General features: G+C 46.5%; 63 protein-coding genes and 1 riboswitch (2 of these 64 running past the window's edge). Of the genes, 18 read left to right on the top strand and 45 right to left on the bottom strand.

Annotated features, from left to right (window positions below; genetic code table 11):
• Positions 1–97 carry the start of a DUF86 domain-containing protein gene (locus tag UJ203_RS14215; protein WP_322011736.1) on the bottom strand. 338 nt of this gene lie to the left of the window's left edge, so the window shows 97 of its 435 coding nt (coding positions 1–97); it begins with the start codon at positions 95–97; its stop codon lies beyond the left edge, outside the window.
• A 24-nt stretch (positions 98–121) separates the two neighbouring features.
• The gene (locus UJ203_RS14210) at positions 122–397 is read right to left on the bottom strand and encodes a YutD family protein (RefSeq protein ID WP_003228682.1); all 276 of its coding nucleotides are present in this window, start codon (positions 395–397) and stop codon (positions 122–124) included.
• 112 nt (positions 398–509) lie between these two features.
• Between UJ203_RS14210 and UJ203_RS14205 the strand changes: the two genes are divergently transcribed.
• Positions 510–1,139 carry a YhcN/YlaJ family sporulation lipoprotein gene (locus UJ203_RS14205; protein WP_322011735.1) on the top strand — a complete coding sequence of 210 codons (630 nt, stop codon included), beginning with the start codon at positions 510–512 and terminating at the stop codon, positions 1,137–1,139.
• Positions 1,140–1,154: 15 nt separating this feature from the next.
• Here the strand turns inward: UJ203_RS14205 and lipA are convergent, their stop codons facing one another.
• Entirely contained in the window at positions 1,155–2,051 is an 897-nt protein-coding gene (gene lipA / locus UJ203_RS14200; RefSeq protein ID WP_010331747.1) for a lipoyl synthase, read from the bottom strand.
• A gap of 237 nt (positions 2,052–2,288) precedes the next feature.
• On the opposite strand from lipA, the gene lytH reads away from it, so the two are divergent.
• Entirely contained in the window at positions 2,289–3,269 is a 981-nt protein-coding gene (gene lytH, locus UJ203_RS14195; RefSeq protein WP_044159001.1) for an L-Ala--D-Glu endopeptidase, read from the top strand.
• Positions 3,270–3,296: 27 nt separating this feature from the next.
• Here lytH and yunB read toward each other — a convergent pair whose 3' ends face one another.
• The 7 genes from yunB to UJ203_RS14160 form a co-directional block, all read right to left on the bottom strand.
• Positions 3,297–4,064 (bottom strand): sporulation protein YunB, encoded by a 768-nt coding sequence (gene yunB, locus UJ203_RS14190; protein ID WP_059292623.1) that lies wholly within the window; start codon positions 4,062–4,064, stop codon positions 3,297–3,299.
• A 71-nt stretch (positions 4,065–4,135) separates the two neighbouring features.
• Positions 4,136–4,441 carry a YunC family protein gene (locus UJ203_RS14185; RefSeq protein ID WP_010331750.1) on the bottom strand — a complete coding sequence of 102 codons (306 nt, stop codon included), beginning with the start codon at positions 4,439–4,441 and terminating at the stop codon, positions 4,136–4,138.
• 64 nt (positions 4,442–4,505) lie between these two features.
• A complete protein-coding gene (locus UJ203_RS14180) occupies positions 4,506–5,894 on the bottom strand; it encodes a bifunctional UDP-sugar hydrolase/5'-nucleotidase (RefSeq protein WP_322011729.1) in 1,389 nt (462 codons plus the stop codon).
• Between the two features lie 19 nt (positions 5,895–5,913).
• Positions 5,914–6,735: a sulfite exporter TauE/SafE family protein gene (locus tag UJ203_RS14175; protein ID WP_024122737.1), complete on the bottom strand. Its 822-nt coding sequence runs from the start codon at positions 6,733–6,735 to the stop codon at positions 5,914–5,916.
• Between the two features lie 17 nt (positions 6,736–6,752).
• A complete protein-coding gene (locus UJ203_RS14170) occupies positions 6,753–7,601 on the bottom strand; it encodes a DUF72 domain-containing protein (RefSeq protein WP_322011892.1) in 849 nt (282 codons plus the stop codon).
• Between the two features lie 37 nt (positions 7,602–7,638).
• Complete coding sequence (locus tag UJ203_RS14165) at positions 7,639–7,986, bottom strand: hypothetical protein (protein ID WP_322011726.1); 348 nt, start codon at positions 7,984–7,986, stop codon at positions 7,639–7,641.
• A gap of 98 nt (positions 7,987–8,084) precedes the next feature.
• Positions 8,085–9,428 (bottom strand): allantoinase, encoded by a 1,344-nt coding sequence (locus tag UJ203_RS14160; protein ID WP_322011724.1) that lies wholly within the window; start codon positions 9,426–9,428, stop codon positions 8,085–8,087.
• A 180-nt stretch (positions 9,429–9,608) separates the two neighbouring features.
• Here UJ203_RS14160 and pucR point away from each other — a divergent pair, with 180 nt between their 5' ends.
• The 6 genes from pucR (at position 9,609) to UJ203_RS14130 (ending at position 16,204) form a co-directional block, all read left to right on the top strand.
• On the top strand, positions 9,609–11,204 hold the full coding sequence (pucR, locus tag UJ203_RS14155; RefSeq protein ID WP_059292619.1) for a purine catabolism transcriptional regulator PucR: 1,596 nt from the start codon (positions 9,609–9,611) through the stop codon (positions 11,202–11,204).
• Between the two features lie 200 nt (positions 11,205–11,404).
• Positions 11,405–12,700: a nucleobase:cation symporter-2 family protein gene (locus UJ203_RS14150; RefSeq protein ID WP_415859193.1), complete on the top strand. Its 1,296-nt coding sequence runs from the start codon at positions 11,405–11,407 to the stop codon at positions 12,698–12,700.
• Between the two features lie 6 nt (positions 12,701–12,706).
• Positions 12,707–14,026, top strand: a complete 1,320-nt coding sequence (locus tag UJ203_RS14145; protein WP_322011719.1) for a nucleobase:cation symporter-2 family protein — start codon at positions 12,707–12,709, stop codon at positions 14,024–14,026.
• On the top strand, positions 14,013–15,497 hold the full coding sequence (gene pucL / locus UJ203_RS14140) for a factor-independent urate hydroxylase (RefSeq protein ID WP_322011717.1): 1,485 nt from the start codon (positions 14,013–14,015) through the stop codon (positions 15,495–15,497). The genes UJ203_RS14145 and pucL overlap by 14 nt, the downstream gene beginning before the upstream one ends.
• The gene (gene uraH / locus UJ203_RS14135) at positions 15,497–15,844 is read left to right on the top strand and encodes a hydroxyisourate hydrolase (RefSeq protein ID WP_322011715.1); all 348 of its coding nucleotides are present in this window, start codon (positions 15,497–15,499) and stop codon (positions 15,842–15,844) included. The genes pucL and uraH overlap by 1 nt, the downstream gene beginning before the upstream one ends.
• Positions 15,845–16,126: 282 nt before the next feature.
• Positions 16,127–16,204, top strand: a complete 78-nt coding sequence (locus UJ203_RS14130) for a YjcZ family sporulation protein (RefSeq protein ID WP_322011890.1) — start codon at positions 16,127–16,129, stop codon at positions 16,202–16,204.
• Between the two features lie 593 nt (positions 16,205–16,797).
• Here the strand turns inward: UJ203_RS14130 and pucE are convergent.
• The 7 genes from pucE to allC all read right to left on the bottom strand — a co-directional run bounded on the left by pucE (position 16,798) and on the right by allC (position 24,744).
• A complete protein-coding gene (gene pucE / locus UJ203_RS14125; protein WP_322011713.1) occupies positions 16,798–17,358 on the bottom strand; it encodes a xanthine dehydrogenase subunit E in 561 nt (186 codons plus the stop codon).
• Positions 17,349–19,586 (bottom strand): xanthine dehydrogenase subunit D, encoded by a 2,238-nt coding sequence (gene pucD / locus UJ203_RS14120; protein ID WP_322011711.1) that lies wholly within the window; start codon positions 19,584–19,586, stop codon positions 17,349–17,351. Before pucD ends, pucE begins: the two co-directional genes overlap by 10 nt.
• A complete protein-coding gene (gene pucC, locus UJ203_RS14115; RefSeq protein ID WP_248337984.1) occupies positions 19,587–20,420 on the bottom strand; it encodes a xanthine dehydrogenase subunit C in 834 nt (277 codons plus the stop codon).
• Positions 20,359–21,024, bottom strand: a complete 666-nt coding sequence (gene pucB / locus UJ203_RS14110) for a xanthine dehydrogenase accessory protein PucB (RefSeq protein ID WP_248337982.1) — start codon at positions 21,022–21,024, stop codon at positions 20,359–20,361. Before pucB ends, pucC begins: the two co-directional genes overlap by 62 nt.
• Complete coding sequence (locus tag UJ203_RS14105; RefSeq protein ID WP_322011709.1) at positions 21,021–22,022, bottom strand: XdhC family protein; 1,002 nt, start codon at positions 22,020–22,022, stop codon at positions 21,021–21,023. Before UJ203_RS14105 ends, pucB begins: the two co-directional genes overlap by 4 nt.
• 216 nt (positions 22,023–22,238) lie before the next feature.
• Complete coding sequence (locus UJ203_RS14100) at positions 22,239–23,489, bottom strand: alanine--glyoxylate aminotransferase family protein (RefSeq protein ID WP_322011707.1); 1,251 nt, start codon at positions 23,487–23,489, stop codon at positions 22,239–22,241.
• Between the two features lie 16 nt (positions 23,490–23,505).
• Complete coding sequence (allC, locus tag UJ203_RS14095; protein WP_322011705.1) at positions 23,506–24,744, bottom strand: allantoate deiminase; 1,239 nt, start codon at positions 24,742–24,744, stop codon at positions 23,506–23,508.
• Positions 24,745–25,200: 456 nt separating this feature from the next.
• On the opposite strand from allC, the gene UJ203_RS14090 reads away from it, so the two are divergent.
• The gene (locus UJ203_RS14090) at positions 25,201–26,067 is read left to right on the top strand and encodes an endonuclease I family protein (RefSeq protein WP_227598702.1); all 867 of its coding nucleotides are present in this window, start codon (positions 25,201–25,203) and stop codon (positions 26,065–26,067) included.
• A gap of 33 nt (positions 26,068–26,100) precedes the next feature.
• On the opposite strand, the gene UJ203_RS14085 is transcribed toward UJ203_RS14090, so the two are convergent.
• Positions 26,101–27,204 carry an ABC transporter ATP-binding protein gene (locus tag UJ203_RS14085; RefSeq protein WP_248337976.1) on the bottom strand — a complete coding sequence of 368 codons (1,104 nt, stop codon included), beginning with the start codon at positions 27,202–27,204 and terminating at the stop codon, positions 26,101–26,103.
• Positions 27,205–27,387: 183 nt separating this feature from the next.
• Between UJ203_RS14085 and frlR the strand changes: the two genes are divergently transcribed.
• Positions 27,388–28,116, top strand: a complete 729-nt coding sequence (gene frlR / locus UJ203_RS14080) for a transcriptional regulator FrlR (protein ID WP_024122756.1) — start codon at positions 27,388–27,390, stop codon at positions 28,114–28,116.
• 24 nt (positions 28,117–28,140) lie between these two features.
• On the opposite strand, the gene UJ203_RS14075 is transcribed toward frlR, so the two are convergent.
• The 7 genes from UJ203_RS14075 to UJ203_RS14045 all read right to left on the bottom strand — a co-directional run bounded on the left by UJ203_RS14075 (position 28,141) and on the right by UJ203_RS14045 (position 34,997).
• The gene (locus tag UJ203_RS14075; RefSeq protein WP_185848655.1) at positions 28,141–28,995 is read right to left on the bottom strand and encodes a fructoselysine 6-kinase; all 855 of its coding nucleotides are present in this window, start codon (positions 28,993–28,995) and stop codon (positions 28,141–28,143) included.
• Positions 28,996–29,008: 13 nt separating this feature from the next.
• Positions 29,009–29,911 carry a carbohydrate ABC transporter permease gene (locus UJ203_RS14070; protein WP_059334818.1) on the bottom strand — a complete coding sequence of 301 codons (903 nt, stop codon included), beginning with the start codon at positions 29,909–29,911 and terminating at the stop codon, positions 29,009–29,011.
• Between the two features lie 3 nt (positions 29,912–29,914).
• A complete protein-coding gene (locus tag UJ203_RS14065) occupies positions 29,915–30,793 on the bottom strand; it encodes a carbohydrate ABC transporter permease (protein WP_044159032.1) in 879 nt (292 codons plus the stop codon).
• A gap of 57 nt (positions 30,794–30,850) precedes the next feature.
• Positions 30,851–32,119, bottom strand: a complete 1,269-nt coding sequence (locus tag UJ203_RS14060; RefSeq protein WP_322011694.1) for an ABC transporter substrate-binding protein — start codon at positions 32,117–32,119, stop codon at positions 30,851–30,853.
• A gap of 80 nt (positions 32,120–32,199) precedes the next feature.
• Positions 32,200–33,186 (bottom strand): fructosamine deglycase FrlB, encoded by a 987-nt coding sequence (gene frlB, locus UJ203_RS14055; protein ID WP_322011692.1) that lies wholly within the window; start codon positions 33,184–33,186, stop codon positions 32,200–32,202.
• Between the two features lie 215 nt (positions 33,187–33,401).
• Positions 33,402–33,776: a nucleotide excision repair endonuclease gene (locus UJ203_RS14050; protein ID WP_024122762.1), complete on the bottom strand. Its 375-nt coding sequence runs from the start codon at positions 33,774–33,776 to the stop codon at positions 33,402–33,404.
• A gap of 102 nt (positions 33,777–33,878) precedes the next feature.
• Positions 33,879–34,997, bottom strand: coding sequence for an FAD-binding oxidoreductase (locus UJ203_RS14045; protein ID WP_322011689.1), 1,119 nt, complete (start codon positions 34,995–34,997; stop codon positions 33,879–33,881).
• Positions 34,998–35,155: 158 nt separating this feature from the next.
• Between UJ203_RS14045 and UJ203_RS14040 the strand changes: the two genes are divergently transcribed.
• From UJ203_RS14040 to UJ203_RS14030, 3 genes are all read left to right on the top strand, one after another.
• Complete coding sequence (locus tag UJ203_RS14040) at positions 35,156–35,305, top strand: hypothetical protein (RefSeq protein ID WP_003240873.1); 150 nt, start codon at positions 35,156–35,158, stop codon at positions 35,303–35,305.
• Entirely contained in the window at positions 35,305–35,583 is a 279-nt protein-coding gene (locus tag UJ203_RS14035; protein ID WP_105953843.1) for a hypothetical protein, read from the top strand. Before UJ203_RS14040 ends, UJ203_RS14035 begins: the two co-directional genes overlap by 1 nt.
• A 166-nt stretch (positions 35,584–35,749) precedes the next feature.
• Positions 35,750–36,100: a hypothetical protein gene (locus UJ203_RS14030; protein ID WP_095714024.1), complete on the top strand. Its 351-nt coding sequence runs from the start codon at positions 35,750–35,752 to the stop codon at positions 36,098–36,100.
• Between the two features lie 43 nt (positions 36,101–36,143).
• Here the strand turns inward: UJ203_RS14030 and sufB are convergent, their stop codons facing one another.
• The 19 genes from sufB to UJ203_RS13935 all read right to left on the bottom strand — a co-directional run bounded on the left by sufB (position 36,144) and on the right by UJ203_RS13935 (position 52,943).
• Entirely contained in the window at positions 36,144–37,541 is a 1,398-nt protein-coding gene (gene sufB, locus UJ203_RS14025; RefSeq protein ID WP_024713611.1) for a Fe-S cluster assembly protein SufB, read from the bottom strand.
• Positions 37,542–37,561: 20 nt separating this feature from the next.
• Entirely contained in the window at positions 37,562–38,005 is a 444-nt protein-coding gene (sufU, locus tag UJ203_RS14020; protein ID WP_322011681.1) for a Fe-S cluster assembly sulfur transfer protein SufU, read from the bottom strand.
• On the bottom strand, positions 37,995–39,215 hold the full coding sequence (gene sufS, locus UJ203_RS14015) for a cysteine desulfurase SufS (RefSeq protein WP_105953845.1): 1,221 nt from the start codon (positions 39,213–39,215) through the stop codon (positions 37,995–37,997). Before sufS ends, sufU begins: the two co-directional genes overlap by 11 nt.
• The gene (gene sufD / locus UJ203_RS14010; protein ID WP_105953846.1) at positions 39,215–40,528 is read right to left on the bottom strand and encodes a Fe-S cluster assembly protein SufD; all 1,314 of its coding nucleotides are present in this window, start codon (positions 40,526–40,528) and stop codon (positions 39,215–39,217) included. The genes sufS and sufD overlap by 1 nt, the downstream gene beginning before the upstream one ends.
• A 17-nt stretch (positions 40,529–40,545) precedes the next feature.
• Positions 40,546–41,331 carry a Fe-S cluster assembly ATPase SufC gene (gene sufC, locus UJ203_RS14005; protein WP_010331788.1) on the bottom strand — a complete coding sequence of 262 codons (786 nt, stop codon included), beginning with the start codon at positions 41,329–41,331 and terminating at the stop codon, positions 40,546–40,548.
• A 177-nt stretch (positions 41,332–41,508) separates the two neighbouring features.
• Positions 41,509–41,661, bottom strand: coding sequence for a hypothetical protein (locus UJ203_RS14000; RefSeq protein ID WP_010331789.1), 153 nt, complete (start codon positions 41,659–41,661; stop codon positions 41,509–41,511).
• Between the two features lie 192 nt (positions 41,662–41,853).
• The gene (locus UJ203_RS13995) at positions 41,854–42,231 is read right to left on the bottom strand and encodes a carboxymuconolactone decarboxylase family protein (RefSeq protein ID WP_038954281.1); all 378 of its coding nucleotides are present in this window, start codon (positions 42,229–42,231) and stop codon (positions 41,854–41,856) included.
• Between the two features lie 82 nt (positions 42,232–42,313).
• Positions 42,314–43,135 carry a methionine ABC transporter substrate-binding lipoprotein MetQ gene (gene metQ / locus UJ203_RS13990; RefSeq protein WP_105953847.1) on the bottom strand — a complete coding sequence of 274 codons (822 nt, stop codon included), beginning with the start codon at positions 43,133–43,135 and terminating at the stop codon, positions 42,314–42,316.
• A 13-nt stretch (positions 43,136–43,148) separates the two neighbouring features.
• Positions 43,149–43,817, bottom strand: coding sequence for a methionine ABC transporter permease MetP (gene metP, locus UJ203_RS13985; protein WP_010331792.1), 669 nt, complete (start codon positions 43,815–43,817; stop codon positions 43,149–43,151).
• Positions 43,810–44,835 (bottom strand): methionine ABC transporter ATP-binding protein MetN, encoded by a 1,026-nt coding sequence (gene metN, locus UJ203_RS13980; RefSeq protein WP_024122771.1) that lies wholly within the window; start codon positions 44,833–44,835, stop codon positions 43,810–43,812. Before metN ends, metP begins: the two co-directional genes overlap by 8 nt.
• Positions 44,836–44,942: 107 nt before the next feature.
• Positions 44,943–45,049, bottom strand: a riboswitch (SAM riboswitch).
• Positions 45,050–45,163: 114 nt separating this feature from the next.
• Positions 45,164–45,508, bottom strand: a complete 345-nt coding sequence (locus tag UJ203_RS13975; RefSeq protein WP_024122772.1) for an SCP2 sterol-binding domain-containing protein — start codon at positions 45,506–45,508, stop codon at positions 45,164–45,166.
• A gap of 107 nt (positions 45,509–45,615) precedes the next feature.
• Positions 45,616–45,936: a thioredoxin family protein gene (locus UJ203_RS13970; RefSeq protein WP_024122773.1), complete on the bottom strand. Its 321-nt coding sequence runs from the start codon at positions 45,934–45,936 to the stop codon at positions 45,616–45,618.
• Between the two features lie 11 nt (positions 45,937–45,947).
• A complete protein-coding gene (locus UJ203_RS13965; RefSeq protein ID WP_322011672.1) occupies positions 45,948–46,301 on the bottom strand; it encodes a toprim domain-containing protein in 354 nt (117 codons plus the stop codon).
• 77 nt (positions 46,302–46,378) lie between these two features.
• Positions 46,379–46,615 carry a YusG family protein gene (locus UJ203_RS13960; RefSeq protein ID WP_010331799.1) on the bottom strand — a complete coding sequence of 79 codons (237 nt, stop codon included), beginning with the start codon at positions 46,613–46,615 and terminating at the stop codon, positions 46,379–46,381.
• 55 nt (positions 46,616–46,670) lie between these two features.
• A complete protein-coding gene (gcvH, locus tag UJ203_RS13955; RefSeq protein WP_010331800.1) occupies positions 46,671–47,054 on the bottom strand; it encodes a glycine cleavage system protein GcvH in 384 nt (127 codons plus the stop codon).
• Between the two features lie 66 nt (positions 47,055–47,120).
• Positions 47,121–47,477, bottom strand: coding sequence for an arsenate reductase family protein (locus UJ203_RS13950; RefSeq protein WP_024122775.1), 357 nt, complete (start codon positions 47,475–47,477; stop codon positions 47,121–47,123).
• 111 nt (positions 47,478–47,588) lie between these two features.
• Positions 47,589–49,373, bottom strand: coding sequence for an acyl-CoA dehydrogenase FadE (fadE, locus tag UJ203_RS13945; RefSeq protein WP_322011667.1), 1,785 nt, complete (start codon positions 49,371–49,373; stop codon positions 47,589–47,591).
• 14 nt (positions 49,374–49,387) lie between these two features.
• Positions 49,388–50,563, bottom strand: coding sequence for an acetyl-CoA C-acetyltransferase (locus tag UJ203_RS13940; RefSeq protein WP_322011665.1), 1,176 nt, complete (start codon positions 50,561–50,563; stop codon positions 49,388–49,390).
• Positions 50,564–50,573: 10 nt separating this feature from the next.
• Positions 50,574–52,943 (bottom strand): 3-hydroxyacyl-CoA dehydrogenase/enoyl-CoA hydratase family protein, encoded by a 2,370-nt coding sequence (locus UJ203_RS13935; protein WP_322011663.1) that lies wholly within the window; start codon positions 52,941–52,943, stop codon positions 50,574–50,576.
• 175 nt (positions 52,944–53,118) lie between these two features.
• Here UJ203_RS13935 and UJ203_RS13930 point away from each other — a divergent pair, with 175 nt between their 5' ends.
• Complete coding sequence (locus tag UJ203_RS13930; RefSeq protein WP_010331806.1) at positions 53,119–53,262, top strand: YuzL family protein; 144 nt, start codon at positions 53,119–53,121, stop codon at positions 53,260–53,262.
• Between the two features lie 27 nt (positions 53,263–53,289).
• On the opposite strand, the gene UJ203_RS13925 is transcribed toward UJ203_RS13930, so the two are convergent.
• Positions 53,290–54,198 (bottom strand): proline dehydrogenase, encoded by a 909-nt coding sequence (locus tag UJ203_RS13925; RefSeq protein ID WP_322011659.1) that lies wholly within the window; start codon positions 54,196–54,198, stop codon positions 53,290–53,292.
• A gap of 99 nt (positions 54,199–54,297) precedes the next feature.
• Here UJ203_RS13925 and UJ203_RS13920 point away from each other — a divergent pair, with 99 nt between their 5' ends.
• From UJ203_RS13920 to mdtP, 4 genes are all read left to right on the top strand, one after another.
• Positions 54,298–54,543 (top strand): hypothetical protein, encoded by a 246-nt coding sequence (locus UJ203_RS13920; RefSeq protein WP_010331808.1) that lies wholly within the window; start codon positions 54,298–54,300, stop codon positions 54,541–54,543.
• 12 nt (positions 54,544–54,555) lie between these two features.
• Positions 54,556–54,888 carry a spore coat protein gene (locus UJ203_RS13915; RefSeq protein WP_024122779.1) on the top strand — a complete coding sequence of 111 codons (333 nt, stop codon included), beginning with the start codon at positions 54,556–54,558 and terminating at the stop codon, positions 54,886–54,888.
• Between the two features lie 173 nt (positions 54,889–55,061).
• Complete coding sequence (locus tag UJ203_RS13910; protein WP_322011656.1) at positions 55,062–55,508, top strand: MarR family transcriptional regulator; 447 nt, start codon at positions 55,062–55,064, stop codon at positions 55,506–55,508.
• Between the two features lie 25 nt (positions 55,509–55,533).
• On the top strand, positions 55,534–56,487 hold the 5' portion of the coding sequence (mdtP, locus tag UJ203_RS13905; RefSeq protein ID WP_322011654.1) for a multidrug efflux MFS transporter MdtP. 660 nt of this gene lie beyond the right edge of the window; only the first 954 of its 1,614 coding nucleotides appear in the window; its start codon is at positions 55,534–55,536; its stop codon lies off the right edge, out of view.

The raw sequence follows: 56,487 nt of genomic DNA, 5'->3' as shown, positions 1-56,487 counted from the left end.
TTTCGGATTTCCAGTCTGTTTGCGAATGAAACAGCGCCAGCTGACGCTCGAAGAACCCGAGTGTATGCTCTATCTTGTTTCTGTCAACAAAATACATGACAGCATCCCCTTTGTGTAATGGTTATTTTCTGATCCGTTTTAAGACAAAATACGCACAGCCGAAATTACAATATTCGTAAATGTATTCGTCCAATGTGCTGATTTTGGTTTCAAAGGTCGCCTTTTGATTCTGGTCGTCAAAGAAGCCCTTGAGCCTGAGCTGGCCGTATCCCCAGTCTCCCACAATGTAATCGTATTTATTTAAAATATCGGAATAACGGGCTTTAAAAGCCTCTTCGTTGAAGCCGTCTTTGAAATTGTGCACCAGCTCAAATTCGGCATTTTGAATAAGAATCATGATCTCACCTCTTTTTCACTCATTCCTATCATAATTCATTGCCCCGTCCCCATCAATTGCTAAAGAATAATTCGTGTGATTTGGCTACCCTACACATGAGGAGGGATTACAAATGAAACGAACTGCTGTCAGCCTCTGCCTGATGACCGGGCTTTTATCCGGATGCGGAGGCGCAGGATTCAATAACGCTGAGCAGAATGCCCAGCATCAAAATGACACCAGACCTATTCATGTATCTGACCGCAATGAGGCTTTTAACAGGCATGATGAGAATGAACAGTTTGGTTATGTCCGCTATCAAAAAGAACAATTGGACGGCGAACAGCAGGAGACACCGGCGCCAGACCGTGAAGAAACCGCTCACATCATATCAAGCTTAACGGTTCAGCTCCCTCATATTCAAGATGCCGCAGCGCTTGTCACTGACCAAGAAGCGCTTGTCGTGTACAAAACCGATTCGAAAAACCGTGAGCTGACAGCTGATCAAGTGAAAAAAACGGCGGTTTCGGTGATTCCGCGTTACTATCATGTGTACATTTCCGACAATCCGAATCACATGCAGGCCATCAAAAATTACAGCAATCTCGGTTCCAGTTCAAGAGATGTCAGAGATATCATGTCGGGGACGATACAAGAAATGAAAACCTCCCCGCAAGGAAGCCCTGTCTCGGAAAACGAAAATGCCAATGGAGAAACACGCCAGGACAAGGAAACCAATAGGAATGACAAAAACGCCAGATGATCTGGCGTTTTGGCATTATGCTTGCGCTTGGCGTTTTTTAGATGCTTCGTTAACCTGTTCATCCGCATGGTAGGAGGAACGGACAAGCGGACCGGCTTCACAGTGGCTGAAGCCTTTTTGCATCGCGATTTCCTTCAATTCTGCAAATTCATCAGGGTGATAATATTTTTGGACTTTTAAGTGCTTCTTCGACGGCTGCAAGTATTGGCCGATTGCCATAATATCAACATTGTTTGCCAAGAGGTCGTCCATCACTTCGATAATTTCTTCTTTCGTTTCACCGAGTCCGATCATGATGCTTGATTTTGTCGGGATGTCAGGCTGCATTTCTTTCGCGCGGCGCAAAAATTCCAATGAACGGTCGTATGTCGCACGCGCACGGACTCTTGGCGTCAGGCGGCGAACCGTTTCGATATTGTGATTCAGGATGTCAGGGCGCGTATCCATTAACGTTTTTAAGTTATCATAGTTTCCGCCCATATCTGACGGAAGCACCTCAATCGTTGTGAACGGGCTTTTTCTGCGGATTGCACGGACAGTTTCCGCGAAAATACCCGCACCGCCGTCTTTTTGGTCATCACGCGCAACAGCTGTGATAACCGCGTGTTTCAGATTCATCAGAGCGACGGAATCTGCTACGCGTTCCGGCTCTTGCAGGTCAAGTTCAGTCGGAAGGCCCGTTTTGACGGCGCAGAAACGGCACGCTCTCGTACAAACAGATCCTAAGATCATAAATGTCGCTGTACGTCTCACTGCCCAGCATTCATGAATATTCGGACATTTCGCTTCTTCACATACGGTGTGCAGATTATTTTCCCGCATGAGTTTTTTGAGTCCTGTATAATTTTCATTTGTATTTAATTTGATTTTGAGCCATTCGGGCTTTCTGAGGTGTTCGTCTTTCTTTGCCAATTCCCATCATCTCCAATATCCAATATACTCAATTTCTGACACGAAACATTCTGAAAACGAGATAGGTGCAGTTTTTTCATTTCTGCAACAAAAATAATGTTTTTCTAACTAAAGAAAGTCTTTTCTTTAGACACTTTAACATAGGAAAAATTTCTCGACAAGGGAAGATGATTACTGACATTTTCTCGCCGGGTTGCCGCAAACTATGTGTATTCAATATTGAAAGGAGATTATTTAGTGAAAGTTGTGTTATCTGCCCTTCTTCTCCTTTTGTTTGCATTTGAACCTTATGCGTCTGGAAAAGAGCTTTCAGATCCGGTGCTTTCCAAACGGATGGAATTATATCATAAAGTCGAGGCTGTGACGCAGATTCCTTGGTATGCGCTCGCCGCTGTTGATCAATACGAGGAGAATGTGCGGAGCAACAGAAAGGATCTGCCTGACAAAACGGGAATCATCAGCATCTATGTACCGGATGAGATCTGGAGCGGACCAGAAAACCCGAATCCGAAAGACGATGCGCCGTTAAGCATAAAAGTGTTTGACGGAATCGGAATGGACGGTGACGGCGACGGGAAAGCCGAGGTCAGCAATGATGAAGACATTCTGTATACATTCGCACAATATCTGCTGTCGTACGGCACAGATGAGGAAAATATCCGCATCGGGCTCTGGAATTATTACCGCCGTGATCAAACGGTGGGAATCATATCAGAGTTCATGAAGCTGTTTAAGGCTTACGGTCATATTGATTTGGGCGAGCATGCGTTTCCGCTTCCGATCAGAACGGATTACAGCTACCGCAGCACGTGGGGAGACGCCCGCGGCTTTGGGGGAAGGCGGATTCATGAAGGAACAGATCTCTTTGCCCACTATGGCCTTCCTGTTAAATCCACCTGTTACGGCGTCATTGAAATGAAAGGCTGGAACCGCTTTGGAGGATGGAGAATCGGCATCAGGGATATTAACAATACGTATCATTATTTCGCCCATCTCAATGGGTTTGCAAAAGGCATTAAAACAGGGCAGATCGTTGAGCCCGGCCAAGTGATCGGGTCAGTGGGCAGCTCAGGATACGGCCCGCCTGGCACGGCCGGAAAATTCCCGCCGCACCTGCACTATGGCATGTATAAGGATAATGGAAAAACTGAATGGTCGTTTGATCCTTATCCACATTTGAGAGCGTGGGAGCGCTATGAGTACAAGAAAAAGAAATGACGAAAGCCGCCTCATGAAAAGGCGGCTTTATTTGCTGTTTTTTTCATTTTTTGAATCATGGCTGTCTTCTTCTTTGCTGCTTGGAAGCTGGACAGAAGGCGTAACACCTGAACCGCCGCTTCCGTTATAAAATTGCGGCACTTCGCCCTGCACTGCTTTAATTGATACAGGAACATTATTGGTGACCACGGCCGTTTTGCTTGCGAACGGGATGATGACCTTCACTTTAATTTCTACGAAGATGCTGATATCAATAAGTGCATTATTAATGCCGTATGGCTTTATTTTTGTTTTGACGTCTGTAAAGGCGTCACCAATTAAATTGAACCGGACCGGGATTTTCGGGCCGAGGTTTCCAAGAAGGCTGTTTCCTGTCACCTGTCCCAATGGGATGTTGATCATAATATTTTCACTGGCGCCGCTGTGTCCGGTGTGGGTTTCCATCTCTTTCAGATGAGACTGAAGCTGCTTTGTCACCTTTGTTTTCACACTGTTTATAATCTGTGTATTAAAATCGATTGTCGTTAAATTTCCGTTTTCATCAGAATTCATTTGAAACATATCTTTCATATTTTCGCTGTCAGACATATAATCCTCAATCGAATCCTGAATCACCTCTGTTGCCACACGCTTCGTTTCCATTTCACCGATGCTCATTAATACCGGTTTAATAGAGCCGTTGATAATCCAAAGGCTGACTGTTGTAGATATGATAAAAAATACGAGTGACAGCAGCAGCACGTACCGGAAAGGCAAAGGTCCTCTCTTGCGAAGAGGGCCGCGATATCTTGGCAAGAAAATCCCCCCTTACATAACACAATGTATGCTTGTAAGGGGGGACATAGTAATAGCCGGGCCAATTTATTTTATTTCACCATTTTTAAGAGCGCTTCTCTGCCGCTCATGCCGGCATGAATGCCAAGATCTTCTGCGGCATATGTGACGGATTCTAAAGGGGCGTCTAACAGCTGGTCAATTGTTCGCACACCAACCGCCCGTCCCGCCACAATTCCACGCTCCTTTAATTTTTCATTCAGCAGCGCCACATCAAGCGCGCCGCACATAATGTATCCGTGATCATTGGAGACTGCCATGAAATTTGTTTTTGGAAGCTTTACTGTCACAGCTGTAAAAGGCTGTCCTTCGATCATAATCGGTGTCAGATTTACCACGTCAACCACTCCCTTCCTTCATCACTTTATGATGAGGGGCACGGCTTGTTGTGGGCTGACCTCCTTATTGTGCAAGCTTCCAGGCAAGCAGATCCCGCAAAAATTCCGGCATAAAATATTCTTTTACCTCGGCGTCGCGGATGATCGGAAACAGCCTGCCGAGCGTAAACATGTCAAGCACGGCCACAGCGTATTGTTTATTTTTATCTATGTCATCTCCGTTCAGCGTAATCCGGGTGACGTGCGTCATCCCATCGTCCAGCCGTTTTGTTTCGACATCGACACCCGCGTACACCATTTTCCCCATCACTTCTCCCCGGAAGCCCAATCCTTTAATTTGAAGCTGCTCCATCTGTTCCGAAGCGGCATGAACAATCGTTTCCTTCAGTTCCTCTCCCGTCAGGCGGACAGTAACCGGGTTGATGGGGTGAGGGCAGATGCGGTGCAGGTCAAGTTTGGTCACCGGGCCGGCTTTAAGCGGTCCGAGGATGACGCCGGAATTCACCATGCTGATGTCGGCTCCGCACCATTCCTTTAACGCATATGCCAAAAGTAAAGGCAGATCGGATTCTTCAAACCACTTCACTTCAGCATCTTGCGCAAGCTCCGCAACGGCAACGGACAGCTTTTCCTCGGCTTCACGTTCTTTTCCCTCAAGAAATGCTTTGGTTTCCGCAGATTCCCCTGTCCATTCAGCCATGTTTTGAACAGATGCTGTTTTGCTGATGATTTTTCGCTTTTCAGTATCCATCGTGATGTCTACACAGCCGACGTAGTTTCCGTATTTCTCAGCGCTGGCAAGCAATACGCCGTTGACCATCTGTCCATTTTCAAGCAGATGGTGAGTATGAGACTCGAGGATAACGTCAATCTCCGGAACTGCTTCAGCAACCGCTTGATCGTCAAGAATTCCCAAATGCGACAGGAGAACGATGATATCAGCCTGTCCTTTCACTTCCTGTATGGTTTCTTTTATACTTTCGAGCGCATCAGTAACAGTCCATTCCAGCTTGTCATAGACGGGATAATACGGCACCGTTACACCTAACAACGCAATGGTCATGCCGTTTCTCAATGTTTTGATATGGTAAGGAACCGCCCAGGACGGGCGGTTTCCGTTTTTGTCATACAGATTAGAGACGATAACGGGAAACTCGGCATGATCATATAAAGAAGCAAGCTCTTCATGAGGAAGCGTAATCCCCTCGTTATTGCCGATAGCCGCTCCATCAATTTGAAGACGGTTTAAGAGGTCTACATTCGCTTTTCCGAATGTTGCCTCAGTCACAAAATGAAAACGATCAATATGATCACCAATATCAAAAACGAGCGTCTCTTCGCTGTGCAGCTGATGTTCTTTTCTTTTATGCTCAATATAATCTGTTATTTTTGGCCAATTTTCAAAATGGCTGTGCAAATCATTTGTGTGATATAAGCGGAGCTTCTCTTTCATACCATTCTCTCCTAATCGTTCAGCTGAATATGCCTTCATAAATGAGCTGGCAGCCGATCAAAATTAATACGATCCGCATAATCATAACGATCGTTTTCGTCTGCATTTTTCGGTTGATGGCGGCGCCAAGCCTTCCGCCGAACCAAGCGCCGGGCACAAGTGCGAGGGCATACAGCCAATTCACATGCCCGGACATGATATGTGAAACAGATCCTGTCATAGAGGACAGGAAAATAATGAACATGGACGTTGCCACCGCAACCTTTGGCGGGAACAGAAATAACAGCATCATGGCCGGAACCATCAGCGAGCCGCCGCCTATTCCAAAGAGCCCGCCTAAAAAGCCGACAACAAAGGCGATGGCAATCCCGACAGATGCCTGATACGAGTAAGTATAGGGCTCTCCGGCATCATCCTGAAAAGTCCGTATTATTCCTCTGTGCTCTTTGTTTACCGGCCGTGCCTTCGCTTTCAGCATTAAGGATAATGAAATAAGAATCATAAATATGCCAAACCAAATGGAAAACGAGTTTGAATTAAAAAGCTTTGACACGTAAGCCCCAATAATGCTGCCGGGACCTGAACCGATAAAGAAAATGAGCCCGCTTTTATAATCAACCGTTTTATATTTAATATAAGCCAAAGTTGAGGAAAGACCTGTAAAAATAATGACCAGAAGCGAAGTCCCAATGGCAACCTGCGGCGTCACATCCTGAAAATACGGCGTCACCGCGCTTAAAAACATCATGGCCGGAACGATGACAATCCCGCCGCCGAGTCCAATCAAACTTCCTACCGTACCCGCAATAAATCCCAGTACGATCAAAATCACAAACGACATCAATCAAAACCTCTTTTCTAAAATAAATCGAGCTGTCTCGGAGAAAGTCCGGAGTACTCGACATCAAGCAGTTCAAGCATCTGCTTGCCGTTATCCGCGGCGTCTCCGCCGGAATTGTTGTTGAACAGGACAAATACATCTTTACACTGCTGCTGCAATTCGTTCAGGTGCTTTTTCCAGTCTTCCAGCTCCTGTTTGTTATAGCGGTATAAATATCTGACCTCACGCCAGTTTTTCCCGCCATCGGGCTTCATCCAGCCCTGCTTATTGCGTCCGTGAAACCTGACGAGCGTTTTGTTTTCATCGGTCGCCCGCAAAACAGTCGGGACGCTTCCCTCGCCGATTTGCGGTTCGTCACATACGCTGTGAATCCAGCCTTCCGCTTTCATAAAGGAAAGCGTCTGCTCATAAAATGGCGGCGAAAACCAGGAGCGGTTTCTGAACTCAAGCGCGCAAGGAATATCACCCATCTGATTTTTACACCATCTTAAATAAGCGACATTTTCTTTCTTGCAGTCAAACCACGGCGGAAATTGAAACAGCACCATGGCAAGCTTATTGCTATGTAAATATGGCGTTAAGGACAGCTTAAAAGCATCAAACATCTCCTCTTTGGAGTCAAACGGAATGTCGCCGCGTTGATGCCCCGTCATGCCCTGATACGCTTTAATGATAAATTGGAAGGTTTCCGGTGTTTCCTTCACCCACTTTTCATTGTTGCGCGCCGGCTGAATCGCGTAAAAGCTCGCGTCTAATTCCACGATCGGAAAATGGGAGGAATAGGCCTGCAATTTTTTCTGGCTGGCCGTTTTCGGCGGATAAATGCTGTCATGATCCCCCCATCCCGTCAGTCCGATATAAATCACAATCATTCACCTCTCTTCCAGTTTATCACACGCGTTTTCAGGTTTCCTCGGAAATGCTGTTCATATTGCGGAAAAACGCTGAGCGCAGATGCTGATATTGTTCCTCATTGGTATCCAAAAACGCCTCCTCTCTTGAAGAAGGGATATTTTGGTACTCAATAGGCTCCTGAAACTGTTCACTCGTAAAGTCGTATACAGCCCCATTTATGCTGTTATAAAAATGCCAACTCTCACCGACCTTTGTTTTGAAAATATCGCCCCCGAATTGCTCCTGTATTACCATTGCCGTCACGCCGCATTGGCCGCATGCCGGGCATTCTTTCGTCCATTTGGAACTCGTATGCAGCGACCATGATTGGTTTAGTATGTGTTTGATGTGTTCCATCATCGAAAGCCCCCTTTTTAAAAAGATACCACGATGATGGATTTTTAAAAACCAAAGTCACTGACATAAAAAAACCGGCAGAATTCAATCTGCCGGGCTTACGAAGGAACGACCAATGCTCCCTCAATTCCGCTGTCTGCTTTCTCCCCATCACTGTACACGCTCCGTCCTCTGCTGTAGGTGGCCGAGATGCGGCAGGGGAAAGTATGTCCTTCATAAATGCTCTGCTTATGTTTTGCAAACATCGTTTCTGTTGTGACTGTGTACGGCTCCATGCTGACGAGAACGAGATCCGCGTCCCGCCCCTCTTCAAGCCGCCCTTTTTGCTGAAGGCCGAATCGCTTCGCGGGTGCCCCCGCTGTCCATTCAGCAATGGTTTCAAATGGAATGTCCCGCTCAAGGGCCAATTCAAGCATGGCCAATAAAGTAAACTGCCCGCCGCTGATTCCGCCCCATGACAAAAACATATTATCCTCCCGCTTCAGAGAAGGACGGCAGGGGGAGTGGTCCGAGGACACCATGTCAATATTCCCCGCGATCAGCGTATCAATTAACGCCTCTTTTGATGGCTGCGATCTGAGCGGAGGGGCGCATTTTGCGACAGAGCCCTTTTCCCGTAAATCGTCATGGCTGAACAAGACATAATGCGGGCATGTTTCGACCGAAACATCAAGCCCTTCTCGTTTCGCCTCTCTGATCAGCCGGACCGCTTTCGCCGTGCTGATATGGACAAAATGAACCGGACAGCCCGTCACTTTCGCATACTGAATCGTGCGATACACCGCTTCAGCTTCGGCTTCCTCCGGGCGGGAGGCCGCGTACGCATCCGCATTCACTTTCCCTTTATTCGCCCATTCCATCTGCAAAAAGCTTGTGATCGCATCGCTTTCTGCGTGAAGAGCAAGGGTTTTTCCTGCGGCCGCAATTTCTTTCATGCCTTTGAGCAAGGTCCGTTCATCAACAGAGCGAAACTCCTCTGTGCCTGATTTTGATAAAAATGCTTTAAATCCTATCGCACCCGCTTCAGCCATCGGATGTATGTCATCAATATGACCGGGCACAAGGCCGCCCCATAACGCAAAATCCACCGCCGATTTTTGCCTGCCGATTTCAGCTTTTGCGAGAAGATTTTCAGCCGTCACCGTGGATGGAATGCAGTTCAGCGGCATATCAAAATAAGTGGTGCAGCCGCCTGCAGCCATCATCTGTGAGCCCGTTTCAAACCCTTCCCAATCCTCTCTGCCCGGTTCGTTGAAATGAACATGGCAATCAATCGCACCCGGAAAAACATATTGCCCGCTAGCCTCCACAACTGGTGCCCCCTCTGCTTCAATTGCAGAACCGATCTTGGCAATGGTCCCGTTTTTCATTGCAATATCAGCTTCTTTAACACCACCCGGCGTGACTGCCTTTGCTCCTTTTATCACCAAATCGTAAGCCATACTGATCCCTCCCCTGTAAGGATGATGAATTTTTATGTCAGTTTATGTAACACAATCAGTCTATTTTCAACATTTTACTGTTACTATGATCGTATTACATCAGCAAAACAGCTAGAATTAATAATGAAATTTATTCATCTTAACCAATGGTTACTTTTTGTGAGAAAAGGAGAATGAGCTATGAATATTTTTGATGTGATGAAAATACCGGCTTACGAAAATGCAGTTTTAATTGCGGGCAAAGCAGGGGGAGAAAGAGAGGTTCAGCATGTCAACATGATGGATGCTCCTGATATCGCGGATTTTTTGCATAAAGACGAGCTACTCGTCACCACCGCGTATCACCTGAAGGACAATCCTCACCAGTTATCAGAGCTGATTCGGCAAATGGCAAAACGCGGCTGTGCCGGTCTTGGCATTAAAACAAAACGGTACCTGGAGGATATCCCGAAAGAAATCATTGACCTCGCCGATTCACACGCGTTTCCGATCATCGAGCTCCCTGAGCATATACGCCTCGGAGACATTGTCAACGCCACGCTGAGCCATATTCTTGATATGCGTTCAAACGAGCTTCAGCAAGCCATTTACGCACATAAAAAATTCACAAACCACATTATGAGCGGCAAGGGATTGCAATCTCTGCTCAAAAAGGTATCAGACCTCCTTCATCTTCCCGTGCTGCTCCTTGACCAGCATGCCAAAATGCTTTCTGCATCTCATCAGATTTCATTTGAAACCGAAAAGCTCAAAAGCACGCTGCACACCGTGTCCGGGCCGTTTTTCACTTGTTTTTCTTCGATCTCAAATCAGAAAACATATTCTGTCCTTCCTATCTATAATCACGAAAAAAGCTGCGGCTACCTGCTTATACCGGAAATGGTCCAAGCCGCTGATAAAGGATTGATTCTCACCATTGAACAGGCTGCGAACGTGATTTCCTTTGAGCTGCTGAAGGAAAACGCGCTGAAGCAATACAGCCGGCGGGCGCGGAATGAGTTTTTCAGTAATTTTATCGAGCGGTCGTTCTCTTCTGACGACGAAATCAAAAACCGGGCAAAAGAATTTAAGCTCCGCTGGGATCAAAAATATATGTGCATCGCCGGAAAGCTCGACCGGAATGACAGATCGATCAGCTTTACTGAAAATCAGCTGGCCTCTGACAGCGTATTTGAATTTCTTGAAGGCGAATTGTCTGCCTTCCCGTTTCCACCTCACCTCTTTATTAAAGGAAATGTCGGCATTCTGCTGATCGAGGCGACAGACAGCTGGAGTGAAATGCACGCCTCGGTGATCAGCTTTTTAGAACAGTTCCAAACACAGGTCAAAACCCAATTTAAACGGACATTGTCCTTTGGCATCAGCAACATTTGCCAAAAGCTGATCGATGTTCCGGACGCTTTCACAGAAGCGTCTGACGCTCTCCAATCAGGGCATTTATCAAGAAGCACGGAGTTTATCCAAGTGTATCACGCAAAAGATGTACCTGAGCTGCTCCGCCTGCTTCCGGTTGAGGATTTGAAGAAATTTTACAATTCCACTCTTCAAAGCCTGGCTGAAAAACAGCAGGAGGATCAAAGCCTGCTTCATACACTGTCTGTCTATCTAGAGACACACTGCCAGATTTCCGAGACGGCAAAACGTTTGTACGTGCATCGCAATACGGTCATCTACCGCCTCGAAAAATGTGAAGAATTACTGGGCAAAAGCTTAAAAGATCCCGAAACGACAATGCGGTTGCGGCTTGCCTTGCGGATGCAGCGGCTGATTAGCTAGCACTTGTCACATGATGTTACAAACGAAATGTCTTTTCGTTACTTTCAGCAATAACGCTCCTATTTTTCAGCTACTGTAGCCAATGACAGCCGGCAAACGGCACGCTATCATGTTACTAAAGTTCACATGTAAAAGGAGGGACTGCAGTGAAACATAAACCGTTTGCAGTGTTCACTCTTGGCCTGCAGCATGTGCTGGCCATGTACGCAGGTGCGATTTTGGTGCCTCTGCTTGTCGGCAGAGCGCTGAATGTAACGTCGGAACAGCTGTCTTACCTATTGGCGATTGACCTGTTAACGTGCGGAGCCGCGACGCTTTTGCAAACCTGGCGAGGAGCGTACATCGGCATCGGGCTTCCGGTCATGCTCGGCAGCTCGTTCGTGGCCGTCACCCCGATGATTGCAATTGGTGCAAATTACGGCATTTCAGCGATTTACGGTTCAATCATTGCAGCCGGTGTCTTGATCTTCTTGTGTGCCCGTTTCTTCGGCAAGCTGACCGTGTTATTCCCTCCTGTCGTAACAGGAACTGTTGTCACCTTGATTGGTCTTTCTCTTGTTCCGACAGGTGTGAAAAATATGGCTGGCGGAGAAAAAGTAAACGGCAGCGCCAATCCCGAATACGGTTCACTCGAAAACCTTCTTCTTTCTGTCGGCGTCCTTATCCTGATCTTAGTCCTCAACCGCTTTCTCAAAGGGTTTGCCCGAACGCTTTCCGTTCTGATCGGGATTGCTGCGGGTACTGCGGCCGCTGCCGTCATGGGCAAGGTCAGCTTTTCATCTGTATCTGAAGCCCCATTCTTTCAAATCCCGAAGCCGTTTTACTTCGGCGCTCCATCTTTTGAAATCGGTCCGATCATCACGATGCTGATCGTCGGAATTGTCATTATCGTTGAATCAACCGGCGTTTTTTACGCCATCGGAAAGATATGCGGCCGGCCCCTAACCGAAAAAGATCTGGTCAAAGGCTATAGGGCAGAGGGGATCGCCATTATGATAGGCGGGCTGTTCAACGCCTTTCCCTATAATACATTTGCACAAAACGCCGGATTATTGCAGCTGACAAAGGTGAAAACGAGAAATGTCGTCGTCACCGCGGGCTGTATCCTTCTTTTCCTTGGGCTGATTCCTAAGGTTGCCGCTCTTGCTTCCTCCGTTCCCGCGGCTGTGCTCGGCGGCGCAACCGTTGTCATGTTCGGCATGGTAATCGCCTCCGGAGTAAAAATGCTCAGCACAGCGGATCTGAAAAACCAATATCATCTGCTGACCATCGCCTGCTCAATCGCACTCGGCATCGGCGCCAGCACAGTGCCGGCGATTTTCGCAGAGTTTCCCGCTCCGATCCGCATTTTGGTCAGTGACGGCACCATCACAGGAAGCCTGACCGCGATCTTTTTAAACCTATTCTTCAGTTTGCGCGCCAGCGAGGAAAAAACCGTTCAGAAGGAAGAACTGCCGGTATTAGAAAACACACTTGTTTTAGAAAAAGAGGTGTAAATAGAGATGAAGGAACAGCATCATTCCTTTCAGCTTTTGATGCTTGGGCTTCAGCATATGCTGGCGATGTACGCGGGAGCCATTCTCGTCCCTCTGATCGTCGGAGCTGCGATCGGGCTCAATGCGGGCCAGCTGACGTATTTAATTGCCATTGATTTGTTTATGTGCGGGGCTGCGACTCTGTTACAGCTCTGGAAAAACCGCTATTTCGGCATCGGCCTTCCTGTTGTGCTCGGCTGTACGTTTACTGCAGTCGGCCCGATGATTTCTATTGGCAGCACATACGGTGTCTCAGCGATTTACGGTTCGATTATCGCAGCCGGGCTGATTGTCGTTTTAGCCGCGGGCTTCTTCGGGAAGCTTGTCCGTTTTTTCCCGCCGGTCGTAACCGGCTCAGTCGTTATGATTATCGGCATCAGCCTGATTCCGACGGCGATGAATAACCTGGCCGGCGGCGAAGGCAGCAAAGACTTCGGCTCACTAGGCAACGTGCTCCTTGGCTTTGCCGTTACAGCCTTTATTTTAGTGCTGTTTTATTTCTTTAAAGGGTTTATCCGCTCCATTGCGATTTTGCTCGGCCTTGCAGCTGGAACGGCAGCCGCTTTCTTTATGGGAAAAGTCGATTTTTCTGAGGTCGCGGAGGCGTCCTGGGTTCATGTTCCTTCTATATTTTATTTCGGCACGCCAACCTTTGAGCTGCCTGCCATTCTCACCATGCTATTGGTTGCGATTGTCAGCCTTGTTGAATCAACGGGTGTTTACTTTGCTCTTTCCGATATGACAAACCGGAAACTAACAGAGAAAGATCTTGAGAAAGGCTACCGTGCGGAGGGGCTTGCGATTGTGCTTGGCGGCTTATTTAACGCGTTTCCGTATACAGCCTTCTCGCAAAATGTCGGTATCGTTCAGCTTTCAAAAATGAAAAGTGTCAATGTCATCGCCATCACCGGGTTTATGCTGATGGCAGTCGGTCTGATTCCAAAAGCCGCGGCATTGACGACCGTGATCCCGAATGCAGTGCTCGGCGGCGCGATGATTGTTATGTTCGGCATGGTCATTTCTTACGGCATTAAAATGCTTTCCGGCATCGATTTTGAATCACAAAGCAATCTCCTGATCATTGCTTCTTCTGTCAGCTTAGGGCTTGGCGCCACGACGGTGCCCGCTTTGTTTTCATCTCTTCCGGGAGCAGCTTCCGTGCTGACCGGAAGCGGCATTGTCATTGGCAGCTTAACCGCGATCGCACTGAACGCTTTTTATCAATTCAAACGGCCCCATGGCGCGGAAATCAATACGGAAAGGGTGATGGCTCATGTTCACGATTGACGACCTGAATCAAATGGATACACAAACACTGACTGACAAACTCGGATCTATTTTCGAGCACTCTGTATGGATTGCGGAGGAGGCCGCGGCACTCCGCCCGTTTTCCTCCCTTTCTGATTTGCATCAAAAAATGTCCCGCTTAGTCAAAGCTGCGGATCGCAAGACACAGCTTGAGCTCATCTGCAAACACCCCCGGCTCGGCACCAAGAAACCAATGAGCGCTTCCTCCGTAAAAGAGCAGCAAAACGCAGGGCTCAGTAAGCTTGAACAGCAGGAATACGAGGAATTTCTCAAACAAAATGAAGACTACTATTACAACTTCGGTTTTCCTTTTATTTTAGCGGTAAAGGAAAAAACGAAACAGGAGATCCGCCAAGCCCTGCTGGCAAGGCTGAAGAACAAACCGGAAACAGAATTCCAGCAGGCTCTTGAGGAAATATACCGCATCGCCCGCTTTCGTTTAGAGGACATCATTACAGAAAAAGGAGAGATTCAAATGAAAAGAACCATGTCTTACGGCAAAGGAAATGTGTTTGCCTACCGAACGTTTTTAAAACCGCTCACAGGCATAAAGAAAATCCCAGAGTCTTCTTTTACGGGCAGAACCAATACAGTTGTCGGCATTGATGTGACATGCGAAATTGGCGGAAATGCCTTTTTGCCGTCATTTACAGACGGAGATAATACACTCATCGTGGCTACGGATTCGATGAAAAACTTTATTCAGCGCCACCTCGCTTCCTATGAGGGAACAACCACCGAAGGCTTCTTGCATTATGTGGCTCACAGATTTTTAAACACCTATTCACATATGGACACGATCACTCTGACAGGCGAAGACATTCCGTTTGAAGCGATGCCTGCATACGACGATCAAGAGCTCGGCACAAGCCAGCTTGTCTTCAGAAGATCGCGCAATGAACGCGCTCGGTCGGTGCTCAAAGCAGAACGAACGGGGGATACGATAACGGTGAAGGAGCAATACAGCGAAATCACGGATCTCCAGCTTGTCAAAGTAAGCGGAAACTCCTTCGTCGGCTTTATCAGAGACAAATATACGACTCTCCCTGAAGATGGAAATCGTCCGCTCTTTGTCTATTTAAACATCAGCTGGCGTTACGAACATACGGATGATGCATACGCCGCCGATCCAGCCCGTTACGTGGCGGCTGAGCAGGTCCGTGACTTAGCGAGCACTGTATTTCACGAGCTCGAAACTCCCTCCATTCAAAACTTAATCTATCATATCGGATGCAAAATATTAACGAGATTCCCGCAGCTCGCGGATGTCAGCTTCCATTCTCAAAATCACACGTGGGATACAGTCGTCGAAGAGATTCCGGGCACAAAAGGAAAAGTCTACACAGAACCGCGCCCGCCATTCGGTTTCCAGCGGTTCACCGTGACGAGAGAAGACGCCGAGAAAGAAAAACGGAAAGCCGGGGAAGCATTAGGGAGCCTGAATGCCTGATGGGAAAGCTGACAACGCATATCTTGGATTTAACCTGCGGCAAACCCGCGGCGAACGTAAAAATCGAATTGAAGCGGCTGGGCGAAGAGGTCATCCCTGTTAAAGAGGCCTTCACCAACGATGACGGCCGAGTCGATGCTCCGCTGCTGGCAGGGGAAGAGCTAGTGTCTGGAGAGTATGTAATGGAATTTCATGCAGGAGACTACTTTGCGGGAAAGAAAGCGAACACGGCTGAGCCGTTTTTAACGATTGTAACAGTTCGTTTCCATCTTTCTGATCCGGAAGCTGATTATCATATCCCGCTTTTGCTGTCGCCGTTTGGTTATCAGGTGTATAGGGGGAGTTAAGAAAAGAGCCCGCCCGCTGGTGAGGCGGGCTCCGCAGATGTTTAGGTGATTGCTGGAGCACTGCATAAATAAAAGACCCTCTCTATTGTGAGAAGGTTCCTGCGAATTATGCCACCCCCGGACCTCGTATTTGAGTTTGAGTTTGTTTTTAAATATTATAATTTATCGTTCTCTATTTCTACTTAGACTAAAAAATCATTTAAAATCAATTAAACTAGCATCACTATCAAGTTATCTCCATCAGCATATCATGTACTATCCTCTTTTAAGGGAGGTGAAGTTATGAGGTCATTCCCTTTGATCGTGGTGCTATTCATCCTATTAATCATTGTTGGCACTTCTTTCTTCGGTGGCTTCTAAGAACTCACCTTACCCCATATCCGTCAGACGCCATAAGAATTCTTTATGGCGTTTGTTTTGCTATAGCGACAAGGTTTTGAACAGGGAAATATAACACTCGCTACAAATCCTTGTCCTCCATTACAATATGAGATGAGAGCGTGATGTTTTCCCACAAACCGGCCGCGTCTTGATCACGCTCTTCAATTAATCCCACCATTTAGAAACGCTTGTTAACGGATTTGTTAGTTTCTTTCGATCGATTTCTTCCGCACCTACAAAAAAATTTTTTCATTTCCTTTTCTCCAAAATGAATTATTTTATTTTTTCAATCGATTTAACAGGTACTTCCGGTGGATTGAGTATTAAGTCAATCCGTTGAACAGTGACAAAGACGACAGAAAAAATCAGGGAACAAAGAAAGGTTAGTAAAAGTATTTTCCACCAATTTAAGTTATTCATCATCTCTTCTCCCTATTTCCTTAATTTGTAACATTACCCATTTATAGTATCAAACACAACTAGGCAAAAAGTAAAGGGAGAAGAGGTATTTCATTTTCACGATCTGTAATTGAAGTTCATCCAGACAATTCTCTAAAGCTTTAGCGATTTGCTTAACTTTTTAAATCCGGTGCTTTGCCGTAGCTGCGGGAAAAGTCCAATGACTCCCTTTTTCCACTTGCTACCTCTTTTCTAATCCTGCAAGCCGACCGTATAATCCCGCCATAACCGGTACACCGGCACAAATTGCCCGCCAGACCTTCTTCAATATCTTCGTCAGTAGGTTGCGGGTTTTCCTGAAACAGAGCTTTGAGCGCAATCGTCATCCCTGGTGTGCAATATCCGCATTGGAAGCCGCCTTCCTCCAGGAAAGCGGTTTGGCAGATATCCAGTTCTTCTTTTTGAAGCCCCTCAATGGTTGTGATCGAATGGCCGTCCGCTTGGTATGCCATGGTCATACACGCATTGGCGAGCTTGCCGTCGAGCAGGACAGAACATGCTCCGCAACGGCCGATTCCGCAGGAAATTTTAGTTCCGGTCAGCTGGAATTCCGTCCGCAGAAGGTCACTCAAGCAAGCTGTAGGAACCGCATCAACCTCCCGCGCTATTCCATTCACGGTCATTCGGAACCGATGCTTTTTTACAGAGAACGATCCTGCTTCTTTTACGTCCATTGCTTTATCCCCTTTCTGTCTATCTCACTAAGCAGCTCTTCACGCGAAATCGGCAGCTTGTTCACCCAGCAGCCGACGGCATCATGTACCGCCTTTACAATCGCCGGGGTGATGGCGATCGTTCCTATTTCTCCGACACCGCGCGGGCCATATGAGTCACCATCCATCAGCTCTTCTATCGCGGCCAGTTTCATTGCCGGAACATCTTTGATTCCCGGAATTACATATTGATCCAAATTCTCCGCCGTGTAACGGCCGTCCGTCATTTTGGCTTCCTCCATCAGCGTATAGCCGAGCGCCATGGCAGCGCCGCCTTCGATTTGTCCACGATAGCCCTGCGGACTGACAACCGGCCCTGCCGCAATGGCGTGCTCACAATCTATCACTCTGACATCGCCTGTTAATAGATCAACCTCCACCTCAACTGCAGCCGCTCCAAATGAGTAGAGAAAATGGCCGCCGACCACAGGATCAGGCGTTGTCGGAAAATCGAATGCTGTTTCCTCAGTCAAAGGGCCTTTTTTTGCCAATTCCTTATAGGTCACCACTAGCTCCTTTGTATTATGCATCCGCAGCCCCCCAGCGCTGAGAATGAGTTGTTCAGGCAAACACGGCACCAATTGTACGGCACGTTTTTTCAGCTGATATAGAAACGGTTTCTTCAAACGCTGGATCGCGTGCCACACCATGCTCGTGCCGCGGGATGCCGTGGAGGAGCCTGACTTTGGCACTTTTGCGGTATCCCCGATGATAATGGAAATATCCTCCGCCGCGCAGCCCAGCTCTTCGGTCACAATATGTTCAATCGCGGCGAGGATGCCCTGCCCGCACTCTTCAAACCCAAACGAAACCGTGATTTTGCCGTCACTTGAAAGGGAAAGGCGCCCTCCTGCGGCATCCATCCGCCCATAGCCAAGCCCGCCCCCGTGCATGGTAATCGCGGCGCCAACACCTCTTCGTTTATAACGAGACGTCTGATGTTCTCTTTTGAGAATAGGAGATGCAGAAATGACGTTCAACACCTGCGCTGCTCCGTCAGTGGGCGCAATCCGATGCTCAAGCGGCCCCGGGTCATACGGTTTTCTGATATTTCTTCTTCGCAGCTCCAGCGAGTCGATACCGAGCATGCTGCTGAGGCGATCAAGGTGGGTTTCCAGCGCGAAGGTGATTTGGTTGCCGCCAAAGCCCCGGAATTCTCCCGCCACCCCGTTGTTCGTAAACACAGAGATCCCTTCAGTGCGGATATTCGGGATGCGGTACGGACCCGCGGCATGCTCGGCAGAAAAATCCAGGACTGCCGGTCCCAGCGTGGCGTAAGCGCCTGTATCGGCAATGATTTTCACATCATGAGCCAGAAGCTTCCCTGTTTGATCAGCCCCTGTTTTGATCGTGATTTTCATCGGGTGGCGCTTGATTCCTGAGCGTACAGATTCCTGTCTCGTCTGATGAATTTTGACCGGACGCCCGCTTTTACGGGCTAAAAGCGCGGCATACGGCTGAATATTCAGCTCATCCTTTCCGCCAAATGAGCCGCCCATCGGACTCGACACAACCCGAATTTTCTCTTCAGGAATACCAAAAATGCGGGCAAGCTGAAAGCGGTCCTTGTAGCCGTGCTGAGTGCCAGCGTACATTGTAAAACCCCCGTCACGTTCCGGAACAGCTACCCCCCCTTCCGTTTCCATATACGTATGCATCTGCCGCGGCAGTTCGTAGGTTTCTTCAAGAATCGTGTGACACGATTGGAATCCCGCTTCCACATCGCCGTGCGAGAAAAACGCACGATGAAGGATGTTTCCGTCCGGGTGCAGCATATACGCATCTGGCCGGAGCGCTTTTTCCGGAGAATCAATGACCTCCAGCATCCTGTACACCACATGAATCAGCTCCAGCGCGGCTTCGGCAATGTCTTCTGTTTCTGCGGCGACTGCGGCAACTGCATCCCCCACATAACGCACTCTATCCTCGCATAGAACCGGCTGGTCAGGAATGACAATCCCAAAACGGTTGAAACCCGGAACATCCTTATGGGTGACGACTGCCCGCACACCTTCCATTTCTTCAGCCTTTTTGGTGCAAATCGACACGATTTCCGCATGAGGGCAAGCGCTTCTCAGGATTTTGCCGTACAGCATTCCCGGAAAAGTGAGATCAGTCATATACTTCAATTCACCCGTGACCTTTTCCCTTCCATCCGGCCTTATTCTTGATGGTTTGCTTATGCTCATTTATTCCCCTCCCTCAAACATCAGCTCGGACATGATGACGTTGGCAGCCGCTTTTTTTCTGTATGCCGCTGACACGAAAGCATCGGCTGAAAACGGCAGCTCCTTGATAAGTGTTTCGTACAGCTCGTGCGCCTCCCATTCAGGCTCCATCCATTTACCTTCGCTCTCTATTAATCTTTTCGGCCTGATATCGGCATGGCCCGCTGCGAGGCGAATGTCACCGTCTTTCAGTAAACGTCCTGCCGCCACAGCAACCGCTCCGGTAAATGCCTGCCGCCTTCCGAGCTTTCGGAAAAACACACGATCTCCCTCTGGACGCGGGATGATCACACGCGTCACGATTCCATGTGAATACGCTTCACTGGAGATCCATTCAGCAAGCGGCAGCCTGACAAGCTCCTTCTGATAAACGATAAGCTCCGCATCAAGCACAAGCAGAAGCGGAATCAAATCCCCTATTTTACTCGCTATGTTGCCGCCAATTGTGGCCCGGCTTCGGATTCCCGGCGCTGCAACAGCAGAAACTGCATCACATAAGCAAGCCAGCTCCCGCTTGATGAGGCTGTTTTTTCTGCATTCATTCAGCGTGGTGAGCGCCCCGATCGACACGTTGGTGCCGTCAGCGGTAATGCCTTTCATCTCATCAATGCCTTCAAGGCTGATGAGATGCGCTTTCGGAAGAATTCCTTTGTCCCATTGAAGCTGGAGCAGCGTGCTGCCCGATGCTGCACACACATCTGGCGCAAGCTGCTTCAAAAGAGAAAATGCCTCATTAAGCGCTGCCGGCCTCCATAATTGAATGTTCATTCGCGCCTGTGTCACTTGTCCGTTCATGTATTCGCCTCCTGACAGTGTCATATTCCTCCGGCGTATCAATATCTTCCAGTTCCTCGCACGCTTTCACTGCCAGCACCGCTCCAGTGCCAAGCTGTCCGTTTTTCAGCAGCCTGCGGGCACCCTCATCTCCCTTTAACTCCTTTACATATGGAAAACAGGCGGATGAGAAATAAATAGGCGGACTGAGCGTACGCAAAGATGCTGACACGGCAAACATTTCATGAGCCCTTGATATCAGGGCATTTACATGATCGACAGAAAGCTGCGGCTGGTCACCCAACAGAATGACGACCCCGTCTGCCCCCATGCTTTCCGCTTTTTTCACCCCGCTGCTGACAGAATGCCCTTGGCCCTTTTCCGCCTCTTTACAGACATGCAAACTCCAGCGATCCAGAAAAGGCGGTGCTTGATATTGCGCCCCGATCCACTCAAGTGAAGCATTTTCTGTCCTCTCGACAATCAGCACATGGTCAAGACGGGATAATAGAGCTGTTTTTAATGAAGCCGATCCGATCGTTTCTCCTTTTAGCGGCAATGCCAGCTTGTTTGTGCCCATTCTCTCACTTTTTCCGGCCGCCAGAAATATACCGATAATGCTCATATAACCGCCAGCCGTTTTCTTGTTTGAAGGACTTCCGCAACGATGCTGACGGCAATTTCCTCTGGGCCTTCCGCGCCGATTTTCAACCCGACCGGACTGTAAAAATGCGCGGGCGGCTGTTTTCCATTCAGCAGCCGTTTCGTGCGGTTTTCGGAACCCAAAAGCCCGATATAATGAAGGTCCCGAGAAAATAAGGATTCAACGATGACTTGATCGTGCTGAAAATGGTGAGTCGCCACAACAGCGGAATCCTGAGGCGAAAATCCAAATTCACCGAGCATCTGCTCCGGAAAGGCAGTGATCAGCTGATCTGCTTTTGGAAAAAGAGCGGCTGTGCAATATGCAGGCCGCCAATCTGTCACAATGACAGAAAATCCGGTCTCAGCCGCCAAATTGGCGAGCGGTATCATATCTGTGCCCGCCCCAAACAGAATGAGACGCGGCTTCGGCTCAATACGCTGAATAAAAATGTTTGATGATGGATCAAAATGCGGTACATGAAGCGTTGAAGCGGTGCGTTGAATATCTTGAAGCGGCACATCCGGCCAGTGCCCAAAATACCCGTTCTCTGACAAAAACAGATAACGCCCTGACTGTGAGGATTCAATCTGTGTAACGGCTGTTACGGCTTTTCCTGAATAAAGGAAGTCTCTTACTCTTTCATAGTGCCGCTTTTTTTCCTGAGAGATTCGTTCCGCATAGATATGAATAACGCCATTGCAGCCGACTCCCATGCCCCACGAAAGATCGTCTTCAGCTCTCATGTCATAGGATATAAGCGCTGTCGTCAGCTGATCGCCGAGCTCACCGATTCTTTCGGATATATCCTCTTCCAGACACCCGCCGCTCAGCAAGCCGATTCTTTCTCCGTTTTTCTTAAAGAGCATGGTGGCGCCTGCTTTTCGATATGCAGAGCCTTCAACTTGAACAATGGTCGCCAGCACAGCTTCATCCTGATCTTCCAGAAGCGCATCTAATATCGTGTGAAAATACTCCAATGCTGCATCCCCCTTTCAAAAATTGCTGTAAGAAATAAAACGTCATTTTATAGGTGCCTTGTATAAAGAATAGATGAAAAAAGAAAAAGTGACTCATGCTCCGTCAGAAAATGCAACACAGAGAAAACGGATTTGTAAAAAGAGTCAAACGGAGAAAATCAGATTGGAGAATGAGCGAAAATGAAAAAAGCCTGCGGAATTCCGCAAGCTTTTTCTTTAAATCGCTGCCTGGCTCTTAGCATTTTCATATACATCAAGCGCGGCCTGAAGCGCTTTTCCCGCTTCGATCACAGCGCCGTGTCTGAGAAGCACAGCTTCTAATCCGGCAAGGACAAACAGTACGTTTTCTCTTCTGCAGCTGTAGCCCATCGTACCAATTCTCCAAATCTTCCCGGCTAAAGGGCCGAATGAGCTGGCGATTTCGATTCCGAACTGTGCCAAAAGCATATGGCGGACCGACTCTCCGTCCACGCCGTCCGGGATTTGCACACAGGTGACAACAGGCATTTTGCAGCTCTCATCCCCAAACAGCTTCAGCCCCATCGCCTTAATCCCGGCTATTAATGCGGCCTCATGGTATCGATGCCGCTCGAAACGTGCTTCAAGACCTTCATCAAGCACCAGTCTCACGCCCTCACGCAAGGCATAAAGCATCGTCGTCGCTTCTGTATGATGATTGAGCCGCCGTTCGCTCCAATAATCCTCAAGCTGGCTCAAATCAAAATAATTGCTGGTGATCGGACGATTTCCGGTAAGCGGCGCCTTGTCTGCCTGAGTCGCAATTCCGCGTTCCACCTTTTTGCGCGCCGCAATGATGTCCGCCACCCGTTCATTATATGTAATCGGCGCCATCCCCGACGGAACAGACAAACACTTTTGCGTGCCGCCGATAGCTGCGTCAATGTTCCATTCATCCACTTTCACCTGGCAGCCCCCAATTGTCGCTACAGCATCGACTATAAACAGTGCATCCCAAGCACGGCACGCTTCTCCGATCGCTTTCAGCGGATGAATTCGGCCAGTTGATGTTTCCCCGTGCACCATCGCCACAATTTTCGGCTTCACCTTTTTCATTTCACGTATAATAGCGTCAGGGTCAAAAACCGTTCCCCACTCACACTCAATCGTATGAACATTCGCCCCGTACCGCTCAGCGATTTCAGTCAGCAAAAAGCCGAAGCGTCCGTATATCGGAATTAGCACGTCATCTCCCGGTTCAATGACACTAGCTAACACCGCTTCGATTCCCGCCCGGGATGTGCCGTCAATCGGATACGCCCAGCGGTTTTTCGTTTGGAACAGCTCCCGAAGCATCTCCATCGTTTCATTCATGATATCGGTAAACGCCGGATCAAATTGGCCGACAACCGGCGTGCTCATCACTCTTAATACACGCGGATCGACCTCTACGGGTCCCGGTGTCATAATCGTTCTTAATGGTGTACATAATTCTTTTCTGCCTGACACAGCCATTCCTCCTTCATCAGTAAGCCAGTTTGTATAATAAATCAGTCAATGTGCGGACGCCGATCTCAAGCTGACGTGCAGAAGTAAATTCCTTCGGCGAATGGCTGATGCCGCCTCTGCTTGGCACAAACAGCATACAAGCGGGGCAGCTCCTTCCGATCATTTGCGCATCATGCCCTGCCCCGCTCACCATTTCTTCACAGCTGATACCGTTTTCTGCCGCTGTCTCAAGAGCCTTGGCAGAAAGCGTTTCGTCCATCGGCACAGGCTCTATCCGCATATATTCATCAATCATAGTGTGAATCCCTTTTTCGTCACAAATGCCGTTGATGACAGCAGTCATTTCTTTATGAAAATGCTCCAGTACATGCTGATTTTGATGTCGAATATCGATTGAAAACTGCACCAGTCCAGGTATGACATTGGCCACATTGGGCTCCACCGTCATTTTTCCGCATGTCAGACGAAGCTCATCCGGCTGTTCTTCAGCGCGAAACAGCAATTCATGAATCACTCGGCTGCTGGCTGCGAGCGGGTCCTTGCGCCACTTCATGGAGGTGGTCCCTGCGTGGTTGCATTCTCCCTCAAGCGTAATCAGATATCTCCTCTGCCCGACTATACTTGTCACCACACCGAGATCTCGTCCTGACATTTCAAGCGTCTGTCCTTGTTCAATGTGAATTTCAATAAAAGCGTTGATATCTGTCCTGTGCGCTGACGGATACACGCCTCTGCCAAAACCGCTGTCATGCATCGCCTCTTGTAATGAAACACCTGATCCGTCTCTCGGTACTTCCGCATGCTTCAATGACAAAGCACCCATCATATTCCCTGATCCCCAGTATGTCATCGGAAAACGGCTTCCCTCTTCCTCACATAAAGACACGGCCTCAAGCGTTTTTTTCGGCGCTCCGTATGTTTCTTTGAGCTGCTTTAAAGCAAGCATTGCCGCAAGCACGCCATATGAGCCGTCATACTTTCCCCCATTGATCACAGTATCGATATGTGAGCCGGCTAAAATCACTTCATCCGGGGACTGGGTGCCCTGAAGCCTTCCAAAGACATTGCCGACATCGTCAAATCTGGCGTCAAGCCCAAATGCCGACATCTCCGCTTTCACGGCGAGCTGCGCGTCCATCCACTCCTTGGTGTACAAAAGTCTCGTCACCCCGCCATCAGCAGACGCACCGAATTGGGCAAGCCAATCGATGTAATCAGCGATGCCGCTTTCTGCTGAAAGCCTCTGCTTTTCCATGTGCTTCCTCCTCTGTCCGTTATGGTGACTTCATTATAGAGGGAGGAAGACGTATAGTTCATCAGCACATAAACCAAAAAAACGTTTGTTTTTTGGTCATAATAACCAGTCTGCCATTCCATTTTAGGAATAGCAGCCAGTAAGGAGGAGAGTCAATAGGCAGCGATGGATTACAAAAACAGCGAGAGGAAAAAGTGGCTCTAAAGATTTATTGTATGAACTAGCGAAAAACACGGGAAGGCAATGCTTTCAGTGAAGCAGCACTCGATCAAGGAACAGCGCTTGCCAAAACTCAGCGGGAGCAATAACGCGGACTAAAGATCCCGGAATAATAGAGTTCCGCCTCCTCCAAAGTTACCAATTTACAAATTTAATAAAAAATATACAAAATGACACTTCTAACCTTTATCTCAATTTTAGATAATAGACATGATCTGATCTAAAGGAGGGCAAGTGATGACAAAAAAAGCAAGGTTTCTGCCGCTCGTCTGTGTATTACTGATTTCCGGATGGTTTGCGCCCTCTGCTTCAGCAAGCGCGCAAACCGGATTGAACCTGAATGGCCGTGCAGCTACTTCTTCCGCAGCCTCCGGGGGCATTCTCTCATTAGTCTCTCCCGCTGCACCATACGCCGACACAGACACCTATTATGAAGGTGCTGAAGGAAAAAGCGGAGAGGCGTTAAAAAGCGCGCTGCACCGCATCATTAGCGGACATACGATGCTGTCTTACAGCGAGGTATGGAACGCGCTGAAAGAAACAGATGCAGATCCGGCCAATCCGAATAACGTCATCCTGCTCTATACGAATGAATCCCGTTCGAAAAACCTGAACGGCGGCAATGTCGGGGACTGGAACCGGGAGCATGTCTGGGCGAAATCCCATGGCGATTTTGGTACAAGCAAAGGGCCCGGCACTGATATTCATCACTTGCGTCCAGCAGACGTCCAAGTAAACAGCGCCAGAGGCAACATGGACTTCGACAACGGCGGCAACGAGTATGCGAAAGCGCCCGGAAATTATTATGACGGAGATTCTTGGGAGCCCCGCGATGATGTGAAAGGCGATGTCGCCCGCATGCTGTTTTACATGGCTGTCCGTTACGAAGGAGAGGACGGCTACCCTGATCTTGAGCTCAATGATAGAACAGGAAACGGCTCTGCTCCTTATCACGGCAAACAATCCGCCTTGCTTGAATGGAATAGGCAGGACCCTGTTGATGCCCGCGAAAGAAAAAGAAATGAAATCATTTATGAAAAATTTCAGCACAACCGAAATCCATTTATCGATCACCCTGAATGGGCAGACGACATTTGGCCGTAAGAAAAAGGTGCTCCCCCGAAGGGAGCACCTTTTCTAATACACAGCCTGTTCCGTTTCAGCATCGAAAAAGACGGCGTGATCCATTTTCACCGCCAGCTGAATTGTATCGCCCGCGGCGATTCGATTGCCGCCATCCAGGCGAACCGTGAGCCGCTCGTTCCCGGCGCTGACATGCACAATCAGCTCAGATCCCAAATTTTCATTCACTTCCACCGTCGCTTTAAACACAGAATCAAACAGCCGGTCATTTCCAGTCATTTGTGCGATGTGCTCCGGCCGTACACCGGCTGTCATCTGTTTTCCGGCATAGCCTTTTTCCTTCAGCCGTTTCGCCTTTTCTTCAGGAATATGAAGCCGGATCGAAGGGTTTGTGAAAAACAGCTCGCCATGGTGCTCCTCAATCATGCCTTTGAAAAAGTTCATTCCGGGAGATCCAATAAACCCGGCCACGAACAGGTTTGCCGGATAATGATAGATATCATGAGGCTTGGCCACTTGCTGAATTTTACCTTCATTCATGACGACAATCCGATCGCCCATCGTCATCGCTTCAGTCTGATCATGGGTGACATAGATAATGGTTGCTTCCAGTCGCTGGTGAAGCTTGCTGATTTCTGTCCGCATCGTCACTCTCAGCTTCGCATCCAGATTAGAAAGCGGTTCATCCATTAAAAAGACCTTTGGTTCCCGCACAATTGATCTGCCAAGCGCCACCCTTTGCCGCTGGCCGCCGGAAAGTGCCTTCGGTTTTCTCTTCAGCAAATGCTCAATCTCCAAAATGTTTGCAGCTGCATGCACCCGCTCGGCAATTTCTTGTTTCGGCATTTTTCTGAGCTTCAGTCCAAATGCCATGTTATCGAAAACAGTCATATGCGGATACAGCGCATAGTTTTGGAACACCATCGCGATATCACGCTCCTTCGGCGGAAGATCATTGACCCGTTCCCCATCGATGAAGAGGCTTCCTTCCGAAATGCTTTCCAGCCCAGCCACCATCCGCAGGGTTGTCGATTTGCCGCAGCCTGACGGCCCCACCAGCACCAAAAGCTCTTTATCTTTTACATCTAAATCAAAGTCCTTCACCGTTAATTGTGAATGATATGATTTTTTGACATGTTCAAATGTTAATGAAGCCATCAGAAAACTCCCCCCGTCTTTTTTTCTCCGTTATTTCGTCACTGGAAACAACTCGGTCTTTCTGTTATTTTTAGAGTAATCGATTCCCATATTTGCTATATTTCTAAAACAAAAAACGCAAATTTGTATTATAACGTCATAATACATTATAATATAAATAATAGCTTAAAAGGAGGCTACCCCTTGTTAAACAACGGAAGTTCAACACCTTTATACATTCAGCTAAAACAAATCATAACAGATGACATTAAAAAGGGCTTGTATTCCCCGGCTGCCAAGCTGCCCACAGAAAACGAGCTTTGCAGCAAGTATAATGTCAGCCGTATTACCGTCAGAAAAGCCATTCTCGATCTGGTCGAAGAAGGTTATCTGATCAGGCAGCAGGGAAAAGGAACGTTCGTTAAAAGCCCTAAATTGAAGAGAGAGCTGATCGCAGTAAACGGCTACTCGGAATTTATGGAATCAACCGGAAAAAAACCGAAGCACCAGGTTCTGTCCCATGAAATCATTCCAGCATCGAAACCGATCGCCGAAAAGCTTCAGATCAATCCCGAGAGCCCTGTCGTTGAATTAAAACGGATTTTATATAACGATGATCAGCCGCTCACCTTTGAGATCACGCATTACCCGCTGGACATGTTTCCTGCCATCAATACGTTTATTGCTGACGGTGTATCTATGCATGATATTTTAAAGCAGCAATACCAAGTTGTTCCCACTCACAATACAAAACTATTAAACGTTGTCTATGCCCAGCAGGAGGAAAGCAAATACTTGGATTGCGATATCGGGGATGCGCTGTTTGAAATCGATAAAACCGCATTTACCTCAAACGATCAGCCGATCTACTGCTCACTGTTTTTGATGCACACAAACCGTGTCACATTTACAATCAACAGTCCCTACACATGACAGGCATAAAAAACGAGACACTGCTTATAGTATTCTCGTTTTTTCACTGCTTCCCCCTTCCTCCAGGCGATAGGGATAGCCGTAACCGAATGCCCCGTACACTCCGCATGTTTTCGCAGCTGTTTCCGCTCCTTGGCGCAAAGCGTTCATCATATCCTGCTTTTCACAAAACGCAGTCAAAAATCCCGCGATAAATGAATCTCCCGCTCCGAGTGTATCTATTATATCAGCTTCCACAATCGGCTGATGGTAGATTCGGTCCCCCGCAGACAGGATCGCTCCTTGCCCGCCGCGGGTCATGCAAACGATTTTTGCTCCGTACTCATGTGCCTTTTTGGCAAGCTGGCCGCACTCCGTCTCACTCAAATCGCTTCCTGAAAAGAACGCATACGTCACATAAGGACAGACCTTTTTCAAATACTCATCCTCTCGATTTGTTGAAAAATCAAAAGAGACCGGGATCAGCCCGCACAGCTGCGGCAAATCGTTCTCAAGCCTGCTGTACACACTGGTATGCAGCAGATCATGCCCGCTGATAAAAGATAAGTCCTTTTCCTGAAACACAAGACGGAGACGCGACTGGATGCCGCCCTTATTCGATCGGACAAAGATCCGGTCCCCCTGTTCATCAAGGGTAACGATTGCCATTCCGTTTTCCCCATGCGCCTGGCGAATAAAATCAGCGTTTACCTTCTCCAATTTCAGCACATTCAGCAGATGAGCCGCGGCTTCGTCATTGCCGACGATTCCGATATAAGAAGCCTCATGCCCGAGCCGTTTTGCAAGCACTGCGACATTTAAGGCATTTCCTCCCGGGTAGAATGTTTCTTGATCCTGATAGTAGTCTACAACGTTGTCTCCAACAGCAATTAATTTCATTATGCTTCCTCCTTTATCCTTTTACACTTCCGCTTGCAATCCCGCGGACAAAATATTTCTGCATAAATAAAAATAGAATAATAATTGGCGCGGCAGAAATCGTTAATCCCGCCAGCAAGACGCCCCAATCCGTCTGCAGTGCATCTCGGAACTGCATCAGCCCCGCTGGAATGGTCCGCAAATTCTCGTCATCTATGAAAATAATCGCAAACATAAACTCATTCCACGTATGGTAAGCTGTCAGAATACCCGACGTCACTAAAATCGGCACACTCATTGGTAAGAAAATTCTGAAAAATACCCCGAAACTCGTACACCCATCTAAATAAGCCGCCTCTTCCAATTCTTTAGAAATAGAAAGAAAATAAGAGCGGATTAAAATGATGGTAAATGGAATCCGATAAGCCGCATAAGGCAAAATCAAAGCCCAATACGTATTGTAAAGCCCCAGCGACTGAATAATGGAATAAAGCGGCACAAGACTGACCTGAGGCGTCAGCATCAAACCGCCAAGACAAAGCACCAAGAAGAACCCTCTTCCTTTAAACTCGAACCTCGAAAGCCCGTACGCCGCCCATGCGCTGATAAAAACAGTAATCACACATGTCAGCGCCGTCACGATCACACTGTTCATAAAATAAGAAGAAATCCCCTGATTCCAGGCGGACACAAAGTTCTCCGGATGCCACGAAGACGGCAGCGACCAGCTGTTCTCAAAAATATCATCCGAGCTTTTAAAGGCGCTCATGACCATCCATAAAAGCGGATAAGCAATCGCGATTAGATAAAGAAACAGAAAAACCCATACAGACGTTTCTCCGATATACCATTTTCGCCTCGGCTTTCTTTTCACCTCGATGTGCCGGTCAGGCACAGGCTCTAATCTAAACGAATCTGTCTTCTTTTGAGGCAGCATCTGTTAATCCTCCTTTCCGGTTTTAAAGAACTTCATTTGCATGAGCGACAAAGCAAGCGTAATGAGTAACACAACAGTTGCAATCGCTGAAGCATAGCCCATCATATCCTTTGTAAAGGCGCTTTTATATAAGAATGTGCTTAATACCTCAGAAGCGTTTCCCGGTCCGCCGCCTGTCAAAATGTACGGCTCGTTAAACACTGTAAAAGCGCCTGTCAGCGTCATCACCACCGCAACAAAAGACATCTCTTTCGTCTGGGGAATGGTAATGTGAAAAAACTGCTGAATTTTCCCCGCACCGTCAAGCCGCGCCGCTTCATACAGTTCATCCGGTATTTTTTGAATCGACACAATATACAGCATCGCAATATAACCGACAGACTGCCACTGCGATACAAAGATGACAGAAAGCATAGCCGTGCTGTCCTCCCCGAGCCATGCCCTCGTCAGCTGATCCAGCCCGATTGCCTGAAGCAGCTGATTCAAAAGCCCCGTCTCAGGGTTGTAAATAAAATCAAATAAAAGCGCGATAACCGTCATTGAGATGACAACCGGCAAAAAGAAAACGGTACGAAAAAAAGGCGACCATTTTCTGACCAGCTTATCCTCAAGCACCGCCGCCAAAATCAAACCGCCAAACACCTGGCATACAATTGAGATCACTGCGTAGAGTACGTTATTCGTGAGGGCTTGATAAAAGACAGGATCACGAAATAATTCAACATAGTTCTTCAATCCGATAAACGTTTTTTCCGGAGAAAAAGAGCTCCATTGAAACAGACTGAGAAAGACATTCTCAAAAATCGGGATATAAACGAAAAGTAGAAAAACAAGAGCCGGCAGTAAAAACAAATAGGGGATTATTCTATTTTGGTTGACCAAGGATAACTCATCTCCTTTATAAAAAGAAAAGGTGCGTCGCTTCACCTTTTCTTGGATTTATTCAGCTGACGCCTTCACTTGCTTGGCTGCTTTTTGGACGGCTTTCATGACCTGCTCCGGTGTCATGTCGCCGCCAAGCATTTGCTGGACGCTTGTTAAGTACACATCTGCGATTTCAACATCTACATCCATATCGAACCACGGAACCATTGATTTGGCATCTACGATATGCTGAACGGCTTCACGCTGAATGGCTGTAGAATTTTCTTCGGTTGCCGTCCCTTTCACCGCACTGTATTTGCCGACGTCTTTAACGAGCTTTTCACCCATTTTTTTCGACGTCAGAAATTGCAAAAATTCCACTGCATCCTTCGGATGTTTTGTTTTCGAGGAAATCATAAATCCTTCAGGCGCCCCCGTTAACGCTTCTGAGGATCCTTTTTGTCCGCTGATTTCAGGGAATGAGAACATCCCTAGATTCACTGGCTCGACCAGTTTGATTTCAGCCGTTTCCGCATATATCATCGCCGACTTTCCGCTCTTAAATTGCTGTCTCACATATTCATGGTCGACGGAATTTACATGTTTATTGAAGTAAGGCATCAGTTCCTGCAGCTTTTCAAGTGCTTTCACATAGCCTTCATCGGTAAATTCACCCGTTTTGGCGTTATAATCCTTTTCTCTTGTTTTTTCATCGACCATCCGCTGATTCAGCGTGCCGATATAATGTGAGATTGTCCAAGGCGCTTTTGTTCCGAAACTGATCGGCGTATAGCCATTTTCTTTCAGCTTCTTGGAGACATCGATGAGCTCATCCCAAGTCGCCGGGGGCTCTAGATTGAGCTTTTTAAAAATATCTTTATTATAGAAAAATGATTTAGCGTCCATTTGCCACGGCACGCCATATTGTTTGTTTTCATACGTAAATGGTGTAACTTGCGATTGAACGAGCTGCGATGACCAATCTGTATCATCTTTGTAGTAGGACGAGAGATCAAGTGCTTTCTTTCCTCTGATAAATTTAAAAGCAAACTCGTCACTCCATGAGAAGTAAATATCAGGAGGGCTGCTGGTTCCCAGCATAACTTTAATTTTATCTTTATAGGAGTCATTCAAAACCGCTTCAGTTTGAATGTCGATATCCGGATGCTCTTTTTCGAATTCCTTTACAACCTCTTCAAAATACCTTTTTTCCGGCTCCTTCGGCCATCTGTGGAAAAATTTCAATGTCACCTTTCCATCCGCTGAACTGCCCTGGCTCGAACAGCCCGCAATGGTGAGCATACTGACAGCTGCAATGATCAAAAATAAAAACATTTTCTTCAAAGGGTTGGCCTCCTCTGGACATTAGACTATAATGTTATATAACATTATAGTCTAATGCATAATGGTTCCTCTTTTTCAGATCAATACTCAACTTTCCACATGTATCTTCTATGAGATAAAGGATGATTTCTCGCTTCTGCCAAAGCGTCCGCATAGCTTCTCAGCACACGGTTAAGAACGAGCGGAGCAAGGTAGCCTTTTACTGAATCGTCAATTGCAGTGAAGTCGTAAGATGCGGCATCGAGCACAGTCAGCTTTTTGCCATATTTTTTCGAGAAGGTAAGCGCCCGCTCTTCAAGAGGCCTTGTTTCATCTAAACCGAGCAGGATGATAAACGGCACGGATTCATCAATAATTTCAAACGGTCCGTGAAAATATTCTCCGGCATGAATGGCGTGGGAATGAATCCATTGCATTTCCATGAGAATGCAGATGCTGTAGGAGTAAGCGACACCGTAGTTTGCACCGCTTGCCATAGTATAAATGATGCTTTCTTTTTCATGTGCTTTTGCAAATTGCTGTGCACTGTCTGCTTCCTGCTTAAGGGCTTCATCATACACAGCCTGCAATTGATCTAAACCTTCTATTGCTTGTTCAAATGTCGTATTGTTTTCTAATACCTGCAAAGCGCCGAAAACGATTTGATATAGAACGCCATAGTTCGTATTGATCGCCTGCGCCTCATCACCCCAGTCATATTGGGCGACATATTGCGCTTCCTGTGCTAAAGGAGACTCCGGCTTATACGTCATTGCAATCGTAAGCGCGCCTTTGCTTCTCGCAAATGCAGCGGCTTTTACCGTTTCCGGGGTATTTCCCGAATGCGAGCACAAAATGACAAGAGACTTTTCACCGAGCTGCACAGGGTTTCGCTGAATAAATTCATTAGAGCTGTAAAGGTCAGAGCTGATTGATTTTGACTCCCTGTCAAACACATATTTACTCGGATACATGATGGCCGAAGACCCTCCGCATGCGACAAAGAATACATGGTCAATGGTTTTTCCTTTCAAATCCTGCAAGAAAGCTTGAACCTCACGATTAACTTTTGCTGTGACCTGACTCAAATCCTTCACTCCTCGTTTTTATTATATAACGTTATATAACATTATATATTGTTATATTAAAGTCCGCAGCTAAGATTGTCAATATTATTTTCTGAAATTTCTCAATAATTTAATCAAGTGATAGACAACAGGCCTACGTGTACAAAAATGCCAAATCAAAAAGCCAGAACTTAACATAAGCTCTGGCTTCACTGCTCAATCCGCAGACTGACTTCTTATTTAAAAAATACCTTGTCTATATTGTACTTCGAGTGCTGTGTATTGATGATGTAGGTTTCGTAAATTTCTCTTTCCATTGGATCTTCGACTACACATACTTCAATTTTATATACTTCGTCTCTGTGATTTTTAATCGGTGAGACAGTGTCTTCAAAATGCTTCTTAATTCTCTGTCTTAACTTTCTGGCTTTACCGACAAACAGCAGCTCATCGTGAATGTTGTAAAACATAAAGATGCCGCCTTTATCCCTTGGAATCTGGTGAAAGTCAATGAACCCGTGAATCGCCTTTATTTTCGGTTCGTTATGATTGGCTGACTGCTGCCGCTCGGTGATCGTCACATTCGGTGCGGGTATATCAATTTTTATCAAAATCAGTTCACGTCCTCTTTTTCATTAAAGATAAATGCTAACACAGACAGGAAAGAAAAGCTAGAACAGCTTTATTATATTTGTTTGTCATGCCTTTCATTATTATGCAAGCGCTCCGGCAAGATCATAAGGGCTAAGGTCTATTTCTGTCGGCTTTCCGAGAACTAGCTTTGCGAGCTCTGAACCGAGAAACGGCCCCATCGTTAGTCCCGACGCGCCTAAACCGTTAGCGGCGTAAAGTCCTTGAACATTCGGCACGGCACCCACCACTGGCAGAAACCCCGGTGTAAACGGTCTGAAGCCCACTCTTGTTTCAATGACTGTGCTGTCAGCAAGCCCAGGGGCTGCGGCAAGTGCTTTGCTCAAGACTTCATGCTGTCCCCCTGCTGTCACACGCAGGTCTTTAAGATCGGCCTCATTTTCATGGGTGGCGCCTGCTACAATTCTGCCGTCATCAAAGGACAGAATATACTGGTCATTCGGCGGCATCACCACCGGCCATGATCCGGTATCTGCGCCAGGGATTTCAAAATGCATAATCTGCGCCTTCTGAAAGGACACTTGAAAATGAATGCCCAGAGGCTTCATCAATTCATTGGCCCATGCCCCTCCAGTCACGATCACATTATCTGCCTCAAACTGCTGCTTGTCTGTTTGGACACCGGTGACTCTTCCGTTCCCAAAAAGCAAGGACGCGTTTCCTTTTACAATGACTGCACCATGTTTCTCGGCAGCGTTTAAAAGCGACCGGCATAGCGCCCTCCCGTTCACACGAGCGGCGCCGCTGATATGAACCGATTCATAGCCATCAGCTAAAATAGGAAACAGCTTTTTCGTTTCACTCGCGGACAAACGGGTGATGTCACCGATTTCCGGCGCATCCTCGCGTCTCTTATACGCCCGCTCCTCCATCTTATCGAGCTTCACCGCATCAGTGTGAATGCTGATCGCACCGACACGCTTGTATCCCGTGTCTGTTTCTCCGTCCTCTTCCAGTTGCTTGATTAAATCATTATAATATCGCGCTCCGCCCTTAGCGAGCTGATACCAATCCTGATTGCGGCGCTGCGACAGCCAAGGGCAGACGATCCCCGCCGCCGCATCCGTAGCTTGTCCCGGTTCCTGCCGGTCAATCACCGTAACCCGGGCTCCTGATTTTGCGAGATGATAAGCCGTCGATGCACCTAGTATGCCTGCGCCGACGATGATGTAAGACTTCATATGCAAACACCTTTTCTTTTATAATATCTATTCATTTTACCAAATAGAGTGCTTTCCTTCGACCTTTAGACCCAATGTGGAAAAACCGCGAAGTTCGTCCAATCTCTTCACTCTCCTATTGAATATCCTGTCACTATCAATAGAGAAAGGATGATACCATGAGCGAGAATCGTCATGAAAATGAAGAAAACCAAAAGCGCAATGTATCAGTTGCTAAAGTTGAAAACAGCGGCAATGCAAAAGTCGTAGTCAACGTGAATACAGATCAGGATCAGGCACAGGCACAGTCTCAAGACGGAGAAGAGTAATGAACGAAAACATCATTCCTATCAACAGACATACTGCGGAAATGCCCAAAAATGGCTCTGTTATCGAAAACAGCGGCAATTCGGAAGTCCATATTGATATTCACATTGACACAATGCCGATTGCCTTTGCCATTTTATGCTCTGCATTAGCCGCAAAACAGATGACAAAAGATGAATTCGACACGGCCTATACTCAATTGCTAGAGATGAAAAAAGTTGATATTCCCTCAGCAGCATCCACCATCAATATTCATCCTAATGATATATCCGAAAGTTGAAATAGCAACCGCAGGCTTAAACATGCCTGCGGTTCTCATCATTTAAAGTATACATCATCGAGCTAATAACCATATGTTAACAAATCATACATATTAAGTAACAGGAACTAACCTTTCTTTATCCAAATTGTAAGGTGTAAGGAAAAATAAAAAAGGAGTGTTACAAATGAAATGTAAAAAAGCGATTATTTCTGCACTATCAGTTTCAGCTTTGGCTTTAAGCTTAGGCGGTGTGGCCTCTGCTGAAGAAATGTCAGCTACTCCAACACCTTCAATTCAAAATGTATCAAACAGCCCTATTAAAGTCATGGATGCCTTTTACCAAATGAAAGTAAACAGTTACTTAAATATTGCTAGAGAAGGAGCCACTAGCTATGTTGTCACTTCCGGTCGTGATTATATCTCTGTAAGTCAAAGCGGAGTGGTATACAGCAAGTCAATTCCTGGTTCTGCTCAAGTTACGATCTATAAGGGAACAAGCGTACTAGGAGTTGTCACGATTAGTGTTCGTCTGTAAACAAACAAAACCCGGCGGTATTCCGCCGGGTTTTATTTTTACATTAACCGATTGAACCTTCCATTTCGAATTTAATCAAACGGTTCATTTCAACTGCGTATTCCATTGGAAGCTCTTTTGTGAATGGCTCGATAAAGCCCATTACGATCATTTCAGTCGCTTCTTCTTCGGAAATGCCGCGGCTCATCAAGTAGAAGAGCTGTTCTTCAGATACTTTAGACACTTTCGCTTCGTGCTCCAATGAAATGTTATCATTTAAGATTTCATTGTAAGGAATTGTATCTGATGTTGATTTGTTATCCATAATGAGCGTATCACACTCGATGTTGGAACGGGCGCCTTCCGCTTTACGTCCGAAGTGGACAATTCCGCGGTAGGTTACTTTCCCGCCTTGTTTAGAGATCGATTTTGATACGATTGTGGAAGATGTGTTTGGTGCAAGGTGAATCATTTTCGCACCCGCATCCTGATGCTGGCCTTTACCCGCAAGAGCAATAGAAAGCGTCATACCGCGCGCGCCTTCACCTTTTAGGATACAAGCCGGATATTTCATTGTCAGTTTAGATCCGATGTTGCCATCGATCCATTCCATAGTTGCGTTTTCTTCACAGATCGTACGCTTTGTTACAAGGTTGTAAACGTTGTTCGCCCAGTTTTGGATCGTTGTATAACGGCAGTAGCCGCCTTTTTTCACGATGATTTCAACAACCGCACTGTGAAGAGAGTTTGTTGTGTAAACAGGTGCCGTACAGCCCTCAACGTAATGCACGCTTGCTTCTTCGTCAACGATGATCAGCGTACGTTCGAACTGACCCATATTTTCAGAGTTGATACGGAAGTAAGCTTGAAGCGGTGTTTCAACCTTCACGCCTTTTGGCACATAGATGAAAGATCCGCCGGACCAAACAGCTGAGTTCAGCGCCGCAAACTTGTTATCAGTCGGCGGAATCACTTTTGCCCAGTGCTCACGGAAAATATCTTCATTTTCTTTCAGCGCGCTGTCTGTGTCTTTAAAGACGATGCCTTGCGCTTCAAGATCTTCTTTCATGTTGTGGTATACAACCTCTGATTCGTACTGAGCAGAAACACCCGCAAGGTATTTTTGTTCAGCTTCAGGAATACCGAGCTTGTCGAAAGTTTGCTTAATTTCTTCAGGAACTTCATCCCAAGAACGCTCTGAACGCTCAGACGGTTTTACGTAGTACGTAATTTCGTCAAAGTTCAGTGAGTTTAGATCTCCGCCCCATTGAGGCATTGGCATGTTGTAGAAATGTTCAAGTGATTTCAAGCGGAAATCAAGCATCCATTGAGGCTCTTCTTTCATGCGAGAAATTTCTTCTACGATTTCTTTTGTCAATCCGCGCTCTGAACGGAAAATGGAAACGTCCTTGTCGTGAAAACCATATTTGTATTCACCAATATCAGGCATTTTTTTAGCCATCCATTTTCACTCCAATCCTTTTAATTGCCGCCTTCTTCTTTAGCGACTCCTTTTTCAAGTGCCTTCCATGACAGGGTTGCACATTTAATACGGGCCGGGAATTTTGAAACGCCTTGAAGGGCTTCAATATCACCCAGATCTATAGAATCATCATATTCTTTCCCTTGCATCATATCCGAGAAAATCTTAGACATGGAAAGGGCTGTTTCAACATCTTTCCCTTTAATCGCCTGAGTCATCATCGAAGCGGATGCCATTGAAATGGAACAGCCTTCCCCTTCAAATTTCGCATCTTCCACGATGTCTCCGTCAAGCTTCATTGTCAGCCTGATTCGGTCGCCGCATGTCGGATTGTTCATATCCACGACGATGCTGTCATTCAAAACCCCTTTGTTGCGCGGGTTTTTGTAATGATCCATAATCACCTGTCTGTACAATGTATCTAAGTTTGCATTAAAAGACATTTGTAAAATACTCCTTTGTCTTTTGAAGAGCTTCCACAAGCTTATCAATCTCTTCCTCTGTATTATACAGATAAAAGCTTGCTCTCGCAGTAGCAGTTACATCCAGCCATTTCATCAGCGGCTGGGCGCAATGGTGACCCGCTCTGACAGCGATCCCTTCCGCATCAAGTACGGTTGCCACATCGTGCGGATGAACATCATCAAGGTTAAATGTGATCAGCCCGGCACGCTCTTCTGGTCCGTAAACCGTCACGCCGTCAAGCTGACGGAAGCGTTCAAGCGCATAAGCTGCAAGCTTGTGCTCGTGGCGGGAAATCTCATCAAGGCCGATTTCTTCGAGAAAATCAATTGCGGCACCGAGACCGATTGCTCCAGCAATAATCGGAGTACCCGCTTCGAATTTCCACGGAAGCTCTTTCCAAGTTGATTCATAAAGCCCGACAAAGTCGATCATTTCACCGCCGAATTCGGCAGGCTCCATGTTTTCCAGCAGGGCTTTCTTTCCGTACAGCACGCCTACTCCGGTAGGACCGCACATTTTGTGGGAAGAAAGCGCAAAGAAGTCGCAATCGAGATCCTGCACGTCAATTTTCATGTGAGGCGTGCTTTGTGCACCGTCCACCACAATGACAGCCCCGTTGTCATGAGCGATGTTCGCCATTTCTTTTATCGGGTTGATCGTGCCGAGAACATTAGACACATGAGATACCGCAACAATCTTCGTATTGCTCGTGACTGTTGCTCTGACGTCATCTAATGAAATCGTGCCGTCTTCCTGCAGCGGAATATATTTTAATGTGGCGCCAGTCGCTTTGACAGCCTGCTGCCACGGAATGATATTCGCATGATGCTCCATATAGGTGATGACCACTTCATCACCCGGTTTCAGGTTGGCGCGCGCATAGCTTAACGCCACCATATTCAGTGATGTGGTCGTGCCTTTTGTGAAAATAATCTCAGCCATTGACTTCGCGTTAATAAACTTGCGGACTTTTTCACGCGCTCCTTCATAACCGTCTGTCGCTCTGGTTCCAAGCGTATGGACGCCCCGGTGAACATTGGAATTGTATTGGTTATAATACTTATCCAGTGTTTCAATGACAGCACGCGGCTTCTGGGAAGTCGCCGCGCTGTCGAGATAAACGAGATCATGTCCGTTCACTTGCTGATGAAGGATCGGGAACTGTTCACGAATATCTGTGATATTCATTACTTCACTTTCCTTTCGATAACAGAAACCAATTGTTTCTTAACGCCTTCAATCGGAAGTTCGTTAACTACCGGCGCAAGGAATCCATAGATGACTAAGCGTTCTGCTTCTTCTTTCGCAATACCGCGGCTCATCAGGTAGTAAAGCTGAATAGGGTCCACACGGCCGACAGATGCCGCATGTCCTGCAGTTACATCGTCTTCGTCAATTAAAAGAATAGGGTTTGCGTCTCCGCGCGCTTTTTCGCTGAGCATCAGCACACGGGATTCCTGTTCCGCATTCGCTTTAGAAGCGCCATGTTCGATTTTGCCGATTCCGTTAAAGATAGAAGAAGCGGAATCCTTCATCACACCGTGCTTCAAGATATATCCTTCAGAAGCTTTACCGAAATGAATGATTTGTGTCGTGAAGTTTTCTGTTTGCTCTCCTCTTCCGACAACAACCGTTTTCGTGTCGCCGTAAGTGCCGTCACCGTAAAGGTTTGTTGTGTTTTCGGAAATGGTGTCGCCATCGTTCATGAGGCCGAGAGCCCACTCGATTTTGCTGTCACGACCGCGCGCAGCACCGCGGCGGTTGACGTAAGTTGTCACGCCGGAAGACAGATTATCCACCGCACCGTATGTCACACTGGCATTATCACCTGTGATAACCTCACTGATAATATTGAATACAGCATCTTTCGGGTTGACCGTGCTGATGTAGTTTTCTACATACGTTACTGAGCTATGGTCTTCCGCCACAATCAATACGTGGTTGAACAGAGCTGTATCGTTGCTTTCGTGGACATAAACAGCCTGAACCGGCGTCTCCACCTGAACATTTTTCGGAACATAGAGGAATGCCCCTCCGTTAACAAGAGCTGCGTGAAGTGCAGTTAATTTATGCTCATCAACTTTCACGCCGTCTTTCATAAAGTATTTCTCCACTAAGTCGCTGTGCTCGCGTGCAGCAGTCAAAATATCAGTAAAGATAACGCCTTTGTCTTTCAATTCCTGAGAAAGAGAAAGGTATGCAGGCGTCTGATCACGCTGTACATATAACGTTTTATCTTCGTTTTCGACATCGATCAGCGCTTTTGCTTCATCAGTCAAATCTTCTAATGAAGAAAGCGGCTCATTATCAACTGTATGCTTCGCAAAGTTCGTGAAGTTCCAGTTTGTGATTTTTGTTTTGTCAGGCTTCGGCATCGGCAGATCCTCAGCTTGTTCAAGAGCCTGTAAGCGCAGGTTTTTCAGCCAGGCAGGTTCTTGATGCTTTTCGGAAAAGCTTTTGAGATACTCCTGATCTACGGATAGTTTTGTATCTAGTGTCATATTAATCCCCCTAACGCTTACGCTTCTTGGCCTACAGTTTCGTCTTCAATGCCAAGTTCTTTTTTAATCCAGTCATAACCTTCTGCTTCAAGACGCTGTGCAAGCTCTGCACCGCCGGATTTTACAACGCGGCCTTGCATCATAACGTGAACCACATCAGGAGTGATGTAGTTTAACAGACGCTGATAGTGAGTGATCATCAGGCAGCCGAAGCTTTCGCTGCGCATTTTGTTGATCCCTTTTGATACAACTTTCAAAGCGTCAATATCAAGACCTGAGTCGATTTCATCAAGGATGGCGATTTTCGGTTCAATCATCATCAACTGAAGGATTTCGTTGCGTTTTTTCTCCCCGCCTGAGAAGCCTTCGTTGAGGTAGCGCTGAGCCATTTCAGGGTCCATTTCTAAGAACTCCATGTTTTCGTCCATTTTGCGGATGAATTTCATAAGAGAAATTTCATCGCCTTCTTCTCTGCGCGCGTTGATCGCAGAACGAAGGAAGTCGGCATTTGTCACACCGCTGATTTCACTTGGGTACTGCATTGCAAGGAACAAACCTGCCTGCGCACGCTCGTCCACTTCCATTTCCAGTACATCTTTGCCGTCAAGCGTGATGCTGCCCTTCGTTACTTCATATTTAGGATGCCCCATAATAGCAGCTGACAGAGTTGATTTACCAGTACCGTTCGGTCCCATTACGGCGTGGAACTCTCCGCCTTTTATTTCAAGGTTTACACCTTTTAAGATCTCTTTCCCTTCGATTTCAACGTGAAGATCTTTGATCGTTAATGTTGAAGCAGCCATATCTATACCTCCAAAAATATATAATCATTATTCTCATTTTATTCTCATTCTAATTTTATAACAAATGAAAAGTAAATACAACTTTTTATCGTGCCTTGCACATTTCTCAAGTTTAACAAAGTTCAGCACTTTATTAAAGCAATTGAAAAAGAAAAAGAGTGGATTCCCACCCTTTTTTTAAAGACCGATTTTCTCATTAAGCTCCGCAGAATACCGCTTGCATTTTTTATATTCAAGCTCTCTCTGCCGCTCAACTTCCATTCTTGTATCCAGCCGGCGTCCGTATTCCTCGTACCCGATCCCATGCGACAGCTGCATCGCTTTTTCCATTTCTGACGTATAATCGAGGTCCAGTCTGTCCTGGCTGCTGCAAATAATGAATCAATCCCTTCATTTATTTACTGCTATTGTATCAGCTCTGCGACCGACGCTGCAAAATGGATATGGCTTGATATAACAACGGATGAGACGAAAGGACCCTTTGAGTTGAAATGAGAATCGTTTTTCGGAATATTCCTTCTTCTAATGCGTAGTGTTTCCAAATTCCTCTATGCACTGCTGGACAACTGTCACACCTTGGCTTAGAGCAGCTCCGCCTCCGAATGCCGCCGCCACACTGACCGCTTCAAGAATGTTTTCTTCCGTCGCTCCTTGGTCAAGACAGCCTTTTGTGTGATAGATCATGCAGTATTCGTCCTGAGCATTGATAGCGATCCCCAGTGCAATCAGCTGTTTTTCTCTTTCTGTTAGTGAATTAGCTGCAAAGCATTGTTCGGTGAATTCGTTAAACTTTCTTCCCATCATCGGCATCTTCTGTTCAAATGTGCCTAAACTTTGTTTATATTGTTTTAGCGCGTCCTGCATGCTTCCTCTATCTTGATTCAAAGAAAATCCCTCCATCTGTTTAACATTCCTTTTTATTATGAACAGCTTTAAGGAAAATACCCAAAAAACCCCGGATTTCTCATCCGGGGTTTCAGTCTTATTCAGATACAGGAAGCACAGCTCCGTCATATTTTTTATCGATGAAGTCTTTGATCTTTTTAGAGTGAAGAACTTCCATAAGCGCTTTGATTTTCGCAGAATCCTCTTCGCCATCTCTCACTGCAATGATATTGGCGTAAGGGTTATCTTTTGTTGATTCCACTTCAATCGCGTCTTTTTTAGGATTTAATTTATTTTGGATCGCATAGTTCACATTGATGAAGGCCGCGTCTCCTTCTTTGTTTTCATATGCTTTTGCCGTTAATTCAGGCGCTACTTTTTTGAACTGAAGGTTTTTCGGGTTTTTCTTAATGTCTTTCAGTGTTGCATCGACTGTCTCCACTTTGGAATCAAGTGTAATTAATCCTGCATTCTCAAGCATTGCAAGCATACGGCCTTGTTCAGCGACGTTATTTGTCAGGATAATTGTCGCATCGTCGGGAAGATCTTTTAATGATTTGTATTTTTTAGAATAAATACCGAATGGCTCTAAGTGAATCGCACCGGCATTCGCAAGTTTATAATCTTTGTTTTCTTTCATTTCTTGCTCAAGGTAAGGAATGTGCTGGAAGAAGTTCGCATCCACTTCTTTATCAGCTAAGGCTTTGTTGTACATTTTGTAATCACTAAGCACTTTCACTTTCAGTGTGTAGCCTTTTTCTTTTAACAATGGTTCAGCTTCTTTTAAAATTTCTGCATGCGGTGTTTTTGTAGCGGCAACAACAATTTCTTTCTTGCCGGATTCAGCGTTATTAGAACCGCAGGCAGCCATAACTCCTGCAAATACAAGCAGTAATGCACCTAAAAATAGCTTTTTCAATGTAAATCCTCCCTTATCGTTTGTCTATTATATTTGTTATGACATCACCGATCATTTGAATAATGAAAACGATGATTAAAATAAATACAGTAGCAACGAAGGTAACATCAGTATTATTAGACTGATATCCTTCTACATATGCAAGGTTTCCAAGGCCTCCTGAACCGATGGCGCCTGCAATTGCCGTTGAGCCGATCAAAGCGATGGCCGTAACCGTGATCCCAGAAATAAGGGCCGGCATGGATTCCGGAAGCAGCACTTTGAAAATAATCGTTGATGTTTTGGCTCCCATTGATTTCGCAGCTTCGATGACGCCTTTATCCACCTCGCGCAGCGCAATTTCAGCAAGCCGCGCGTAAAACGGGGCTGAGCCGATGACTAACGCCGGCAGTGCCGCGTTCGGCCCTAAGATGGTGCCGACTAAAAACTTCGTAAAACCTAGTAATAAAATAATTAAAATGAGGAACGGAATAGACCTGAATACATTGACAATGGCCGCAATCACAGTGTTGACCGCTTTGTTCTGCCAGAGGCTCCCTTTGCTTGTGAGAAAGAGCAGCAGACCGAGGATCACCCCGATGACAAAGGCAAAAACCAAAGAGATCAGCGTCATATAAAGCGTCTCGTATGTCGCGTTCCATAATTCAGTTACATCAACGTTCGGGAAGTATTTTTCAAACATTCGTGATCACCTCTGCTTTCACCTGTTTGTCATTAATAAACCGGATCACGTTTTGCACTTCTTCCTCGTCACCGTCAATATGGATGAACAATGAACCATATGCTCCGTCCTTCGTCTGCGAGATTTTCCCTTGCAGAATATTGACACTGACATTGAAGTTTCTGATCATCTCTGTAATCAGAGGCTGTTCAGCCGCTTCGCCGACAAATGTGAGCTGAACCGTTGTTCCTGACGCTTTTTCGTCAAGAAGATGCTGAAGCGTTTCTTTTGTTTCTTCAGGCTCAGTCACCTGCTGGACAAATCGTTTTGTCATTTCTTCCTTCGGATTCTTGAAGACATCGAGAACTTCTCCTTCTTCAACAACCTTTCCGTTTTCCATGACAGCGACTCTGTTGCAGATTTTGCGGATGACATGCATTTCGTGTGTGATCAGCACAATCGTCAAACCGAGTCTTTCATTAATATCGGACAAAAGATCCAAGATTGAATCAGTTGTTTGCGGATCTAAAGCTGATGTCGCTTCATCACAAAGGAGAACCTTTGGATTGTTTGCGAGCGCTCTGGCGATTCCGACCCGCTGCTTTTGTCCGCCGCTCAGCTGGGATGGGTAAGATTTTTCTTTTCCTTCTAAACCTACCAGTTTAATCAGTTCATTGGCACGCTTGATCCGCTCGCTTTTTTTCACCCCGGCAATTTCTAAAGGAAACATGATGTTATCTCTGACAGTTCGCGACCAGAGCAAATTAAAATGCTGGAAAATCATACTGATTTCATGGCGTGCTTTTCTTAAGTTGCGTCCGTTTACTTCATTAATCTTTGTTCCCGCCACTTCCACGATTCCTGAGCTCGGTTTCTCAAGTCCGTTCAGCAGACGGATTAAGGAACTTTTACCAGCTCCGCTATATCCTATAATTCCAAAAATCTCACCTTTTTTTATGGAAAGCGAGACATTTTGGACAGCATTGACATCTCCATGTTTCGACTTATACACTTTTGAAACATCCTGAAGATTGATCAAAGCGATCACCTGCCTTAACACTATTCTAAGAAATCTTCCGGTTTTTTCTGCAAAAGAAAAGCCTTTCTGCACACTTGAGCAGAAAGGCTTATATAAAACTCGCCTTTCTCTCATCTTTCAAAGCTGAACGCTTCGTGTGAATTGGCACCATTTCAACAGTGTTGATGGTTGCCGGGCTTCATAGGGCACTTCCCTCCACCTCTCTTGATAAGAGAAATATATAGTCTTTTTCGTCCGGAAATTCTTAATGTAGAATAGCATGGCGAATGATAAAATGTCAATAAAATAAATGATGTCAACTTTTACTATTATAATAATTTACTATTTTTCAATTCTTTAGAATCCTCTGAAAAAAACCATTAGTCAGCCACAGAATGGCTTCCAGCTTTAACAGCGCTCTGAATGAACCCTTTACCTTTAGGCTTCCGCTCTGGATCAGGTGCTGAAGGGAAATGTCTCCATGCAAAAGATCAATGATTTCTGTTTGGTTTCCATAAAAGGTCAGGTTGGACGTGTGGGGCGGAGAAATCTTTTTCATTTCCCCTTGTTCGTTTATTGAGACGGTTAAGGCTTCTGTTTCTCCTTGGAAGGTAATGAGCAATGTTGAAGTGTTCAAAAGGGGTTTTAAAAACAGATGCTGGTAATCATCTTCTAAAACTTCCGCTTTCTCCATTTGTACAACCTCCTATTTGTTGGTCATACATACACATTTCTCTCTTCAGCGCAAGAACCCCTTTATAAAACGAACGACAATTTCATTGGAATGCGCCGAGAAAAATGTCATAAATGAGATGCAGAAGATGATTTTTGTTTGATCAGCTCATATAAGTAAGAAACGGAATGAAACGCATACCCTCTTTCAATTACTTTCCCGCCCTTAAACAGCAGAAAACAAGGGACGCTTTCAATTTGATATGCTTTAGCAAACGCCGGTGAATAGTTGAGATTATTTTTATAGAAGGCGACAGACGGAAGCATTTCTTCGACAACTGTCAGCATTTTGCTTGCCAGCTGGCAGGTCCCGCAAAACGGAGTATATAAATATAGGAGATACACATCATCAGTAATGTGTTCAAGTTCTTGTTCTTGGAGTTCTTTCATGCTATAACACCTCAGGTCTTTCTTTCAAGAAAAATCGTATGGACATTCAGATTTGCGCTCAGCAATACAGATGCTATATGGTGTCTGGGCGCCGCCTCCACTTCCCTATAGGCTCTGTCGATATATAAATGGTAGGCTTCATTAAATTCCCTTTTCAGCTGTTTTCTCAATTTCTCGCCTGATTCATCGGCATCAACCAAAATATAGACGTCCTTCTCGTAAAGCTCGTCTGCCAATTCCTCCAGCTTCAGCTGGCTGATTGTTCCGTTTGTGCAGATAATGCGCACTGGCTCATCCAGGACGCTTTCAACCTTTTCTTTATCTGATTTCCCTTCAACAATCATGACTTTTTCCAGCTCGCCCATGTTCATCTGCTTCACCTGCCGCGTCAAATTTGAAACGTTCAGATTGTAAAAGAAGGCAGTGAAATTCACCGCCAACATTAACACCAGCCGCTTTCGTAGTCACAATCCACATATTTCTGATCGTCTCCTGAAACCACGTCGGCTGTCTTATAAAACTTTTCATTTTCGTAGGTAAAACCGGACTTAAGCTCATATTCATTCATGCCTGTCATTTGGCCGATCATCTCATCTTCATGATATAACGAGAGCCGGCCATTTTGAAAGCGGCCTGTCACATCATTGGTGACATCGAGCTTTTGTTTGCTGAAAGCCATATTGGACACCTCCCATAGCGTTAGCGTATCCAATTGCCTGCTCAGCTATCCGGTTTTAGTCTTGCTGTGTCATCTCTTCGTATTGCTCTGCTGTCATTAGTTTTTCAATTTCAGACGCGTCAGACGGTTCAACGACGATCATCCATGCTTTTTCATACGGAGATTCGTTGACGAACTCCGGGCTGTCATCAAGATCTTCGTTTACTTCCACTACAGTTCCGTTAATCGGTGCGTAAAGCTCAGATACCGTTTTTACGGATTCTACACTTCCGAAAGGCTCGTCCGCTTTGATTTCAGCGCCGACTTCAGGAAGCTCAACAAACACGATATCTCCGAGCTCGGATTGGGCAAAATGGGTAATGCCGATTTTGGCTTTTTCTCCTTCAACTTTTACCCACTCGTGTTCTTCTGAGTAACGCAAATCTTTAGGTATGCTCAATTGAATCCCTCCATTTTTTACAGCACTACAATAAGAAGATACCACACTTTTCGAAAAAAATTTACATCATGACCAGTTTTCTTCAAATTGATCTTCTTTAAAGCCGACTGTCACTTTTTCGCCGTCTGTTGTGAGCGGGCGCTTGATCAGCATTCCGTCCGAAGCCAGCAGTTCAAGCTGTTCGTCTTCTGACATGTGATACAGTTTTTCCTTCAGATTCAGTTCACGGTATTTCATGCCGCTTGTGTTGAAGAATTTCTTTAAATCCAGCCCGCTTTTTTCATAAAGCGATTTTAGCTCCTCTTTGCTTGGAGGCTGTTCTGCAATATGTATTTCGTTGATTTCTTTTCCGTGCTCTTCTAGCCATTTCTTCGCTTTGCGGCACGTTCCGCATTTAGGGTACCAGTAAAAAGTTAACGACATCTTCTTCCCCCTCAATAAAATAATCGAGGTTATTTTAACACAGTTTGTTTTAAAAACCTAAAACAGTGCTTCATAAAAAAAGAGCTCCGGATGAGCGGAGCTCCTTGGGACTCAGACAATATATTTTTCTGCCTCGAACACACCCGCTGCCGCTTCACGTTTTTTCCGAATGACATTTTTAGGCGTCACGCGTGTCAGCTTGCGGAGAGCCGAGAGCATCATACGGAGAGAATCTCCTTCTTCCATTGCAAGTAAAGATTCTTTCGCATGGGCTTCAATTTCGTTAAAGGCTTCTTGAACGAAAATTTCTGTGTACAGCAGCTTTTGCGCTGCTTTATCGCTTCCTTGCGCGGCAATGGCCTTTTCCGTTCTGAGCACGGCTGATTCCATTGCATATACATTGCTGACAATATCAGCAACGTTTACGAGAATTTCTTGTTCACGATCGATCGCTTTTCCGTATTTTTGCGCGGCAAGACCCGCTGCGAACAGGGCGATTTTTTTGGCTTGCTTGACAATATATTTCTCTTGCTCTAATACGCCGGTGCCCGGCTCCTCAGGCATAAGCATCATGAGTTCTTCTTGAAGCGCCTGTGCCTTTTCAAAAAGAGGCAGCTCGCCTTTCATCGCTTTCTTCAGAAACGTGCTTGGCACGATTAACCGGTTGATTTCATTTGTTCCTTCGAAAATCCGGTTGATCCTGGAATCCCGATAGGCTCTTTCCACCTCATACTCCTGCATAAATCCGTAGCCGCCGTGGATTTGCACGCCTTCATCGACAATATAATCAAGCGTTTCAGAGCCAAACACCTTGTTGAGAGAGCATTCAATGGCGTATTCGGCAATGGACTTCGCAATTTGTCTTCCGTCCTTTAGGTCTTCAGCTGTGAACTGGCTCATATTGTCTTCAAACAGCCCAACGGTTCTGTACACAGAGCTTTCCATCGCATACAGTCTTGATGCCATCGTCGCGATTTTTTCCTGGGTCAGCGAAAAGCCTGAGATCGGCGTTTTAAATTGGCGGCGCTGATTTGCGTAAGCTGCAGACAGCTCGATCACTCGTTTGGATGCGCCGATCGTTCCTACTGCCAGCTTGTAGCGGCCGATATTTAAAATATTAAAAGCGATGACATGCCCTTTGCCGATTTCTCCAAGAAGGTTTTCCTTCGGCACCTCAGCCTGATCCAAAATGAGGGTTCTTGTCGAGGACCCTTTAATTCCCATTTTCTTTTCTTCAGGTCCGGTTGATACGCCCGGAAAATCTTTTTCTACAATAAAAGCGGAAAACTTTTCGCCGTCCACTTTGGCGTAAACGACAAAGACATCGGCAAAAGCTGAGTTGGTGATCCACTGTTTTTCTCCGGTTAATACGTAATGCGTTCCTGCTTCATTCAGCACCGCTGTCGTTTTTGCGCCTAACGCATCAGATCCGGAACCCGGCTCAGTCAGTGCGTACGCAGCGATCTTTTCCCCTGAAGCCAGATCAGGGAGATATTTTTTCTTTTGCTCTTCCGTTCCGAAGAATACGATCGGCAAGGAACCGATGCCGACATGTGCACCGTAAGAAAGTGAAAAGCTTCCCGCACGCGAAAATTTTTCAGTGATCAGCGCCGAGCTGATTTTATCAAGGCCCAGCCCGCCGTATTCCTCGGGAACATCGGCTCCGAGAAGCCCTAGTTCTCCCGCTTTCTTCAAAAGCCGGACGGAATGTTCAAATTGATGGTTCTCAATTTCATCTATATGCGGCAGAACGTCCTGCTCAATGTAATCCTCCGTTGTTTTCGCAATCATTTTATGCTCGTCGGTGAAATCCTCCGGTGTATACATCTGATCATATGTGACATCCTCGATTAAGAAACCGCCGCCTTTTAGTACTTCAGCCGTTTTTTTCGTCATTTGTTTTTCCCCCTTTAGCATAATTCAAATACACCGGCTGCTCCCATCCCGCCGCCGATACACATTGTAACGACACCAAATTGCTCGTTTCTTCGTTTCATTTCGTGAATCAGCGAAAGAGTAAGCTTTGTGCCCGTACAGCCAAGCGGGTGTCCGAGTGCGATAGCGCCCCCGTTGACATTCACTTTCTCCTCATCAATCCCTAGCTCCCTGATGACTTGGATGGCTTGTGATGCAAAAGCTTCGTTAAGTTCGAACAGCCCGATGTCCTGCAGTTGAAGCCCGGCAAGCTTCAGTGCGCGCGGAATGGCTTCCACGGGCCCGATGCCCATGACTTCCGGCGGCACCCCGCCAACTGCAAAGGAACGGAATTTGACAAGCGGCGCCAAACCAAGCGCATCCGCTTTTACGCGATCCATCAGCATGACAGCCGCCGCCCCGTCACTTGTTTGTGAGGAATTTCCGGCAGTGACTGTCCCGTCAACGGAAAAGGCCGGGCGTAATGTGCTTAAAATGTCTGTGGTCGTTTGCGGACGGACACCTTCATCCTGAGAAAAAACAGTATGTTTTTCCTGCGGCTTATGGTTTTCGCCGATTTCTGTTACCTTGACTTCGACTGGGACAATTTCATCTTTAAATTTCCCCTCTGCAAGGGCTTTGGCAGCTTTCTGGTGGCTGCGCACGGCAAAAGCATCCTGATCTTCACGGGAAACGCCGTATTTTTTCGCAACCTGTTCTGCCGTGTGTCCCATGCTCATGTAATACTCCGGCGCTTTCTCGGCTAATGCGAGGTTCGGACGGGTCACATGCCCCATCATCGGAACCTGTGACATAGATTCCGCTCCGCCTGCAATGGCCGTATCGTAGGCGCCAAGCATAATTTTTTCTGCCGCATATGCGATGGACTGAAGACCTGAGGAACAGTAGCGGTTGACCGTAATCGCCGGCACCGTATATGGCAGACCCGCAAGCGCGCCGATATTTCTCGCCATATTGAGCCCCTGTTCTGCTTCAGGTGTCGCACAGCCAATAATTAAATCGTCAATATTGCCCTCATAGCCGCCTGCTCGTTTCAGCGTTTCTTTCACGCAAATGGCTCCCAAATCATCCGGGCGAACGGTGGCCAATGAACCTTTTTTCGCTTTCCCTACCGGTGTTCTTGCTCCTGCCACAATGACTGCCTCTTTCATAAACTCCCTCCTAGTTCCGTAAAGGTTTGCCTTTCACCAGCATATGCTGCATTCTCGCCTGAGATTTCGCCTCGCCTGCCAAACTTAAAAACGCTTCTCTCTCAATTTCCAATAAATACTCTTCATCCACCTCTGTACCGAACGGCACTTTTCCGCCGGCAATCACAAAAGCGAGCTTTTTAGCGATTTTCATATCATGCTCAGATAGGTAGCCGGACAGCTTCATTTGCTCTGCACCGAGCAGAAGCGCGGCATAACCTGTTTCCCCCGCCACCTTGACCTTTTCTTTTACAGGCGGCCGCCAGCCGGTATCGTATAAAGAGGCGGCTAACTGCTTTGCATCGTACAGGAGGTGATCCTGGTTAGTGCTGATACGGTCAGCCTCTTTTAAAATGTTCAGTTCCCGAGCCTCTTGGGCGGAAGTTGACACCTTAGCCATTGCAATCGTTTCAAATGTTTTCATGGCCGCATTCATCGGATCAAGACCGCGGCGAAGATGATTGATGTACAGCTCTTTATTGCCCCCTCCGCCAGGGATAAGGCCGACTCCTGATTCTACAAGTCCCATATAGGCTTCGCTTGCCGCTTGTATTCGTGCAGCAGGGAGACACACTTCCGTCCCTCCGCCAAGCGTCATGCCAAATGGAGCTGCCACAACAGGTTTCGCGCTGTATTTGATGTTCATCATTGTCTCTTGAAAACGCCGTATTACCAAATCAACTTCCATAAAGTTGTCATCCTGTACTTCCATTAAAATCATGGCGAGATTGGCGCCCACACAGAAATTTTTGCCTTGGTTGCCGATGACAAGCCCTTTGTAATTCCGCTCTGTTTCTTCCAAAGCTCTGTTGATCATTTGAATGATGTCGAACCCGATGGCATTGCTTTTCGAGTGAAACTCGAGAAGCGCCACATCGTCTCCAAGGTCGATCAGGCTGGCTCCGCTGTTTTTGGCAATGACGCCGTTTGTTTCCTTGACCGATTGTAAATGGATTCGTTTCTTGTTTTCTTTTACAGCTCTGTATTCGCCGCTTTCGTAATAAAGCACTGTTCCGTTTTCTCTGATGTAGAAGGTCTCATTCCCTTTGTCCAACATATCTTTTATCCAGCCGGGAATCTCCGCTCCAAGCTGTTCAAGCTTTTCCGCCGACTGTCTGAGACCGATTGCGTCCCAGATTTCGAATGGCCCCAGTTCCCAGCCGAATCCCCATTTCATGGCTTGGTCAATTGCATGAATATCGTCGGCAATTTCTCCGAGCAGCTGGGCTGAGTAAAGCAGCGTTTGCGACGTGATATTCCACAGCAGCTGGCCAGCCCTGTCTTCCGAATAAATAAGCGCTTTCATTTTGGCTTTTGTCCCTTTAGCTTGCTTTGCTGCTTCAAGAGCCGGTGTTTTCATCTTTGTCCGTTCTCCGTAAGTAAGCGTCATCGGGTCTAGCTCATAAATCGTTTTTCCTTCTTTTCTATAAAAGCCTTGACCGGATTTGCTTCCGATCCAGCCTTTTTGCAGCATGTCATTCATGAAGTCAGGCAGGCGAAACACTTCTTTTTCGTCTCCCTCTGCTTTGTCATATACGTTTCGGGCGACGTGGGCAAACGTATCAAGGCCGACAACATCCAGCGTTCTGAAGGTTGCGCTCTTCGGTCTGCCGATCAGCGGGCCTGTGATGGAGTCGACTTCTCCGACCTGATAGCCGCCTTTCAGCATTTCTTGAACCGTAATGAGAAGTCCGTACGTCCCGATTCGGTTTGCGATAAAATTTGGTGTGTCCTTAGCTGTAACCACACCTTTGCCGAGGACATTTTCACCGAAGGATGTCATAAACGCCAGGATGTCAGGATCAGTTTCCTTAATCGGAATGATCTCCAACAGCTTTAAATATCGCGCCGGGTTAAAAAAGTGTGTTCCGAGAAAATGAGCTTTAAAATCATCAGACCTGCCTTCAGCCATTGCCTGCACTGAGATGCCGGACGTGTTGCTCGAGACGATGCTGCCCGGTTTCCGATGCTCATCCACGAGAGAGAAAATCTTCTTTTTGACCTCAAGATTTTCAACAACGACCTCAATAATCCAATCAGCTTCCTTCAGCTTCTCAACATCATCTTCTAGATTGCCGGGAGTAATATAAGCGGTATTTTGTGCTGACGTAAGAGGGGCGGGCTTTTGTTTCAGCAGCTTTTTCACCGCAGATCTGCTCAGCCTGCTGCGCACCTCCGGACTTTCCTTCGTCAGCCCCTTTTTCTCCTCTTCCTTTGTTAAATCGTTCGGCACAATATCAAGCAGCAGAACCGGAATTCCGATGTTAGCCAAATGCGCAGCAATACCGGAACCCATAACCCCCGATCCTAAAACGGCTGCTTTTTGAATGTGTTTGTGCATGAGACATCCTCCTTGAACGTTGAATGAATAATCATTCATTTTTTGGTCAAAAAAAATGGAAACCCGTTTCTTCTTTCATCATAAAAGATTTTTGTTTCGACTTCAATAGCTAATTTGTTATTTTTTTGTATGAAGCAGATAGAAGACGGGAAACTTAAACCCGGAGGTGAAGGGAATGGTGCGAGAGAAAAAGAACCCGTCTTCAGCAGCAGTAAGCGCGGCGAGCGTGAAAGGAGATGCCGGTCCGACACAGCATTACGGCGGCGGAAAACGGACAAGCCAAAATCAGCAGTATAAGAAACACAACATGGAACAATAACAATGCAGCTGCGGTTCGCGGCTGCTTTCACTTTTTGAAAATCCCTTTTAACACAAAAGCCGCATTTGCGGGTCTTTCGGCGATTCTTCTCATAAAGTAGCTAAACCAGTCGGTTCCATACGGGACATATACACGCATCTTGTACCCTTCCTTCACGAGTTCCTTCTGCCGCTCCGGCCTGATGCCATAAAGCATTTGAAACTCGAATTGGGACAGCGGGATTTGATGCTCGGCAACGAGTTTCTTCGTAAACGCAATGATGCCATCATCGTGTGTAGCGACGGCAGTATAGTTCCCGCTCAGCAGATGAAGTTTAATCAAGCTCTGAAAGTGAAGGTCTGTTCCTTTTTTATCAGGGAATGCAACGGCCGCAGATTCCTTGTAAGCGCCTTTGACAAGTCTGAGATTCGGCTTCAGATCGTGCAGCTTTCGGATATCTTCTGCAGCCCGGTAAAGATAAGCCTGTATCACCGTACCCAGCATGTCAAATTCCTGCTTGCACTGCCTGTAGATGGCAAGCGTCTGTTCATAATGTGAGTAGTCCTCCATATCGATCGTCACAGCCACGTCATTTTCCTTCGCAGCAGATAGAATGTCACGCAAATGTGAAACGGCCAGCTCCTCTGAAATATCGAGCCCCAGTGACGTCAGCTTAAGGGAAAGCTCGGAATCTAACCGATGTTCAGCAATCGCTTGAATCGCCTTCTTGCATTCCTCTGCGACTCGACTTGCTTCTTTTTGTGTAGCCGCATACTCGCCTAAATAATCGATGGTTGTGCACAATCCGGATTGATTCAGCTTTTTAATGGCTCGAACAGCCGATTCAATCGTGTCCCCCGCGACAAATCTCCGCGCCCCCAGCCGTGATCCGTATGCTTTGGCAAGCTTGGTGAGCGTTTTATTTTGAGATAAAAATAAAAACATATGTCTCAACATCCAATTCCCTCCTGACGATACAGCCTTCTTCAAAACACCTGTATATAACTCCCATACTGAAGGAAACATAAAACGAATAGAACGCAAAGGAGGATTACAATGAACAATCAGCAGCAATCTCAAATGCCGCCCTCTGTTATTTCGACAAAGGATCATTTGTATCTGAATGACATGCTAAACTGGAATCTGCTCGCGATGAAGAAAGCGCATTTTATGGCGCAGCAGTGCCAGGATCAAACATTAAAACAAGAACTAGACCGCGTCGGACATATGCATCACGATCACTATCAAAGAATATTAAAGCACCTGCAGCCAGGCCAGCAGCAGTCCGGCTACATCCAATAAGGAGGCGCCAAAATGAATCAGCAAAATCAGAAAATCAGCAACCCGCAAACACCTGTGCCGACTACATCAGAAATGAATGACAGAGATGTCGTCAATGAACTTTTGACAACGGAAAAATACATGACCACTGCGTATTGCACTGCTCTGCACGAGTTCAGCCATGAATCTCTCTATCAGGATATTCAATCCATTTTTGATGAGTCACAAAAAGCGCAAAGAAAACTGTATGATCTCATGTTCCAATATGGATGGTATACTGTTGAAGCAGAGGACGCCCAAAAGCTGCAGCAATCCTATCAAAAGTTCCAGCAAACCATTCAGCAGCAGTCTCCTTATCAGCAATAAAGTTCCATCAATCAGATCCGCAAAAAGGGTATGATGTGCTTTACTGGCATCTATCCTTTTTTTGTGTGTAAAATCAGTTGACTTTTTATTAACGCTTATTTATATTTAATAAGCATTAACTATTTAAAAACATTAAATATAAACATGAGTTATATTAAAGAGGAGAAATGAAGATGAAGAGTGCGGATCAGTTAATGTCTGATATTCAATTATCGCTTCAGGCGCTCTTTCAAAAGATACAGCCTGAAATGCTGGATAGCATGGAGAAACAGGGGATTACCCCCGCGCAGCTGTTTGTGCTTGCAAGCTTAAAAAAGAATGGCAGCCTTAAAATTTCTGAAATTGCCGAACGGATGGAGGTCAAGCCAAGCGCGGTAACGTTAATGGCAGACCGCCTTGAACAAAAAAGTCTGATCGTCAGAAAACACAATACACAAGACAGACGAGTCATTAATATCAGCCTTACCGATGAAGGAGACAGAAAGTTCGAGGACGTTTTGGCGGGCAGAAAAGCCATAATGGCACGATACCTTTCCTACCTGACGGAAGAGGAACTGCTGCAGGCAGCGCATATGACGAAAAAGCTGGCACAAGCTGCTACCGAAACCAATGAAAAGTAAAATAGGAAAAGAGGAAACGGATGAAATGAGTAATGAAGGAAAACAATCAAAACGGACTTTATTAATAACAGGCTTAATCATTGCCATGTTTTTCTCAGCCCTTGACGGTACCATTGTCGGAACTGCCATGCCGAAAATCGTCGGAGATCTTGGCGGTTTGAGCATGATGACCTGGCTGACTACGGCGTATTTGTTAACATCAACAACGGTCGTGCCGATTGCCGGTAAATTAGCCGACTTATTGGGGCGCCGGATCGTCTATGTATCAGGGTTGCTTATTTTTATGGCTGCTTCAGCTCTGTGCGGAATGGCCAACAATATGACAGAATTGATTATTTTCCGCGGTTTGCAGGGAATTGGCGGAGGTATTATGATGCCGATGGCCATGATTGTCATTGGTGACTTATTTACAGGGAAACAGCGTGCCAAATTCCAAGGGGTCTTTGGAGCCATTTACGGGCTTGCCTCTGTTATCGGGCCGCAAATCGGCGGCTGGATCGTTGATTCATTAAACTGGAAATGGGTTTTTTACATTAACCTTCCTGTTGGAATTATCGCGGTTATTTTTATTGCCAGAGGATTGCAGGGCCGTAAGCAGACCGGTCCGATCAACTTTGATATCGCCGGTATTTTTACAATGATTGTCGGGGTTGTCAGCCTTCTTCTTGCCCTAAGCTTCGGCGGGAAAGATTACGCATGGGGTTCATGGCAGATTCTCGGCTTGTTCGCACTCGCACTGATCGGGATTGTGAGCTTTATTATTGTTGAATCGATAGCGAAAGAACCGATCCTTCCAATGTATCTATTTAAAAATAGAACATTTACGTTTTTGAACCTGATCGGCTTTTTTATGAGTATCGGAATGTTTGGCGCGATTACGTTTGTTCCTTTCTTTATGCAGGGAATTGTCGGTGTAAGCGCGTCTGAATCAGGCACCATTATGACACCGATGATGATCTCAATGATCATCACAAGCATT

Origin of the sequence: Bacillus sp. V26 (assembly GCF_034296245.1) — a bacterium.
Lineage (GTDB): Bacteria > Bacillota > Bacilli > Bacillales > Bacillaceae > Bacillus > Bacillus halotolerans.
This window is presented reverse-complemented; position numbering and strand designations above follow the sequence as displayed.

What these genes read in the sequence shown, in the direction of transcription:
- UJ203_RS14210 (WP_003228682.1), bottom strand. Translation starts at nt 397, where the DNA reads ATGATTCTTATTCAAAATGCCGAATTTGAGCTGGTGCACAATTTCAAA.
- UJ203_RS14205 (WP_322011735.1), top strand. Translation starts at nt 510, where the DNA reads ATGAAACGAACTGCTGTCAGCCTCTGCCTGATGACCGGGCTTTTATCC.
- UJ203_RS14180 (WP_322011729.1), bottom strand. Translation starts at nt 5,894, where the DNA reads ATGAAAGAGAAGCTCCGCTTATATCACACAAATGATTTGCACAGCCAT.
- UJ203_RS14175 (WP_024122737.1), bottom strand. Translation starts at nt 6,735, where the DNA reads ATGTCGTTTGTGATTTTGATCGTACTGGGATTTATTGCGGGTACGGTA.
- UJ203_RS14165 (WP_322011726.1), bottom strand. Translation starts at nt 7,986, where the DNA reads ATGGAACACATCAAACACATACTAAACCAATCATGGTCGCTGCATACG.
- UJ203_RS14160 (WP_322011724.1), bottom strand. Translation starts at nt 9,428, where the DNA reads ATGGCTTACGATTTGGTGATAAAAGGAGCAAAGGCAGTCACGCCGGGT.
- pucR (WP_059292619.1), top strand. Translation starts at nt 9,609, where the DNA reads ATGAATATTTTTGATGTGATGAAAATACCGGCTTACGAAAATGCAGTT.
- UJ203_RS14150 (WP_415859193.1), top strand. Translation starts at nt 11,405, where the DNA reads ATGTACGCAGGTGCGATTTTGGTGCCTCTGCTTGTCGGCAGAGCGCTG.
- UJ203_RS14145 (WP_322011719.1), top strand. Translation starts at nt 12,707, where the DNA reads ATGAAGGAACAGCATCATTCCTTTCAGCTTTTGATGCTTGGGCTTCAG.
- pucL (WP_322011717.1), top strand. Translation starts at nt 14,013, where the DNA reads ATGTTCACGATTGACGACCTGAATCAAATGGATACACAAACACTGACT.
- uraH (WP_322011715.1), top strand. Translation starts at nt 15,497, where the DNA reads ATGGGAAAGCTGACAACGCATATCTTGGATTTAACCTGCGGCAAACCC.
- UJ203_RS14130 (WP_322011890.1), top strand. Translation starts at nt 16,127, where the DNA reads ATGAGGTCATTCCCTTTGATCGTGGTGCTATTCATCCTATTAATCATT.
- pucE (WP_322011713.1), bottom strand. Translation starts at nt 17,358, where the DNA reads ATGGACGTAAAAGAAGCAGGATCGTTCTCTGTAAAAAAGCATCGGTTC.
- pucD (WP_322011711.1), bottom strand. Translation starts at nt 19,586, where the DNA reads ATGAGCATAAGCAAACCATCAAGAATAAGGCCGGATGGAAGGGAAAAG.
- pucC (WP_248337984.1), bottom strand. Translation starts at nt 20,420, where the DNA reads ATGAACGGACAAGTGACACAGGCGCGAATGAACATTCAATTATGGAGG.
- pucB (WP_248337982.1), bottom strand. Translation starts at nt 21,024, where the DNA reads ATGAGCATTATCGGTATATTTCTGGCGGCCGGAAAAAGTGAGAGAATG.
- allC (WP_322011705.1), bottom strand. Translation starts at nt 24,744, where the DNA reads ATGGAAAAGCAGAGGCTTTCAGCAGAAAGCGGCATCGCTGATTACATC.
- UJ203_RS14090 (WP_227598702.1), top strand. Translation starts at nt 25,201, where the DNA reads ATGACAAAAAAAGCAAGGTTTCTGCCGCTCGTCTGTGTATTACTGATT.
- UJ203_RS14085 (WP_248337976.1), bottom strand. Translation starts at nt 27,204, where the DNA reads ATGGCTTCATTAACATTTGAACATGTCAAAAAATCATATCATTCACAA.
- UJ203_RS14075 (WP_185848655.1), bottom strand. Translation starts at nt 28,995, where the DNA reads ATGAAATTAATTGCTGTTGGAGACAACGTTGTAGACTACTATCAGGAT.
- UJ203_RS14070 (WP_059334818.1), bottom strand. Translation starts at nt 29,911, where the DNA reads ATGCTGCCTCAAAAGAAGACAGATTCGTTTAGATTAGAGCCTGTGCCT.
- UJ203_RS14045 (WP_322011689.1), bottom strand. Translation starts at nt 34,997, where the DNA reads ATGAAGTCTTACATCATCGTCGGCGCAGGCATACTAGGTGCATCGACG.
- UJ203_RS14040 (WP_003240873.1), top strand. Translation starts at nt 35,156, where the DNA reads ATGAGCGAGAATCGTCATGAAAATGAAGAAAACCAAAAGCGCAATGTA.
- UJ203_RS14035 (WP_105953843.1), top strand. Translation starts at nt 35,305, where the DNA reads ATGAACGAAAACATCATTCCTATCAACAGACATACTGCGGAAATGCCC.
- UJ203_RS14030 (WP_095714024.1), top strand. Translation starts at nt 35,750, where the DNA reads ATGAAATGTAAAAAAGCGATTATTTCTGCACTATCAGTTTCAGCTTTG.
- sufB (WP_024713611.1), bottom strand. Translation starts at nt 37,541, where the DNA reads ATGGCTAAAAAAATGCCTGATATTGGTGAATACAAATATGGTTTTCAC.
- sufU (WP_322011681.1), bottom strand. Translation starts at nt 38,005, where the DNA reads ATGTCTTTTAATGCAAACTTAGATACATTGTACAGACAGGTGATTATG.
- sufS (WP_105953845.1), bottom strand. Translation starts at nt 39,215, where the DNA reads ATGAATATCACAGATATTCGTGAACAGTTCCCGATCCTTCATCAGCAA.
- sufD (WP_105953846.1), bottom strand. Translation starts at nt 40,528, where the DNA reads ATGACACTAGATACAAAACTATCCGTAGATCAGGAGTATCTCAAAAGC.
- sufC (WP_010331788.1), bottom strand. Translation starts at nt 41,331, where the DNA reads ATGGCTGCTTCAACATTAACGATCAAAGATCTTCACGTTGAAATCGAA.
- UJ203_RS14000 (WP_010331789.1), bottom strand. Translation starts at nt 41,661, where the DNA reads ATGGAAAAAGCGATGCAGCTGTCGCATGGGATCGGGTACGAGGAATAC.
- UJ203_RS13995 (WP_038954281.1), bottom strand. Translation starts at nt 42,231, where the DNA reads ATGGAGGGATTTTCTTTGAATCAAGATAGAGGAAGCATGCAGGACGCG.
- metP (WP_010331792.1), bottom strand. Translation starts at nt 43,817, where the DNA reads ATGTTTGAAAAATACTTCCCGAACGTTGATGTAACTGAATTATGGAAC.
- UJ203_RS13975 (WP_024122772.1), bottom strand. Translation starts at nt 45,508, where the DNA reads ATGGAGAAAGCGGAAGTTTTAGAAGATGATTACCAGCATCTGTTTTTA.
- UJ203_RS13970 (WP_024122773.1), bottom strand. Translation starts at nt 45,936, where the DNA reads ATGAAAGAACTCCAAGAACAAGAACTTGAACACATTACTGATGATGTG.
- UJ203_RS13965 (WP_322011672.1), bottom strand. Translation starts at nt 46,301, where the DNA reads ATGGGCGAGCTGGAAAAAGTCATGATTGTTGAAGGGAAATCAGATAAA.
- UJ203_RS13960 (WP_010331799.1), bottom strand. Translation starts at nt 46,615, where the DNA reads ATGGCTTTCAGCAAACAAAAGCTCGATGTCACCAATGATGTGACAGGC.
- UJ203_RS13950 (WP_024122775.1), bottom strand. Translation starts at nt 47,477, where the DNA reads ATGTCGTTAACTTTTTACTGGTACCCTAAATGCGGAACGTGCCGCAAA.
- fadE (WP_322011667.1), bottom strand. Translation starts at nt 49,373, where the DNA reads ATGACGAAAAAAACGGCTGAAGTACTAAAAGGCGGCGGTTTCTTAATC.
- UJ203_RS13940 (WP_322011665.1), bottom strand. Translation starts at nt 50,563, where the DNA reads ATGAAAGAGGCAGTCATTGTGGCAGGAGCAAGAACACCGGTAGGGAAA.
- UJ203_RS13935 (WP_322011663.1), bottom strand. Translation starts at nt 52,943, where the DNA reads ATGCACAAACACATTCAAAAAGCAGCCGTTTTAGGATCGGGGGTTATG.
- UJ203_RS13930 (WP_010331806.1), top strand. Translation starts at nt 53,119, where the DNA reads ATGGTGCGAGAGAAAAAGAACCCGTCTTCAGCAGCAGTAAGCGCGGCG.
- UJ203_RS13925 (WP_322011659.1), bottom strand. Translation starts at nt 54,198, where the DNA reads ATGTTGAGACATATGTTTTTATTTTTATCTCAAAATAAAACGCTCACC.
- UJ203_RS13920 (WP_010331808.1), top strand. Translation starts at nt 54,298, where the DNA reads ATGAACAATCAGCAGCAATCTCAAATGCCGCCCTCTGTTATTTCGACA.
- UJ203_RS13915 (WP_024122779.1), top strand. Translation starts at nt 54,556, where the DNA reads ATGAATCAGCAAAATCAGAAAATCAGCAACCCGCAAACACCTGTGCCG.
- UJ203_RS13910 (WP_322011656.1), top strand. Translation starts at nt 55,062, where the DNA reads ATGAAGAGTGCGGATCAGTTAATGTCTGATATTCAATTATCGCTTCAG.